The organism is Candidatus Moraniibacteriota bacterium, assembly GCA_016699385.1.
Lineage (GTDB): Bacteria > Patescibacteriota > Minisyncoccia > Moranbacterales > UBA1568.
In genome coordinates this window covers 519,044-576,714 of record CP064974.1, presented here as the reverse complement: position 1 = coordinate 576,714, position 57,671 = coordinate 519,044, and the positions used below count along the sequence as shown (strand labels likewise).

Below are 57,671 nucleotides of genomic sequence, written 5' to 3'. Positions count from 1 at the left end.
GGGGCGTTTTTTCTTTTCTTTTTGGCATGGTAGGATAGGGGCGAAGTTGACCATTACCTTTCATTTTTCACTTCTCACTTCAGAACATATGAAGCAAACTATCTCTCTTGTTTCATGGAATGTAAACGGGATTCGGGCGGCGGAACGGAAGGGATTTGTCGAATGGATAGAGAAGGGTGAATACGATATTGTCTTAGTGCAGGAGACGAAGGTTTCGCATCCGGATCAGTTGTCTGAGAAGCTTCGTACGCCACGTGGATACGAATCGTTTTGGCATGTGGCGTCTGAGAAGAAAGGTTATAGCGGTGTCGCGGTGTATTCGAAGGAGGCGCCTATTGAGGTGAAGACGGATTTTGGAAAGACGCTCCTTTCGAAGGAAGGTCGCATTATCGAAGTCGAGTATCCGTCCTTTACGCTTCTCAATATCTATTTCCCCAATGGCGGATCGGGCGAGGAGCGACTGCGATATAAGTTGGAATTTTATCGGGAATTTTTGCAGCATGTGCTTGAACTGCGTGACTTGGGGAAAAATGTTATTTTCTGTGGCGATGTGAATACGGCGCACACTGAATACGACCTCGCTCGTCCTAAGGAAAATGCTGGTGTATCTGGATTCTTGCCAGTTGAGCGCGAGTGGATTGATCAGCTTGTCGAACGTGGTTTCATTGATACATTTCGGATGTTTCATGAAGGGAATGGATACTATACGTGGTGGGATATGAAGACGCGTGCGCGCGATCGAAATGTCGGCTGGCGCTTGGATTATTTCTTTGTCGACGAGAAATTGCAGAAGCGAGTTGTGAATGCAAATATTCTCTCTGATGTCCTTGGGTCCGATCATTGTCCGGTGATGTTGGAACTTCGCGTATGATGAATGCTTCATTTTCGGAGGCTGCGCATTTGATTGCGCGTGGCGATATCGGTATTCTTCCGACTGATACGCTGTATGGATTTGTTGCATCAGCTCGATCTCCTCATGCTGTCGAGCGGCTTTATCGTGCGCGTGGACGAGATAAACGAAAACCTTGCATTGTTCTTATTGAGCAACTTGTTGATGTTGAGTACTTTGATGTTTCTTTTTCTCCTCAGGTTGAATTGATGCTGCAGAATTTCTGGCCGGGAGCAGTGAGTGTTATTTTTCCAGATATCTCTGAGCGATTCTCGTATCTTCACCGAGGAACAGAAACGCTTGCGTTTCGTGTTCCAGATTCCGTCGAGTTGCGGAATTTTCTTCGTGAGTCCGGACCGGTTGTCGCGCCGTCGGCAAATCCGGAGGGTTTGAAGCCGGCAAAAACAATTGATGAAGCGCGGCGGTATTTTGAAAGGTCGGCAGATTTTTTCGTTGATGGCGGGATACTCTCTGGAGAGCCTTCGACGCTTGTGCGGATTGAAGGCGAAAAATGCAGATTGCTTCGGCAGGGAGCGAGGAAAATTCCGTCATCAGTTGTGAGTTTGTAGGCATGAGGATATGGTTTCAAAAAACATGAGCGAGTCTCTGAAATCTCACGATACATCTATACCGCTCGCAGATCGGATGCGGCCGCGGGTGCTTGCGGATATTGTTGGGCAAGAGGCGGTGCTTGGCGAGGGGACATTGCTCCGCTCGGCAATCGGGCGACGAGCACTCCCTTCACTTATCTTGTGGGGTCCGCCCGGTTCAGGTAAGACGACGCTTGCTCTTCTCTTGGCGAGAGAATTTGATGCGGAGTTTGTGCAACTTTCTGCAGTGGGGAGTGGTGTCAAGGAATTGCGTGCGGTGTTCTTGTCTGCAGAGGAGCGAAAGCGTTCGGGAGGCAAAACGATTCTCTTTGTCGATGAAGTGCATCGATGGAACAAGAGTCAACAGGATGCGCTCTTGCCGCATGTGGAGCGCGGGACGATTACGCTCATTGGCGCGACGACGGAGAATCCGAGCTTCGAAGTGAATGCCGCACTTCTCTCGAGAGTGCAGGTGGTGGTGCTTGCGGCACTGGGTATGGAACACATCGTGGATGTTTTGCGTCGCGCGCTTGGCGATGTGGAATGTGGACTTGGCGCGCGCCAAGTAATGATTGGAGATGATGCTCTCCAGACGATTGCGAATGTTTCGGGTGGTGATGCGCGAGCGGCGCTCAATTTGTTGGAGGCTGCCGCATCATCGTCGGGAGCAGTTGATACAGCGCGGATTCGTGCGATTGCGAGTCGTCCGCACTTTGCCTATGACAAGGATGGCGAGGAGCACTATCATATCATTTCCGCACTGCACAAATCGATGCGTGGCAATGATGCGAATGCGAGTTTGTACTGGCTTGCGCGAATGCTCGAAGCGGGTGAGGATCCGCTCTATGTTGCTCGGCGACTCGTGCGCTTCGCGTCTGAAGACGTCGGTATCGCCAATTCTCAGGCGCTTCCGCAGGCGGTTGCGGCATTTGAAGCGTGTCGGATGATCGGTATGCCGGAGTGTGCCGTGAATCTCGCGCAAACAGTCGTCTATCTTGCGCTTTCCAAGAAAAGCAATGCACTCTATGTGGGATATGAGAAGGCGCGCGATGATGCACAGAATTTTCCTCGTGAGCCAGTGCCACTTCATTTGCGCAATGCGCCGACGAAACTCATGAAAGATTTGGCATATGGAAAGGATTACAAGTATACGCCTGACTTCAACACTCCCGAAGACGCCGAGCAGGAATATTTCCCAGAACGACTTCGTGGGAAGTGCTATATCCGCATCAATGGCAAAAAGTATTGACATTTTCCTCATTTTGAGGGAGAATTCATATTGAGGAGAATAGAAAGAAGGGAGTTCTTTACCACGTTTTTTTTAACCTTAATCCAATTAATGGGCGGAGGGACTCAAATGCAGCCGGTTGCTATAAGAATTAAAATTGACAAAGTAAATATTCTTTTGTCCTCAGTTCCAAAGAAAGATGGGCAGTTCCTTGTTGCCTATGAGCAGCACTCTACTGAGTATGATCGAGATGGAGTGAGTCGGTTTTTGGGCGGTATTGCTCGCCCATGTGTTTGGCTAAGGATGTTTCGTCGAGCTCTCGAAGAGAGTGGTTTACCAGAGTGGCAGAAGAACCTATTTCGAGAAATAATTGCCTCTGTTACATCTTCTCCGGCACCTCAGCCGAAAGAAATGAGAACAAGAAAATGACCTAAAAGGTCGCGAATGTAAAAAGCTCTGAGTAATCCTCGGGGCTTTTAAAATTGCTTTCTTTTTGGTACTGTGAATATTCACGGTTTTCTTTTTGGTACTAACGATATTTTTATGAAGTATTCATTTCCGAAACAGGAGAGTTTGGTGGATGGTGTCGTGCGCATCTGTGTGGTGTCTGCCAAAGAAGATGATGTGGTGCAGAGTGGAGAGGGGCGAGTGGATATTCTCCTGGGTGTCGCGGAGCCGGAAAAAATGACCCGGCGGAAGCTTGTGCTCTTGGTGCGGAAGGGAGTGATGCTTGCAAAGGCAAGGCATGCAAAGCGGGTTGTGTTTTCTGCAGCGGACTTTTACTTTCTTCACCTTGATATTTCCGACCGTGACTTGGGAGAGCTGATCGCGACGAATATGGAGATGGCGAATTTTCAGTTTACGGAATTTCTCACTGAGCCGGAAGAGGGCTTTGCATTTGTAGAGCAGGTGTCGATTGTCGGTGCGTCGAAATCATTTCAAGAGAGCATTGTTCGCGGCACAATAATTGGGGAAGAGGTGAATGCTTGCCGGCGACTTGCTAATCTCCCTGGTGGTGATGTGACTCCGCAGACGCTCGCTGATGAGGCGCGTCGTGTGGCAAAGGGAAAAGGCATTGTGGTAAAGATTTTGGAAGAGAAGGATATGGTGCGACTCAAAATGGGTGGTGTACTTGGCGTTGGGAAAGGATCGGATGTGCCGGCGAAGTTTATCATCATGGAGTATCGCGGTGGCAAAAAAACTGAAGCGCCTATAGTACTTGTCGGGAAGGGAGTCACATTTGATACGGGTGGTATCAATCTCAAGCCGTCGGAATCTATATTGGGGATGAATATGGATATGTCCGGTGGCGCGGCAGTTATCCACTCGCTGGCACTTGCGGCGCGTCTGGGTATTCGGAAGAACATCGTCGCATTGGTTCCGGCAGTTGAGAATATGCCGTCGGGATCGAGTTATCGACCGGGAGATATTCTTCGTTCGATGAGTGGCAAGACTATCGAAGTGTTGAATACCGATGCTGAGGGGCGCATTATTCTTGCTGATGCGCTTCATTATGCAAAGCGATATAAGCCATCCTTGGTTATCGATGTGGCAACATTGACTGGCGCGGCGCTTGTTGCCTTGGGTGAACGCGCATCGGCGGTTTTTACGCGCGATCAGGAGCTTGAAATGAAACTCCGGGAATTTGGCGAGACATCCGGAGACTATGTGTGGCCGATGCCTCTGTGGGAAGAATACGACGAGGAGATAAGGGGGACATTTGGTGACGTGGCGAATCTTGGGCGGACGAAGTGGGGTGGAGCGATTACGGCGGCAGCATTTCTTGCGCAGTTTGCGACCGGTTATCGCTGGGCGCATATCGACATGGCGCCTCGCATGACGGCAATTGAAGGAGAATTCCTTGCCAAAGGTGCGGCGGGCGCGCCTGTGCGACTTCTTCTTAAAATTGTGGAAGAGATGTGAGAATTTGTTGAGAAACACTGTTTTTCAGGAAAAACAGTGCGAGAAGCATATCTTTTCCTCTCCTTCTTTGGTGGGTTCTGAGGGGAAGAAAATGGAATTCAGAAGAAGACCCATTTTTATAAAAAGAGCGGGACGATGCGGAATCGTCTCGTTTTTTTATGGGTTTGGTTGAGTACTGACGAATTATTTTCTTGCCGTGGAGTGAAAAATGAGTGGAAGTGGCGGTTTTCTTCTGTGGGGAGCTTGACACTCTGGAGGTGAGTGGAATAGAATGAGGGCAAAGTGTAGTGAAGTGGGGAAGAGTGGGAAGTTTTGAAAAAACGAGCATGTTCATCGGCGAATATACCCACAGTATTGATGCGAAGAAACGACTCTCTCTTCCTTCGAAGGTGCGGAGCGAACTTGGGGGGCGGATTGTCGTGACGCGCGGACTTGATCAGTGTCTCTTTGTCTATCCGGTCAAAACGTGGGAAACGCTTGCTGAGAAGTTGGGTTCGATGCCAATTGGGGAAGCGGGGACGCGAAGCTTTGTGCGACTCATGCTCGCGGGAGCGGTCGATACGGAAGTGGATAGCCAGGGGCGCATACTGATACCAGACTATCTCAGGGAATATGCAGGACTCTCAAAAGACGTGATCGTCGCCGGACTCTGGAATCGACTCGAGGTATGGGATGAATCGAAATGGAAACACTACAAAACGGAGGCAGAAAGTAATTCGGAGCGTATCGCAGAAGAATTGGGGAAGATGGGAGCGTACTAGAGAATTTCAAAATATCATTTTCCGTTGAATCCCTGATTTCTGTTATGTCTGAAACGATTCATATTCCAGTGATGCCGAAGGAAGTGCTTGAGGGGTTGAAGGTGCATGAAGGAGATACGGTTGTGGACGCCACTCTGGGGGGAGGCGGGCACGCCCTCCTCGTTCTGGAGAAGATTCTTCCGAACGGCACGCTCTTTGCTTGTGATCAAGATGGAGAGGCAATTGAGCGATTTCGTTCTCGTCTTGATCGAGATGCGGAATATACCGATTTGATGCGAAATGGTCGGATCGAGTTCATTTATAGGAAGTTCTCGGATATCGGGGAGGCGCTCCGAGAGCGAGGTGTCTCTCAAGTATCGGCGGTGTTTGCCGATCTCGGGCTTTCATCGGATCAGCTAGAAGATGCTCAGCGCGGATTCTCCCTTCTTCGGGAAGGACCACTCGATATGCGATTTGATCGCGATGGTGGTGAGACGGCTGGCGATATCGTGAATAGCTGGGATGACCGGGAGTTGTCTCGAATATTTCGTGAATACGGCGATGTTCGGGATGCGGAGAGAGTAGTGCGCGCGATTGTTCGACGCCGTAGAGAGGGACGGTTTGAGACGACGATAGAGCTTGCGGAGTTTGTGAAAAATATTTCTCGGGATCGGCACGCGTCGATTCATCCGGCAACAAAAGTGTTTCAGGCACTTCGCATGGCAGTGAATCGAGAGCAAGAATCACTCGAAACGTTTCTGAAAGATGCTATTGGTCTTTTGAAAAAAGGTGGCAGGATAGCGGTGCTTTCGTTCCACTCCGGCGAGGAGCGGACGGTGAAGCGGATATTCGCGGAAGACGCCAGGGGATGTGTCTGTCCGAAGGAATTTCCGGTCTGCCGGTGCGGAAGGAAGGCGCGGCTTCGCCTTGTTACGAGGCGAGCGATTGTGCCTCATAACGAAGAATGTCTTCGGAATCCGCGCGCACGAAGTGCAAAATTGCGCGTTGCGGAAAGAATCTGACCGTATACGAAATGGTGGTGCGCGTTTAAAGTCCCGGCTTCTTTGAAGAATGTGGAATGACTCGGATTTCAGAATTTTCTCGGAGTTTTCTGAGGGAAGAATTGTCAAAAATACAAAAACAACAGAATCATGTCTCATCACTCTCAAATTCGTGTGTCGCGTAAGATAGCTATGGAGGAAAAATTTCCTCGAAAGCGTTTTCGTGTCCTTGGCATACTCTCGATGGTGAGTCTTTTCCTTACCATGGTAGGATACCTCTCTATGGTGAATCGAAATGCGGTGGCGGGTTATTCCATGCGAGTCGCTGAGAAGCGTATGGCAGAGCTCTCTACCGAAGCACAAAAGTTGCGTATTCGAGAGGCGGAACTTCGGTCACTCTACGGACTCGAGAATGCAAGTAGTCAACTTGGCATGCGTCCGATTGAAGACGCGGTGTCGCTCGATGTTCCTGGTCCGGTTGCGTATGGGAGATAGAAGCCAGCGTATTCTCCATGATTCTTTGAACGTGCGCACGTTTGTTTGAAATGCTGAATTTGGAAACTGTGTTTTCATGCCGAAATCTTCTCGAAAACGTCTATCGACAGCTCCCCCTCGGAAGCACTGGAGGATTTCCGCTCTTGTGCTTTTTGTTTTCGGGCTCTCTTTGGTGCTTGTGGCTCGACTGGCAACACTTCAGGTGATTCAGCATGATGCCTATGTTTCTCGTGCGGAAGCGCAGCAAAGTGTTTCTCGTGCGCTTCCGGCAGAGCGTGGAGAAATATTTTTGAGTGACCATGGTGAGCTGTATCCAATTGCGGTTAATCGGCAATACCTACTTGCCTATGTGGTTCCCGGGGAAGTGCAAGACGCTGCTCGGGCAGTGCGCGACCTTTCGGAAGCGCTGGATCTCGATACTTCAATGCTTGAAGAGAAACTTGCAAAGACACATGATCCTTTTGAGATACTTAAGCATCGACTTTCGGATGAGGAAGTGGATCGGGTACGAGCATTGCATATTGGAGGCGTCTTTCTTCTTCCGGAAATATTTCGGTACTATCCGGGGTTTGATCTCGCCTCGCAGACAGTGGGATTTGTTGGCATGCAAGGCGATCAATATGAGGGGCGATATGGGGTGGAAGCGTCATTCGAGGATGCTTTGAGGGGGGAAGCTGGCTTTGTGTCGAATAAACAAGATGCAAGTGGACGTTGGATTTCCCTAAGCGGGAAAGCGTTTTCGTCTCCCGAAAGTGGAGTGAGTCTTATTTTGACAATTGAACGCGTTGTCCAGTATGAGGTTGAAAAGATTCTCAAAGATGCTATTACAAACTTTCAAGCGGATAGCGGAACAATCGTCGTGATGGATCCGAAGACAGGGAGTATCTTGGGGCTTGCGTCATTTCCTGATTTCAATCCAAATGAATATGCAAAGACGGAGGATGCGGAGACATTTCTCAATCCGGCGGTGAGTCTCGCGTATGAGCCCGGGTCAGTTATGAAGCCAATCACAATGGCTATTGGTATCGAAGATGGGAAGGTGAATGCGCACACGGAATATGTCGATACGGGATTTGTAAAAGAGGGGGGATATGTGATAAAAAATGCGGAGAGCAAAGTATATGGTCGGTCTACCATGATGCAGGTGCTCGATGAGTCTATAAATACCGGCGTTATCTTTGTTGAGCGTCTGGTGGGAAATGAGCGTTTCCGTGAGTATTTCACGCGTTTTGGTTTTGGGGAAAAGACCGGTATCATGCTCCCTGCGGAAACAGCTGGCAATATTCGCAATCTGGAAAATGTGAATCGATCGACGGAATATTTCACTGCGTCGTTTGGTCAGGGTGTGACTGTGACACCGATGCAACTGACGAATGCCTATGCTGCGCTTGCCAATGGCGGTATTCTTATGAAGCCACGCATCATAGATCGTAAACTCTTTTCTGATGGTCGCGTAGAAGAGGTTCCTCCGGAGGAAATTCGGTCAGTGGTAAGTAAGGATACTGCTCGTGAGATAGGAATGATGCTTCGCGATGTGGTGGTGAATGGTCATGGGAAGCGCGCGGATGTTCCGGGCTATCTCGTCGTTGGGAAGACCGGAACGGCGCAGGTTGCGAAATCGGATGCCAAAGGATATGCAGACGGGATGAACATTGGATCTTTTGCGGGCTACGCTCCGCTCAATGATCCGAAGTTTGTCGTTTTGGTGAAGATTGATAATCCAAAAAATGTCGAGTGGGCGGAATCGAGTGCGGCACCGACATTTCAAAAGGTGATGAAGTTTCTCCTTGAATCTTCCAATATCGAGCCAACAGAATCTCTTGGGAAGTAACATATTTCTTATGAAATCATTTCTTCTTCGTTGTGTGGAATCAATGCTGCGTATCATGGCGATTGTCGTCTTGAAACGACATCGACCGATTGTTCTTGGCATTACTGGATCGGTTGGGAAGAGTTCGACAAAGGAAGCAATTGCGACGGTGCTCTCTGCGCGTTTTCGTGTGCGGCAGAGTCCGGGGAATTTCAACAATGAAATTGGTATTCCGCTTACTATTATCGGGTCTCTTGATACGAAACGGTCACGATTCCGTCTTGTTGTTGCGCCATTTCGATTTTTTTTGACACTCTGTCTTCCTCATAGTCGATATCCTGAGATATTGATTCTTGAGCTTGGCATTGATCGCATCGGAGATATGGAATATCTCTTGGAATTTCTGTCGCCTGTTGTCGGTGTACTCACAACTATTTCGACGAGTCATCTCGAATTTTTCAAATCGCTCTCAGTTGTATCTCGAGAAAAGGGGAAATTAATCCTCTCTCTTCCGAAGAATGGTCTCGCTGTTTTAAATGCTGATGAGCCATGCGTGATGAAATTTCGAGACAAGACAAAGGCGGCAGTACTCTCTTATGGATTTGACGAGGCAGCTGATGTTCGCGGAACGCACGTCGCGTTCTTTCGGGATACCGCAGCGCTTCCGATTGGGTCGAGTTTTAAGTTGGAATATGATGGGAAGAGTATACCGGTCCGTCTCCCGAACATTATTGCAGAGCATCATATTTCGGCAGCGCTTGCGGCAGCGGCAGTTGGGATATTTTTCAAGATGAATCCGCTTGAAGTGGCGGAAACGCTTCGGAAATTCCAGTCACTTCCGGGGAGGATGAGATTGTTTGAAGGTGTGCATCGCACACTGCTTATAGACGATACCTACAATTCGTCACCCAAGTCGCTCTTGGCAGCACTGAAAACGATTGAGACATTAGAATGTTCTCGGCGAGTTGTTGTGCTTGGCGATATGCTTGAACTTGGCGCCGATTCTGATCGAGCACATCGGGGTGTCGCAGAGTGGATTTGCAAACACGGTATTCACGAGGTATTTCTCCTTGGCACCGGTATGCTTCTTGCAAAGGAAGAGCTCGAGCGTATGGAGTTTCCTTCGAATCATCTCCATTGGTTTTCTGATCCTGAGTCACTTGGAGATCAACTCGTCGCATCTCTTCGAGAAGGAGATGTAGTGCTTCTCAAAGGCTCGCAAGGTATGCGGCTTGAGAAGACGGTTGAGATGGTATTGCTTGAACCTTCTTCTGCGCGTACGCTTTTGTGTCGTCAGTCAAATGAATGGAGAAATACACCTTTTCTTCCCCCATCATCATCTTTGCTTGCTTGACTTGGTTCTTGTTTGCTGATGCGGGGTGCGGTATAATGAGTGTGAAAGCGGGCATGTGGGTAAAAGCTCGCGCATAAGCCGTAATCCTTTATGAACGTGTATGACTGAGAATGCAAAAGATCGGGAGTTTGTTGAATATGTCGTAAAGATGTTGGTGGATCATCCGGATGATGTGAAAGTAGAGCGGAAGATTGATGAGATGGGCGTGCTCATTACGCTTGATGTGAATCCGGAAGATATGGGTATGGTTATCGGTCGGGAAGGTGTAACAGCGAAAGCCCTTCGAACGCTCCTGCGCGTTATCGGTGCGCGAAACAATGCTCGTGTGAATCTCAAAATTAATGAGCCGGTCGGTTCAACCCGTGGCAATCGCGAAAGTATACCCTCTTCTCGTAATTCCCACGAAGAACGGCATGAAGAAGTTGCTGAACAATCCGAGAAGCGGAGTCTCGATGACGTTATGAATGATATCCGGATATAGAGAGGGGAGAATTTTCTTACAGTAAAGCTGCTCTAAATTTTTTAGGGCAGTTTTTATTTACTCTGTATCGAAAATTTCCCCCACAAGAAGTTTCCATGCTATACTTCTCACAGTATCTTCTTTCATTTGTTTCCTTTCGAAACAAATGCATAATCAGTAAAACAAAAACGTCATGCCATTTCAGTCTTCCTCAGGATCAAACAAAGTTTTGTTTTGGTCTCTTGTTGCACTTGCTATCGCCATGATACTCGCGGTTGCTTTTGCTCTCCGCGGGTTTAATCGAGAAATGGATAAGGATAGTTCTCTTTCAAACTCTCCGAATATGTCCAAAGACGATGTGAAAGATGTTCCTCCCTCTGAAGTCATGACCGAAGAAGTCCTCATGGGATGGAAGCGAGATGAACAAAATCATATCTCTGTCACCGGAGAGGTACTAGGTGTTCGTGCTGTACCCGAGCAAAAAGATGTGAAAGGCATGGAGCTTGATCTCAAAGTGAGTCCAATCATTGATTCTCTGCTCTATCCGGCCCCCGACAAACTCTATCGCTTCTTTCTTTCCGAACGAGATACGAAAGAAGGATTCTCCGAATCCTTCAAAGTAGGGGATACCGTGACAGTGACGTCACAGGCGAACCCAACGGAAGACGCGTATGTTATTGGGGAGAAGGTGGGGAAAGAGCTGGGCGTGATGAGTGCAGAAAAGACTGGTGAGGGAATGATGAAATCGGGGCAGTAGGCAATTTCTTTATTTTCAAGAGAAAAACATATAAAAACTGAAATTATGAAGAGCGTTTTACTTACAATGAAAAAATTGCACATATCACGGAGTGTTTTCATGTTTCTTTTTCTTGCTGGTTCGTTTTTTCTTATCGGACAAAGGGCACATGCTGCTAGCACATGGGTTGTAAACAATTTACTGACTCAATCTTGTGGAGTTGAGAGTCCGTCAGGTTCTGGAAATTGGTCGCCAACAAGCAGTGTAAGTTGTCCGAGTGCCGGTTCGAGCTGTTCTACGGTTGGTGAGCAACGAGCTTGTGGGAGCTGTGATTGTGCCTATAGTATTCCGCGGTGCATGCTGAGTAAAACTGCGCAATGTGAAAATAGTGGCAGCAGTGGAGGTGGTTCCCTCTGTAGTTCAGCGGCAAAAAACTATGCGTATACAGATACAGCATATTCTCCCAGTAATCTTTGTGTATCAGGTTCATCTCCCACTGTAGGAAATGGAGCGGTTCCATTTCCTGCGCCAGGGAAGACAGTCACGTGGTCATGTTTCAATAGCTCATCTCCAACAGTGACATGCTCCGCAAGTCGAGATGCTGCCCCTGCTATCACCTGTGGCACGGCAAATGGGAAAACATATCCAACCTCAGGACCTCCTTCGGCTGACCGTTGTGTCAACACAACGCAGACGAATTTCGCCTTCCGTTACTCTGGTTCCTATTGGAATGGATGGACATGGAATTGTGGCACAGCTTCTTGCAGTGCGAATCTTTCCCCTGGTATTTGTGGAACTGCTAACGGAACAACACGCGCAACAGCTCCATCGACTGTAGCGGAACGCTGTAGTGCCGGTGTCTCGAGTGCTGTTTCCGGTTCGGGCCCCTGGAGCTGGAGTTGTACCGGAACAGCCTGCAGTGCAAGTAAGACAGTGTCATGTACGCCAAGTTGTTCTCTAAATCCGGCGTCATATTGCACGACGCATTACCTCGGCAGTGATGGATGTGGAGGTTCGTGTGGGTATGGGACGATGGTTTGTCCAACTCCTCGCCTCAAGGTTTGTCCTGCTGCGGTTACTCTGAATCCGACACAAACACAACAGCTCGAAGCGCGATACTGGGCAAATCTTGCGAGTATCCCATCGTGTTCGACAACAGGGTATTCAATGGTCACTCCGAGTGCAGCGTGGTCATCTTCAGTTCCGTCCGTTGCAACAGTAGGGAACATATCCGGAACGAAGGGTGTGGTGACGGCAGGAAGTCCTGCTTCGACATCACTGGCGAATATTCAAGCGTTGTACATCGGTTTGCCAAGTTTTAGCGCGGTGACGGTGAATGTGTCTGGAAGTCCTTCCCCAACGTTTTCTTGTCAATCAAATACTTCGATTACTCTGACAAATGCAGTATCATGCTCGGGAGATATGAGCGGTCTTACTTCTGATGTTCAAAATACTTTGGTAGACTCTTGTAGTTCACCACTTGGTTCTGAACCGAAATGCGAATATACGTGTAAGTCAGGATATACCCGAAGTGGTACAACATGTATTCCTATTGCTTCGTGCGTGTGCGATAGCGGAGAAAATTCGACACAGTGCAGGGGTACTTATAAGAATAGTTGTGGACGTTTGTGTGAGGGTTCAAAACAATGTGATGGACATTTTATCGAGGTGGCACCCTAGAAATCTGATTTTTCACCGAAAGGCTGATTTTTAATGCTATTCTGTATGACGAAAATTACTGATATTCATGGGCGAGAGATTCTGGATTCGCGAGGAAATCCGACGGTTGAGGTGAAAGTGACGCTTGAAAATGGTATGTCAGCAATTGCCGGTGTGCCGAGTGGAGCGTCGACTGGGTCACTCGAGGCGATTGAGTTGCGAGATAATGATGCCAAGCGCTATGGTGGGAAGGGTGTGCTCAATGCCGTTGCGAATGTAAATGGTGAACTTCGAGAGAAAGTGGTCGGTATGGATGTGCTTAATCAGACAGGTATCGACTCTGCGATATGTGCACTTGATGGAACGGAGAATAAAGCGCGGTTGGGTGCGAATGCTCTCCTCGGCATTTCGCTTGCAGTGGCGCGCGCGGCGTCGATGAGCGAGGGCGTTTCACTTCATCGGTATATTCGCACGCTTTTCGTGAAAGGTAGAGGTGATATATTGGTACCTGACGATGCTTTTCCTATTCCGATGTTCAATGTTTTGAATGGTGGGGATCATAGCGATTCTGGCTTGTCAGTGCAGGAGTTTAAACTTTTTCCAAAAGGAATCGAAGGCTATGCTGAGCGGCTTCGAGCGGGGAGTGAGATTTTTCACTCACTGAAGGGTATTCTTTCGAAGGCAGGATATTCGACAAGTGTCGGGGATGAAGGCGGATTTGCGCCGCGTCTCGAAAGTCATGCTCAGGCATTTGAGATGTTGATTCAGGCAATCGAAAAAGCGGGCTATACACCAGGGAAAGATGTTTTCTTTGGCATCGATGCGGCGGCGAATTCTTTTTATGTTCCATCGGAAAATGTGTATGCGCTCGAGCCCGAACATGCTCGCTTGACACGTGACCAATTGCTCAATGTCTATATGGAGTGGGTTGAGAAATACTTTCTTGTTTCAATTGAAGATGCACTTCATGAGGGAGATTGGGAGGGGTGGACAATTCATGAAGAACGATTTGGAAAAGGGAAGAGTATTATGACAATCGGCGATGATTTACTCGTGACCAATCCGAAGCGTGTCGAGATTGCTATCGAGAAGAAGGCGTGCAATGCCGTTCTCATTAAGCCGAACCAAATTGGCACGCTCTCGGAGACGCTCGATACGATGCATCTTGCCAAGAAAAACAACTTGAAGACGGTGGTATCGCACCGCTCTGGTGAAACAACAGACGACTTCATCGCCGACCTCGCAGTAGGCGCTGGCGCCGATTGTATCAAGACGGGGTCACTTTCCCGTGGCGAACGCTTGGTGAAATACAATCGTTTGCTCGCCATTGCGGAAGAATTAGGGAAATAAAAACTCGTCCTATTCCTTTTTTTGATTCGTTTCTGTCTCCATAGTTTATGCCTCATATTATCTGTGTTGGGTCGGTAGCAAAAGATATTTTTTTTCCGACGGAGGAAGGAATGTTTTTGGATACGCCGGAGGATCTTGCAGCGCAGAAGAAGGTGGCGTTTGAGGTAGGCGCGAAGTATCAGATTGAGGATCGATTTGAATCTCTCGGTGGCGTGGCGGCGAATACGTCGGTGGGACTTGCACGGCTCGGTCTTCCGGTGTCGTGCTACGGCGCTATGGGTGCCGATGATATCGGCGCCTGGATTCGGCGTGAGTTTGAACGAGAGGGTGTTGATGTGAATCTGCTTGAAGAATACGAGAAAGTGAAGAGTGATCTTTCGGCGATTCTTGTCTTTACCAAAGATGGCGAACGGACTATTTTTTATAATCGCGACTCTGCTGAGCGACTTCATGTTGATGTATCAAAATTTGAGGGCGCGTCGTGGGTGATGATGAGTGCCTTAAATGGCGCGTGGGAAGAGAATATGCGGCAGACGATAGCAGGTGCCAAGAATGTGGGCGCGAAGCTCGCCGTTAATCCCGGACAAAAGAACATGAAAGATAATCCTCTCGGTGTGCTTGAAGCTGTTGGACAAGCGGATATTCTTCTTTTGAACAAAGATGAGGCGATTGAACTGGTGTCGCATCTTCTACATGATGCCTCGCTTCTCAATAATGAGGACTTCCTTGTTCGTACGCTCTTCGCGCATGGCGCGAAAAAAATTGCGATGACGGATGGCGTGCGGGGCGCGTGGGGGTACGACGGGACGGAATTTTTTCGCGCGGTTTCGAAACAGACAGAACGAGGCATTGATACGACCGGTGCGGGCGATGCATTTGGAAGTGCTTTCTTAGCGGCGGAAATTTCTGGGAAATCTCTTGCGGAAGCACTACAGTGGGGTATGGTGAATGGTGCGCATGTTGTGCAACACTACGGTGCCATTGAAGGGTTGCTTCGACGAGAGGATATTGAAGAACGAATCTCTGATATTGCAGTGAGTCTTGTGAAGGAACCTGGCGCTCTTGTGGTATAATAAACGCATAGTGATTCTATAAAATACTAGAGTGTTTCGGTGGGTGTTTTGTGACATTCTCTTGCTGTTTCTTTCTATGGGTTTTTTCTCAAAAGTTTTGGGACAGGGGTCGGGCGAACATTTTCTTGCGCTCGATATTGGGACGGAAATCGTAAAAGCCTTAGTGTTTCGCATCGAGGGCGGTTTGGGTATTGTCAAGGGCGTTGGATGGGTTCGTCAGAAGTCGGGCAATATGCAAAGTGGCGCCGTTTCGGATATCGCGGGCGTCATTGATTCGTGTCGTGAATCAATACTCCTTGCAGAAGAACAAGCAAAGGCAAAAAATGTTCGGAAAAGTATCGTGGGAATTGCTGGGGAACTTGTAAAAGGGACAACAACGACGGTGCACTATGAACGAGTGAATCCGGAGGTAAAAATCGGCCTCTCAGAACTCCGTATGATTGTCGAGAAGGTTCAAGAGAAGGCCTATGAGCGTATTCATAAACAACTCGCGTGGGAAACAAATCAATCCGAAATTGATGTGAAACTGATTAATGCTGCCGTGGTGGATGTGCGGATCGATGGGTATCGCGTCACCAACCCGCTCAATTTTCAGGGGCGTGATGTTTCGATGAGTATCTTCAATGCGTATGCGCCGATGATTCACTTGGGCGCGATTGAGAGTATCGCGTCTGAGCTTCATCTCGACCTCATCAATATTGCTGCGGAGCCCTATGCTGTTGCTCGTTCGGTCGAAGTGGAAGATATGCTTGACTTCAGCGCTATCTTCATTGATATAGGTGGTGGAACGACGGATATCGCGGTTGTGCGAAATGGTGGACTCGAGGGAACGAAAATGTTTGCTTTGGGTGGACGCGCCTTTACAAAGCGCCTTGCACAGGAGTCGGGTATGAGCTTCGAAGAAGCAGAAAAACTCAAGATTAACTATTCTCTTGGCAAGCTCGACAAAGAGGCGACCGAGGCGCTTCATGAATTTTTTCACGAAGACTGTCGCGTGTGGCAGGGTGGTATCGAGCTTTCGCTTGCCGAGTTTTCCGATACTGATTTGCTTCCGACTAAGATATTCCTCTGTGGCGGTGGGTCTGGACTTCCGGGTATTCGGGAGGCACTTCTTTCGGAAGAATGGAGTGGTAATTTGCCGTTCTCGAAATCGCCCCAAGTGAGCTTTCTTCAGCCGCACGACATTGTTCGTATGAGCGATTCGACGGGAGTTCTTTCAAATCCTCAGGATATTACGCCGATGGGTCTTGCAAATCTTGCTTTGCACTTGGCTGATGAAGAGAAATCTCTTGCAGGAATGTTGCGTCGAGCGATGGATACGGTTCAGAAATAATCGCTTTCTTTGGTGATACGTCGGAAAGAGTCTGATGAAAGGTTCTCAAAAACAAAATTCTCACAATAATTTTATGTCACATCTCGCTTACATTGATCCGGATGAAGAGATTATCTCCGTGATTAGTCGGCTCCGGAAAGCCTCGGAAGCGGATGTGTTCTTTGTTGTGCCGAAGCGTGCTTTGTTTGTGCGAAGTCTCGTCAACCTTCGTCTTCTCGAGCGTGAAGCGAAGAAACTTGGAAAACGTCTCTGTCTTGTGACTCCAGATGAAGAGGGACGATCGCTTGCTCAGAAGGCTGGTATTGAATCAAGAGGTTCTCTTGAGGGAATTCCGGGTATTAATCAGTCGGCGAAACCATCGCTTCCAGCGCGACTTCCTCAATCTCAGTCGGGACAATTTCCGGCTTCTGAGCAGCTTGTATCTCCTCCGGGTGGATCGCGGCTCCATTCTGAATCTATCGGGTCATCGAGTTTTTTTGCTGTAAATGGACCGAGAGCTGATGTTGCTCCTCGTCCGGTCGATGAGAATCCCACGCCTCTTCCTCGGCCGGTTGTTCCCCTGCGTTTGCCGGATTCAAATACGATAGCTGCAACGCCGATACCTCGATCAGTTCCTGTTCGCGATCGGACTCCGAAGCGATTAACGGCGCTGAATTCTGTGTCGAGTGCTCCCCCTTCGCCCTCGCCGGAACTACCTCCTGTGGAACCTCCTTCTCGTTCCAATATTTCTCAGAAGCCGGGCGGAGTGAATCGGATGCCGGAAAGAACGCTTTCCTCAAAGCCAGCTTCGGATGCTGCCTCAAGAGTATCGTTTACTTTCCCAGCGCCGACCACGCCACTTTCGCCGTCGCCTTTGCAGTCTGTTCCACAGCCTTTGAATAATGAACAATTCTCGCCTTCTCCGGGTTCTGTTCTGCCTCAGCAGACATCATCTCCTGATCAGGGAGCGCTCTCGCGTTTCTATCGGAAGGATACGCCGACTCAGTCGGTAGGAGCGACTGAGTCTGCTGATGCTTCTTCCCAGAGACACTCTGACTCACATGCCTTTCGATGGATTTTACTTGGAGGAGGGGCGCTTTCTTTGTTGGCGGCACTTGGTGTGGCAATTGTTATTTTTGTTCCGCGTGCGGATGTGACCGTCATTGCGAAAGAGCTTTCCACTTCTCTTGATGTGGAAATATCAGCACGAGCGGATCAAGAAAGTGTTGACGTCTCAGGGAAATATATACCGCTTCGCGTTGTGGAAGCGGAGAAGGACATCGTTCAGTCGTTTCCAAGTACCGGACAGGCATCGGTGTCTGATAAGCGCGCTCGAGGTATGATTACCATTTCAAATACATTTGGAAGCAGTCCGCAATCTCTCGTGGCGACGACGCGATTTGAGTCTCCTGATGGGAAAATTTTCCGTCTTGCCAAGGGTGTGACTATTCCCGGTACGAAAGAAGTTGACGGGAAAATAATTCCCGGGACGATCGATGCGGAAGTAGTTGCTGATGCTTCGGGCAAGGAATACAATATTGATTCAACGACATTCACCATTCCTGGCTTAAAGGGGGGTCCAAAGTATGAGAAAATATCGGCATCGTCTGTGCATGCCTTTTCGGGTGGAGGCGAGGGTGAGGGGGCAGTTGCTTCTGTTTCAGCAGACGATGTCGCTCGTGCGAAGGATGCGGCACTCAAAGCGCTTCCAGAGTCGCTTCGCAATGAATTGGAAAAAGATCTTCAGCCAGGAGAAAAGCTTTTAGATGATGCGATACTTTCGGAAACGCTTTCTTCGGATGCCTTTCCGAGTGTGGGGGCAGTCGCGTCGAGTTTCGACTTTCGCATACATGTGTCTGCACGTGCTTTGGTTTTTTCGGAATCCGATGTCCGTACCGTTGCGGCAGCGCTCTTGGGTGAGGGGGCGAAGCCTGAGGACGTCCATGTGGAATATACAATCCCACATCCTGATTTCACTGCGAAGCTGCTTGGTATAAAAGCTCGGGTTTCATTTGAAAAAGGTCAGAAGATGGATATTGAACGTATTAAAGAAAATATTCTTGGTAAAAGCGTGGGTGATGTGCAGGCTGTTTTTGCTGACTATCCCAATATTCAGAAAATCGAAGTGGTTTTCTGGCCAAAGTTTATGACAAGTCGTATTCCGAGTCGTGCTTCGCAAGTATCGGTGCACGTGGAAACGGCGACGGGTGGGATGTGATGTTTGCTTGCATTTCATGGGAATTCCCGATATTCTATTGGGAAGTTGGGAAGTGTCGATTGGTCTCTTGTTTTCTCTTGATTTTCTGGGTATTATGTCGCTCTTTGGACCACGGATTACCGCTCGACCGGATATACATGGGAAGGCGCTTTCTCCCGATGAACGGAAGGCGGCTATTCGTCGTGTTGAGTCCGATTTGTCTCTTTTTTACAGTGACCGGCTCAAGCTCAATCGTCAGAAGACGGATCGAGATCTCGCTCTTCGCAAGCTTCGGACGGAACTTCGTCGTATCCAGGTAGAGATTGAGCGTGCTGAAATACAGGCGAAGAAGGATGAAGTGGAGCTTCGCACGCTGGAAGAAAATATCCGTCTCGCAAAGAAGCGATTGGTAGGTATCTGATGGAGAAACTGTCTGATTCCAAATCTTTCTCCCTTGGTAGCTCTCCAGTTTAGTTTGTATAGTTTGTAATAGTAACTCCTTGGATTGTTTTTATGGGCTATATCGATCGAAGAAAAATTCAAAGTATCACAGAGGAATTTCTTACGCCTGATCAGAGGAAAAATATCGAGGATGCTTGTAGTTTTTTTGATGGGAAAATGTTTACTCTCGGCTCTTCTTTTGAGAAAAAAGATATACAGCGGGAAAATTTAGGACAGAATATAGCAGATATTCTTAAGCAGTTCAAAATTTATTTGAGTCCTGCTGAGGTTAGAAATTTGCAGAAGAAAATTGATTATGCTTAACCCCTCTTACTTTCACCTTTCGTTTTTATGATGACTACGCAAGAAATACGTGAAAAGTATCTTCGGTTTTTTGAGAAGAGGGGGCACGCTATCGTGCCTTCTTCGTCGCTTGTCCCGGAAAACGATCCGACAACACTCTTTACAGGGAGCGGCATGCAACCTATGGTGCCATACCTTCTTGGAGAGCGGCATTCTTTGGGGGCACGACTTACTGATTCGCAGAAGTGTTTCCGGAGTCAAGATATCGAGGAAGTGGGCGATAATCGTCACACGACATTTTTTGAGATGCTCGGCAATTGGTCATTTGGTGACTATTTTAAGCGGGAACAAATTGCCTGGATGTGGGAATTTTTGACGGAAGAACTTGGGCTTGATCCGGCACGGCTCTCCTTTACGTGTCACGGTGGCAATGCGCAACTTGGTATTCCTCGGGATGAGGAAGCAGCATATATATGGAAAGAGTTGCTCGAACAGTCGGGTGTCTCGGTGAGTATTATTGACAATGCGGAGGAGCATGGTCTCCAGGAGGGGAGAATCTTCTACTATGGCGACAAAAAGAACTGGTGGTCACGTGTTGGTGCGCCGGAAAATATGCCTACGGGCGAGCCAGGCGGACCGGACACAGAAATGTTCTGGGATTTTGGTGAGCAACTTCATCTGCATGAAGCATCTTTGTGGAAAGATATGCCGTGCCATGTGAACTGTGACTGCGGACGATTTGTCGAGATTGGCAACAATGTCTTCATGGAATATGTGAAGACAGATAGCGGATTTCAGAAACTTCCTAAGCCCAATGTGGACTTCGGCGGCGGACTTGAGAGGATGGCAGCAGCGGTTAATGACAATCCGGACGTGTTTCTCATCGACATCTTTGATGGTGCGCGCAGTATTCTTGAAAAACTCTCTGGGAAGCGGTATGGAGAAGATGAAAAGGATACCTATGCGTTTCGTGTTATCCTTGATCATGTGCGAGCAGCAACGTTTCTCATTACCGATGGTGTCGTGCCGTCGAATAAGGATCAAGGATACTTTGTGCGACGATTGATTCGTCGCGCGGTGCGATTTGCAAAAAATATCGGCATTTGCGAGTCTTTTGTAAAAGATGTGGCAGCAGCATATGTCGAAACCTATGGAGAATCGTATGTCGCCTTGAAAGAGAAGCAGGAGATGATTTTGCGTGAATGTGAACAGGAGGAACAGAAGTTTCGGAGAACTTTGGAGCAGGGCATGAAGGAACTTGAGAAACGGTCTGCGGAAGGGAGTATTTCGGGGAAAGACGCCTTTGAGCTCTTCTCGACGTATGGATTTCCACTTGAGATGACGCAAGAGATGCTCGAGGAACGCGGATTGAAGGTTGATGAAGTGGAATTTCGCAAAGAATTCAAGCGGCATCAGGATTTGTCTCGAACGGCATCGGCAGGGAAATTCAAGGGCGGGCTTGCTGATACAAGCGAGAAGACGACGAAACTGCACACAGCGACGCACTTGATGCTTGCGGGACTGCGGAAATTCTTGGGAGACGGTGTACATCAGGCGGGATCGAATATTACCGAGGAGCGGGCGCGATTTGACTTTACCTATCCGGAGAAGGTTTCGCGCGAGGTGCTTGACCAGGTTGAAGTCTATGTGAACGAGGCGATACGGGCGAAATGTACCGTTGGAACAGATATCATGGATAAAGAGGCGGCACGCGCGGCGGGTGTTGAGGGAAGCTTCTGGGAGAAATATCCGGAAAGAGTGACGGTTTATCGCGTGAAAAGTGTGGGTGGCACGGTGTATTCTGCGGAGTTGTGTGGTGGCCCGCATGTTGGTAATACGAGTGATATGGGGCATTTCCGGATTATCAAGGAAGAAGCCTCTTCGGCGGGTGTTCGTCGAGTGAAAGCGATTTTGGAGGATGCCGTTTGACAAATTGCGCATTCTTGAGTAAAGTGAATCTTGCTTTGTCTTAGGAACATACTATGATTGCTATTATCAAAACGGGAGGGAAGCAGTATCGAGCGCTCGAAGGCGAAAAGCTTCGCGTGGAGAAGCTTGAGGGTAGTGCGGGCGATGTGATTACCTTTTCCGAGGTACTCTTGGTGGGGGATGAAGAATCGGTACAGGTGGGGACTCCTTTTGTCTCGAAAGCCTCTGTGTCTGCCAAAATTGCGGAGCAGGGACGTGCTGACAAAGTGTGGGGTATCAAACATAAGCCGAAGAAACGATACAAGATGAAGTTTGGTCATCGTCAGTCTTATACGGAAGTCGAAGTGACGAAGATTGCTACTTCATAACGTTTTTTATCTCGCCTGTCTTTCATAAAGCCGTCCAGACATACATTGGGCGGTTTTTTTGTTTTCTCTTAGTTTCTTTGAGGTACTGGATTTTTCGTTTATACTAGAGACGTATATTTCTTTTTTACATTTTCCTTATGCGCCTTTTTGCATTGTGGATTGTGAATGCTGTGTTGTTTTTGATGATTGCAAATATTGTGCCGGGTATCGGGGTTCGCGATTTTGGGACAGCATTGTGGTTGGCGCTTTTGTGGGGGTGTATCGGTATTACGATTCGACCGATTCTCCTTCTCCTTACGCTTCCAGTGACGATTCTTACTTTGGGACTCTTTACATTTGTTGTGAACGGTTTTCTCTTCTGGCTGCTTTCTCAAATGGTGTCGGGATTTCAGGTGACATCGTTTGGTGCCGCGCTTTTAGGAGCATTTCTTTTTTCTCTTCTTGGATGGGTGTTTGGTCGAGCATTTCGGAGACAGGATGAATTGTGATGGATGCGTGAGAATATTTGCTGTATGAAAGTGGCGTTGGTGCATGATTATTTGGTTCAGCATGGAGGAGCTGAGCGAGTGCTCGAGGTGTTTGCGGATATGTTTCCGGAGGCACCGATTTTTACGCTCATTCATGATAGGGAGGCGATGCACGGTGCCTTTGAAGATCACGATATCCAAACATCATTTCTTCAGAGAGTTCCTTGGGCAAAGCGGAATCATCGGCTTTTCCCTATGCTTATGCCACTTGCCATTGAGCAGTTCGATTTTCGGGATTTTGATTTGGTCATTTCTGATTCATCGAGCTATGCCAAGGGTATTATTACGGGTCCCAATACGCTGCATGTGTGCTATATGCATACACCAATGCGCTATGCGTGGGATGACTGCCATAAGTATGTCGAAGACTTCGGTTTCCCTCGTATTGTGAAGCGGACGGTGCCGTTTTTTATGAGTCCTGTCCGTTTGTGGGATCAGGTGAGTGCGAGTAGACCGGATCACATCATTGCGAATTCTCGCTTTGTCGCTACCCGGATAGCGAAGTACTATCGCCGTTCGGCAGAAGTTATTCATCCACCAGTTGATGTACATGCATTTGGTCTACTGCCTCTATCTGAGCGATCAGACTATTTCCTCATGGTAGGGAGACTCATTGCTTATAAGCGGCACGACATTGCTATTCGGGCGTTCAATGAGCTTCGTCTTCCACTGAAGATTATTGGGCGCGGTCCGGAGTATAATCGGTTGAGGAAGCTTTCCGGACCGACAATTGAGTTTTTGGGACGTGTGTCGGATGCCGATTTGCCCCGCTATTATAGTGCGTGTCGGGCATTCATTTTCCCTCAGGAAGAAGATTTTGGTATCGTCGCATTTGAGGCGTTTGCTTCTGGGAGACCTCTTATTGCTTTTCGCGGCGGGGATATCCCAGAGCATCTCGAGGAAGGGAAAATGGGTATGTTCTTTAATCAACAAACGGTTGGCGACGTTGTATCAGCGGTTCGAAAATTCCGTGACGCCGATTATGATGCCAATGTCATTCGTCAGAAGGCACTTGCCTTTGACCGTTCATTATTTCGGGAAAAGATTCGTTTGTATCTTGACCGTGTTTGTGCTGGACGCAAGATTTAATTCCAGTTCTTCCTGCATATACGCACAATAACAACACCGTGTTTTCGAGAGAGGATACAATTGTTGCGGTTTTTTTGATGGTCTTTACTGTGCCATCTCCATGTCGACCATGATGATAGAATTCCCGACTGATACAAATGCAGTTTGTGTTGTTGGATTGATAGTGAAATGAGTCGCTCCTTTAAGAGAGTCACTTGCATATTGCACTCCAATTGAGCCAGTAGAAGCATCGTAGCGGACAATGCGTCCTGCAGCGCCATCGAGTATGAATATCTGAGAGGAACCTTCTTTGGAAGAGATGATAAGTATATCTGTCGGGAGTATTGGTGTTGTTGAAGACTCAAAGTTTTCGGTTTTTTCGGTACCTTGGAAATACGTGTGGATTCCCAATCTATCAGCAATGAATACGGAATCGCTGACAGCGAGTGTTGCTTCGGGTTGTATTGAAATGGGTTCCCGGAACCACTCTGTCGCCACGCCAAATCCTCCCTCGGTCCGTGGATATCGCAAGAGCATATTCTGCGTTTGGTTTAAGGCGTAGAGATAGGTGGATGAGGCAGCAATGCTGATAATATTGGCAGCGTCTGGGAGAGTGAAGTGTTCATCGGCAAACGTGTTTGTTGACGGTGTGAAAAAGAGTATGTTTCCGCTTTCAGTAAGGATGAGGATTGCATTGAGGGCTGGCATTACCGTTCCCATTCTCGCGGTTTCTCCCTGAGGATAGGCGACTTGTATGGCATTTCCTCCGTCTGATCCGGTGCTATAGAGTGCGTCTCTCGTTATGAAGAATATGGTTTCCTGAAGGTGTGTGATGCTGACAATATCAGAGAATGTGGCAATGACTGGTGTATTTTCTATGAAGTGTATGTGGACATCATCAGAAAGCGCTCGTGGTGTTTCAGGTGTTGCGTTTACAGCGTTGGCGGATTCTTCGGCAGTTGTTTTCGTCAAATCGTCTTTGGCGAAGAATGTCCAAAAGAGCAAGAATGTGACAATGCAGAGAAGTGTGAGTGCTGTTATTTTTGCAATCTTTTGTTTTTGAAGAGGGAGGTTGTTAAAAAAAGTTCTGGGGAAGAAGAAGGCTCTTGCGCTCCTTGAGAATATTACTGTCCCTGTTTGAAGGAATGCTTTGAAGAATAGGGCTATTTTTGATTCGCCCTGCACGGGGATACGAACGGTATTTCGTTTCAAAAGTGAAAGGCGAGGGAATTTTTGGAGGGCTTGTCGGGTTTTTATTGAAATAGAGGAAGATAACACTGTCCATCGCCCCAATTCTTTGGTAAAAGTAATGTTTGTCTCGGCAAGGGGGATATTCTTCGACAGGCGTTCTTCTGGAGTCGTTTGCTCGGTTTCTGTTTGAGGGAGTTTTGATAAGTGTCTTTTTTCGTTCCAGGAACGAAGTGCATCGAGTGCGTTCGAAGCAATCTTTACAGAAAAAATCCAAAGATTGTGGGATCCGGAAATGAGAATGAAGAGGAATCTTTTTCCAAGGTGCGCTCCGGTGTGTTGGAGGGATGCGCGAGCATCTCCAAAAAATATTCGGGCGCGTTCCCATGTTTCATTCGTCTCTTCGCCCGGAGTCTCACCGGTTACATAAATATGCCCGGTTTTGTTGTCTATGCGATCTTGTTCATGCCTTTCTTTTTCTCTGAGACCGTCTTCGACACTGTTTCCTTGTTGTTTCGAAGATTCGAAAATGGCATGACTCCAGGCGTTTGGTACGGAGTCAATTGTGGCGAGCGTGCGTTTTGGTGCTGGTTTTCGCTCATATTCCGCTACTGTCCCAATGGTGATGAGTATGCTTGCGGAGAGGTCAAGTTGATTGATAGTCGCTGTCTGGAGAAGTTGCTCAAATTGGTCACTGGGGAGTCTATTTGCTGATCGCTCGAGCTCGGCTTCTGAGAGTATAGAAAAAATCTCCGGTGTAGTAATCAGTATGCGGTCACTGGGCGAAATCTTCCCACTTGCCACGTCAGTGAAAGTTTTCATTGGGTGATCGTTGTCGGAATCGGCGAGTCCCTCACTGATGTCGGAAAGATGGTGATCGCGAAAGAGAAGAACTTTTGCGTTCCCAGCGACCGAGAAGTGAAGATTGTTTCGTTCGATGATGCAGATTGCCGCGTCAAGTGTTCCAATCCATTCGGTATTCCCTTCTTTGGCAAGCTCAGCAAGTCCGATATTTACCTTGTGGAGCGCTGCTTCGAAACTTTCGATGGCACCTCGTCTGGGATTTCCGTAATATTCTTTCTTTGCGAGTGAAGAAAGGAAATTGACAATATATGCGGAATGCTCACTTCGATCATTGATTGTCATGACACCAGCGAGCATTCCTAATGGTTCGCGGGCAATGTTATCCGGAAGGTGCTGAAAACACACCGCATACGGCTTCAAGAGACCGTTTCGGGCAACGGATATTTCAGTGGCCGTCGGCGCGATTTTTTCTGGCGCTTTTGGCGAAGCAATCTTTCTTACCATAGATGAAATCTATTATATCACAGAATGGAGGTATTTCGCTTCAATACCACGAGCATCTTCAGAAGGTTTTTGTGGGGACTTTGACTTTCCTCGGAGCGATTCGTATAATCAAGGGAAGGTGGCGTAGGTTCTCTTTACTTTACCGATATGTCCGACATGTTTGAAACGCTGTTTGGTTCCAAGACGCGAGCGCGGCTCTTGCGGCTTTTTATTTTAAATCCCGAGAAAGCCTACACTACTGAAGAACTTGCTGAAAAAGCGATTCTTCTGCGAAGCCCCCTGCTCCGAGAAGCGCGCCAGCTGGCAAAAATAAAGTTTGTCATTGAGCGGACAAAAGCCGGAAAACCGATCTTTTCAGTAAATCCAAACTTCCCGTTTTTTAATGAGTTGCAGCTTCTCTTTGTTCGTCCTGACTCGAGCGTATATGACAGTATGTTTAAGAAGTTGCAGGCAGTTGGTGATGTGCGATTGCTTCTCGTATCGGGTATTTTCCTGAATTATCAAAAGAGTAAGGCGGATATGATTCTCGTTGTCAACAATCCAAGTCGTGCGAAATTGAAGAGTGCTATGGGATATATTGAAGCGGAGATTGGGCGTGAAATTCGTTTTGTCCTTATGAATGGTGAAGAATTGCAGTATCGTCTCAATATGATGGATAGATTTTTGATGGAGTTTCTCGAAAATCCGATGCGTGAAATAGTGAATAAGGTTCCTGAGCTGAGGCGTTTTGTTGCTGGACTTCGTCGATAATATTGCTTGTATGGAGGGTCTCTTTTTCTCAATTTCATTTCTTCTTGCGGGGGCGGTTGTGTTTTTGGTATATGATAAGGTCCGCAATGTAAAACGAGTTGAGATGACGGAGGCAGATGCTTTGCGTGAAGATATGGCGCAGCGAATGGAAGAGATGCATCGGAATGTGGTAGAGGATATGCATCGATTTTCGTCATCGTTTTTGCAACAGATGGGAAACTTCCAGGCGAATGTGAGTCACCGTCTCGAAGACAATACGACACGGCTTGACAGTCGACTCGATGGTGCAGCGCGATCGTTTACTGAGGTTCGAACGGAAATGGGTCGAGTGCGGACCGAAGTTGGAGTTGCACTCGAAGAAGTGAAGCATTCGAGCAATCGTATTCTCGAGGTAGGGAAGGATGTCCGGTCACTCCAGGATATCTTGCGATCCCCCAAGCTTCGTGGCGGATTCGGAGAGCTCTTGCTCGAAGATATGCTCTCTCAAATGTTGCCGCGCGAATACTACTCGATTCAGTATGCTTTTAAGAGTGGAGATGTTGTTGATGCGGCAATACACTTGAAAGGAGGTATTATTAGTGTGGACTCGAAATTCCCGCTCGAAAATTTTCGCAAACTTGTTGAAGCAAATTCAGACGAAGACCGAAAACAATATCGGAAACTCTTCTCATCCGATGTTCGGAAGCATGTCGATGCCATTGCGCGAAAGTATATTGTTCCTGAAGAGGGGACGCTTGATTTTGCACTCATGTATATTCCGGCAGAAAATGTTTACTATGAGATTGTTGTGAAAGACAATGAGGGGGATGGTTTGGCGGAGTACCTCTTTTCGAAGAAGATTGTTCCGGTTTCGCCCAATTCGTTCTATGCGTATATGCGGACACTTCTTTTGGGGCTTCAGGGCATGCAGATTGAGAAGCGCGCAAAGGAAATCATGGGGAATCTGAATCGACTTGGCAGGGAATATGATCGTTTCTCCAAGGAATTCGAGACGCTTGGTGGACATATCACCAATGCGGCGAAGAAATATGAGGAAGCGGATAAGCGTCTCGGAAAAGTAGAAGATCAGATTGCAAGGACTCGGATTGAAGATGATGCAGACTCGATTGAGTCACTAGCCATTCCTCCCGAGTCGAATTCATGAGGGATGTATTTCTCTGTGCGGGAATGAGTTCGGAGTTTGTGAAAATATCCTGAGGACATTCCTCCGTGGGAGTTGTGCGAGAGGCGAGCAAGAACACTATGATATCTGATACTTCGAAAGCCTCGTCTGTTTTTCAGACACCCTCTCTTTTTCGGCGCGGCGCAGCAGCAGCGTTCTTCTATGTATCGCTCGTGCTGACGGTTATACTCTGGGGATTGCCAATATTTTTCATTGGTATAGGGAATGGCACGGCGGTGCTTCGATACAATTCGTACTTTGGTGTTGATCTGACCGGTGCTTTGTGGCAGACGCTCCTTGTTCCATTGGTAACAACTTTCTTTTTCTTGGTAAATACGAGTCTTGCTTTCGTATTTATTCGGAATCGAATATTTGCTCCTGGGACAATTCTCATGGTTGCCTCTTTTTTCCTTCATGTGGCGGCGATTGTTGTTGTAAGTGCGCTTATTCTCGTGAATTAATCATGGATGTATCACTCTATTTTCAACCGTTTCTCGTGAGCTTCTCTGTAGTAGTTGTTCTTCTCCTCCTGCTTCGGGAGATGCTGACATATGCAACGCGCTCCGCGCTGTGTAGAACTCTTCCTGTTCGACGATTTGGCGGCGGAGCAGTTATCATCGCTTTTCTCTTTGCAATTTTTTTGAACCCGCAATTGATTGTGACGCCAGTAATCGCTGGTATGATTGTGGGATCTGGAGCGATTCTTCTCTTTGGGATATGGGATGATGTGGTAACGTTTGGCTGGAAAGCGCAGTTGATGTTTCAGCTTTTCCTTGGAGTTTTGCTTTTTGTCTCTGGTATGCGGATTTTTTCCTTACCAATGCCCTTCGTTGGACAAGTATTTGTGAATACGTTGCCAGGTGGAGTAATGATTGGTTGCATAGTTCTCATTCTTTGGATTGTTTTTGTGATGAATGTGCTTAATTGGGTTGATGGTATTGACGGACTTCTTCCAAGTATTGCCACGCTGGCATTTCTTGCTTTGCTTTTTCTCTCGATTTCTCCCCAGGTGAATCAGCCACCGCTCGGTATTCTTTCGGTGGCGCTTGCTGGCGCCGTATTGGGACTCCTCCTCTTTAATATGCCACCGTCACGTTTCTTTGCCGGGACGAGTGGATCGTTTTTCATCGGTTTTTCATTGGCGTCACTTTCGGTATTGTCGGGCGCCAAGATAGCAACGGCTATTCTTGTGCTCTCTCTGCCTATACTTGACGCACTGTGGGTATTTACCGAGCGTCTCCAATTAGGACTCTCTCCTTTCCATGGTGGTGATTCCCGCCATCTGCACTATCGCCTTCGTGAGATTGGCTGGTCGGATCGACACATTGTTGCGGGGTATACGATATATACGGGTATTGTTGGTGTGATTGCTCTTTCAACGGGCTCTCTCGGAAAAACAGTAGTGCTTCTTTTCCTCGGCATCATTATTACGATGTTTCTTTTCTGGGTTCGAAAGAGGGCGTTGTCTATGTGTCACGTGTAATTTCAAAAAGTATGAAAAAATACGTTTTCTTTCTTGTATTATTCTTTCTGTTGATTGCTTTTTTCGTTTTTAAATTTTTCTACAATGCGCCTGATCTAGGTGGTCCGCATGTACGTATTGGCAGTGCTTTGTTTTCGGTTGAAATGGCTGATACGGAGCAGCAACGGGAACGTGGTCTTGGAAATAGAGATGCGTTGTGCGATACATGTGGTATGTTGTTTCTTTTTGATTCTTCTGGTAAATATGCTTTTTGGATGAAAGATATGCGATTTCCACTCGACATACTCTGGATTCGTGATGGAAAAATCGTACATATTGAACGAAATGTTGACTTTCGTAATCAGTACAAAGTGTATCACTCCGAACAGCCCGCTGACCGTGTCCTTGAGGTAAATGCCGGCATTTGTACACAGTGGGGCATACAAGAAGGGGACATGGTGGCGTTTGAGCAATAGGCAATTTCTCGCGTTGCGAGAAAAAACACAAAACCCCGCGTTGCGGGGCTTTGGAATGCAAATAAAGAACGAAAAGTCGAAAATGGAGAAAATGAAATTCAAAATGTCATTCCATTCTTTTCTATCTATCGATCAATCCTGCCTATCAATGTCAATCGGATTCTTACGCGAGAGTTCTCCGAAAACTTGTTTCCAAAGGAGACGAAGCTTGTCGAGAATGTCTAGCGAAGAGAGGGGGCTCGGCTAGAATATTTCTTGAGATTCGTGAGCTGTCGATCGTTCAACTGCTTCGACTTCCCGATAGCCTCTTGTATGAGACTCTTGGAAAATTCTATGCTGGTGCCGACATGGATAGGCCCAGAGACAGTGTGTTTTCTGAGGTAATCTTCGATGTACACTTTGTGCTCTCTGGAAATTGCCGAGTCGGGATTTTTCTCGAGGAAGTTAGCAACTGCTTGTCGCGCGAGGAGCGTGGCGCTGTCGCCGCGGGCTGCCGTTTCGACGAAAGTGGTTTCTGTTTCTTTGCTTTCCGTCATGGTTGGCTCTGGCGTCGTTTCAGTGGGCTTAACCTCTGCCACCTTCGTTGTATCTGGTTTCGTTGTACTGTCATCTTTCTTGACTTCCGGTGCCGCTTTGGTTTCACCCTCAGCGATTTGGTCATCTGGCTTGGTTGCCTGATCAGCTTCGTCGCTTGTCGTGGTGGTCTCTTCGGTCAATGCAGGAGTCTGAGAACGTTGGGAATACGAATAGATACCGCCAGCTATTGCAAACACAACGAGTATGCTCAGGATAATGCGGAGGTTGTCTTCGAGCCATACTTTGAATCCACCCTCTTCTTCCTGGTAGTCTTCTTCTTGGTGTTCGTCTTGCATATGTGTGTCACCTGCCTTTCTAGTATTCAATCATTAACAGCAATCACTGAACATGCCGCTTGCGTTGAAGTCGGATCGACCGTCTTTTTTATTGTACGGTGCGCTATTTTTGGCGTCAACTAGACAATATGTTGGCTTTATAGTTTAATATCTCGTAGGGCAGGTATGCACTGTATCCTTGGTACAGAAGGAATTTTTGCTTCGTATTTTTCTTGTTTTTCGATGTATCCGATGCTACAATCGCTCTGTATTTCGATTTTTTGTAGTGACTCTGGGAGTCTGTCCAAAAACTCCATAGTCTGCTGTGATTTTGGTTCGCCTGGATTCTTTGTAGCCTTGGTATTTGATGGTATTGCTTCACTATGGATGTACATGCAGAACTCGCCGATTTCAAGGTTCGAGTCGATCAGGAAATCGCTCGCTATCTCGATCGAACCATCAAGGAAACGGAAAAATATGATCCATTCATGGCCGAGTCGCTTCGATATGTGAAGACGCTAGTTTTGTCTGGGGGAAAACGATTGCGGGCGGCGTTTATGTACTATGGATATATTGCCGCTGGTGGGACTGATCGGGAACGAATGCTTCGCGCAGCTGTTTCAATAGAATTGGTACATATCTTCCTTCTCATTCACGATGATATTATCGATCGCGACGAGAAGAGGCATGGTGTGGTGACGGCGCATGAGCATTTCCGATCAATTGCTGACATGATGTTTCCTCATGCTAATTCGGCACATTTCGGCAATTCGATGGCGATTATTGTGGGTGATATGGTTGGAGCTCTCGGAAACCAGATTATTTTTGAGTCCGGATTTCCTCCTGAGCGTATTCTTCGGGCGCTTTCGAAGTTGCAGGATATTATCTCGTTTACCGTTGTGGGTCAAGCAAAAGATATTTTGATAGAATATGCTGGAAAGGCAACGGAAAAGGAAATCCTCTCTATGTATGAGCATAAGACGGCGCGCTATACCATCGATGGTCCGCTTCAGCTTGGGGTGATATTGGCAGGGGGTTCCGAGGAACTTGCAACTGCCTTTGGAGGATACGCCGTTCCTCTTGGAATTGCCTTTCAGATTCAAGACGATATTCTTGGTGTGTTTGGATCGGAGGAAAAAGTAGGGAAGCCAATCGGTTCTGATATCGAAGAAGGAAAAATATCGATATTGGTTTCGCGAGCACTTATGCTTGCTTCAAAAGATTCACGAAGTGAACTTTCCGTGATATTGCGAAAAGGCAAGGCGCTTTCGAGAATTGATATCGATCGGTTTCGCGAGATTCTCACGGAGTCCGGTGCACTTTCTTCTTCACAGGAAACGGCTCGAGCTTGTATCGAATCTGGAAAACAAGAGATTCTTCCGATTGAATTTCCCAGAGAGGCAAAGAACTTCCTCGTTGGTATCGCGGACTATATGATGAATCGGGAATATTAATCTACTCTTCTTTTGTGCGTATGTCTCGACCGATTTCTTCTGTTCCTGCTCATGTAGCGCTTATCCCAGATGGCAATCGCCGATGGGCAAAGGCGCGTGGACTTGACCCCTGGGACGGGCATGAAGCGGGTGCCAAAAATACAGAGAAAATTATCGAGAAAGCTCGCGAGCTTGGTATTCGTTCGTTTTCGTTTTGGGGTTCGTCTATGGAGAATCTCACGAAGCGTCCTTTTGAGGAGAAGCGCGAGCTTCTTCGTTTGTACGAAGAGTACTTTACGAGAATGATTGAGAATGAGGCGGTGCATCGGGATCGAGCAAGGATTCGCATGATTGGTCATTGGCGTGAGCAATTTCCCGAAGGTCTCAAGAAGATATTGCTTCGATGTGAAGAGGAAACGAAAAACTATGATGACTACTCGCTCAATTTTTTCCTTGCCTACAGTGGGAATGACGAAATGCTTGAGGCTGTCCGATCATTACTTGCGTCAGGTGTTGAGGCGCGGGCGGTTTCGTCGGAGCGTTTGAAAAGCGCGTTGATGACGCGGGATTTACCGCCGGTCGACTACCTTATTCGTACCGGTGGGGAGCCACATCTTTCTGCTGGATTTATGATGTGGGATATCGCTGATGCTCAACTCTACTTTTCCGAAAAACTCTATCCTGATTTTGATGAGCAGGCATTTGCTGAGTCGATTGAAGAATACGCGCGGCGATCGCGGCGGTTTGGGAAATAGGTGATGAGTGAAAAATGCAGGCTAAGTTGTTTTCTCGGCGACCCTTCTCGGGGCGTCTTTTTTTTGCACATTTCAATGTAAGGTAAACTTGACATTGGAATATGTTGATTTATACTGGAGACACTGAAGAGTGGAGAAAAGCTTTTGTCATGTGGTGAGCATTCTTCTGTGTGAGAAACGTATGGGCGATATACTGGAAAATAGCTTGGAGTGTGTTCGGAAACAGCGTGGCATAACGCAGGAACAGCTGGCGAAGCATGTTGGTGTAACACGACAGACGATTATTGCTCTTGAAAAAGGACACTATGGACCATCGCTTGTGCTCGCTTTGAAAATCGCTCGGTTTTTCGATGAATCCATTGAAACACTTTTTTTGCTGAGATAATTTTAAGTTTCTCTTGTATGCAGTTTCTTACACGTTTGTTCTCTGAAAAGGTTGTCGTTGGTATTTTGGTATTTCTCTTGATTTGTTTCGTGAATCCATTTGATTTCTGGATGACGGACGCGGTTCACATGACGATTCTCGGAGGCATTGTCGCAGTATTTGCTGCGTTTGCGGTGCTTCTCTGGAAAGAACGCGCGATAGATGAACGGGAACAACTTCATCGGTTTATTGCTGCTCGATTTGCCTATATTGCCGGCGCGACACTCCTCCTCCTTGGAACGGTTGTTCAGGCGTTCTCTCACAAGATTGATCCATGGATTCCTTCCATATTGGCGGGCATGGTATTTGCAAAAATTGCTGGGCGATTCTTTGCGAGACGGCAGTGCTAGTATTTTTGATGATACTCCACTTGAGTAATCGTAGCTCACCTTACCCAGAATAGTGAAAATGCTGTATCTGGAACACAGAACAAAATTCAGCCCTGTCAATCCGAGTGAAGTCGAGGAATCTCAACTTTTCGGAAGCGATGACAAAAAATGTTTCATTTTGTGTGCTGTGAAATCACGATGGAATCAAATTTTTTAGAAGATATATTTTCAAAAATAATTTGTAATATACAAGGATATGAAGAGTCAAAGAGTATTGTTTATTGGTGGAGTGATTGTTGCCTTGGGAATCGGGGCGTGGGCACTCCTGCAAAAGAGCGGTGATGACCAGTCAATGATGTCGTCGATAACAGATCAGTTACAAGAAGAAGGCGCTATGGCAGAAGATGGTGAAATGATGGAAGGCGACAATGCGAAGTCAGATGATACTATGATGAATGAGGATGCTTCATCTGGAGATGATGCTCTGATGCCAGAGAAAGAGGATGCGATGATGCCTGATGCGGAAAACGCTGGGCAGTATGAAGACTATACCAAAAGCGCATTTGATCAGGCAGTGGGGAAGCGACGTGTTCTTTTCTTCTATGCGAATTGGTGTCCGATATGTCGCCCTGCGGATAGCGATATTCGAGCGAATGTCGCAAAGTTGCCGGCGGATGTCGCGGTTCTTCGTGTAAACTACAATGATACTGATACCGATAGCGATGAGAAAGCACTTGCCAAAGAATACGGCGTTACATACCAACATACATTTGTCCAGATTGATAGTGATGGCAATGTTGTCACCAAATGGAATGGTGGAAAGATGGCGGAATTGCTCAATAACATAAAATAGCTCCTATGATATTGCTCGTTCTTTTTGCTTTTGCGGCAGGCGTTGTGACGGTACTTTCGCCGTGTATTCTTCCTGTTTTGCCAATTATTTTGTCGTCCGGTATCGGCGGTGTGTCGGTGGGGAAATCGCGACCAATCGGCGTTGTCGTTGGATTTGTTTCGAGTTTCACGCTCTTTACGTTGTTTCTCTCGGCGATTGTGAATGCACTTGGAGTGTCCGCTGATACGCTGCGGCTTCTCTCGGTGATTGTGATTGCCGGGTTTGGATTTTCGCTCTTGGTGCCGCGCGTGCAACTCTTCCTGGAGGGACTTACTTCCAAGTTTACTCGATTCGTTCCGACCGCTTCTTCCGAAAGTGGATTTCTGTCTGGTTTGTTGATTGGCTTTTCACTCGGACTTCTCTGGACGCCCTGTGTCGGACCAATCCTTGCATCGGTGATCACGCTTGCAGTGACTGGAGCAGTGTCGTTTTCCGCTTTTATTCTCACCCTCGCATATTCGGCAGGGGCGGCGCTTCCGATGTTTCTTGTAATGTGGGGCGGTCGAGCACTTCTTCAACGTGTGCCATGGCTCTTGTCTCATGGCGCGACCATTCAGCGAGCATTTGGCGTTATTATGGTGCTTACAGCCTTTGCGATATTGGTGAATGCGGATCGGAAATTTCAGACATTTATCCTGACCGTTTTTCCCAATTACGGTTCTGGTTTGACGTCGTTTGAGGACAAAGGATTCATTCAAAGTGAATTGGGAAAACTTCGCGGTGACCAATCAACGGAAGAAAATTCGAGTACAAATATGACAGGGAAACCACTCTTTGATTTGCAGCCAAAGGGTGTCCCGGCGCCGGAGATTATCCCTGGAGGCGTCTGGATAAATAGTAAGCCGCTCTCACTCAAAGAGCTTCGCGGTAAGGTCGTGCTTGTCGATTTCTGGACCTATTCGTGTATCAATTGTCAGCGGACGCTTCCGTATCTGCGCGCCTGGAATGAGAAGTATGCCGACAAGGGACTTGTGATTATCGGTGTGCACGCGCCAGAATTTGAATTTGAGAAAAATGCTGACAATGTTCGCAAAGCGGTTGCCGATTTTGGTCTCACCTATCCAGTCGTGCAGGACAATGACTTTGCAACGTGGCAAGCGTATGGCAATCACTATTGGCCGGCGAAGTACTTCATTGATGCGGGAGGCAATATCCGCTATCACCATTTCGGCGAGGGTGGTTATGACGAAAGCGAGCATGTTATCCAAGAACTGCTGCGGGAAGCGGGGGAGCAAAATGTGCCGGAGTCGACGGATAATCCTTCCTATACCGTTTCAGCAAAAACACCGGAGAGTTATGTGGGCTATGCGCGACTCGATCGTTTCATCTCTCCCGAGCCTGTTCGCCACGATGCGGCATCTACCTATACGGCACCAGCAAAAATTCCTTCCGACAAACTTGCTTTCTCCGGGGAGTGGAATGTGTCGGGAGAATACGCGACACCGTCGGCGGGTTCGGCACTTCTCTTCAGCGTGGACGCTCAAGATGTTTTCTTGGTGATGCGACCGAAGACTGCAGGGAGTCCGGCGCGTGTTCGCGTGTTGCTTGACGGTATGGCACAAGACTTTGGAGCGGACAATCAAGATGGAATTATAACGGTCAATGCCGATCGGTTGTACCATTTGATCCATCTTTCCATTCCGGGTCGGCATCTTCTTCGGCTTGAATTTGAGGATGGCAATGCCGATGTGTACGCCTTTACGTTTGGATAAATGAGAAGTGCTATACTGGGAGCATGTTTCGGAGAATATTCCAATCTATTCGTGTTGCTGTGCGGAATCTTTCTGCGGCGAAGGGGCGCACATTTCTCACCGTGCTTGGCATGGTAATCGGCATCGCCGCGGTGTTTCTCGTCATGTCTATCGGTGCGTCGGCGCAAGATTTCATCTTGGGACAGATTCGTAGTGTCGGGTCAAACCTCATTGCCGTTTTGCCGGGTGCGTCCGATCCAAAGGGGCCGCCCGCGAGTGTTTTCGGCGTTGTTACGACGACATTTACCAACAAAGATCTCGATGCGATTTTGCAGAAAAGTCGCGTGCCGCACATAGTTGCCGGATCGGGGTATGTGACGGGATCGGCCATAGCGACTTTTCAGGGGGAGTCGATGTCCGTGTCGTATCAGGGGGCATCCGCAGCGCTTCCTCAGGTAGAAAACCTGCCGGTTTCAAAGGGGCGTTTCTTTTCCGTTGAAGAAGCGTCCGGACTTGGTCGCGTCGCGGTTTTGGGATCGACCCGTGCGACGGATTTATTTTCAACCGAAGACCCGATTGGAAAACGATTTTCTTTGGGTGATGTGAGTTTCACTGTGGTCGGTGTTTTGGAATCGAAAGGAAGCTCAAGTTTTTCGAATACGGACACGACTATATATATCCCACTCGAAACGGCGCAGAAAATTTTGCTCGGCATCGACTATCTGAACTTCGCGCGACTCAAGGTGGATGAAGAGAAAAACATTCCGTATACAGTTGCTACGATACGTACACTCCTTCGCGATCGACACAGTATCAAATCTACATCGCCGGATGATTTTTCGATTCGCAATACGGCAGATGCTATCTCGATACTGGGATCGATTACCGATGTGCTCAAATACTTCCTCTCTTTCGTTGCCGGTATCTCACTTTTTGTTGGCGGTATTGGCATTATGAATATCATGCTCATCGCTCTCAAGCAACGTATCCGTGAGGTGGGGTTGCGCAAGGCAGTTGGAGCGCGCGATGCGGATATCCTTGTGCAATTTCTCACCGAGGCAGTGTTTCTCTCTCTCCTTGGCGGATTCTTTGGCTTCGTCCTCGGTGTGGTGCTTACCTATCTCTCGGCGGTCGGTATTCGTGCGGCAGGCTATGAATGGACATTTCTTCTTACTTTCCAAGCTGCGGGCATTGCTTTCATTGTCTCACTTCTCATTGGCATCATCTTCGGACTCTACCCCGCTCGCCGCGCCGCCAAAGTATCCCCCATGGAAGCACTTCGGTATGAATAGTGACGTCAAGAATGTAGAACCTCTTTTCTAGTACCCTAGAAAAACTTCGTAGTGAAATGTTCGGAGGGAGCACTTCTTCGTCTGGTATAATACGAGTGTTAGCGTGCTTTTTACTGGTTCTGATTACATATGCATGAGCTTCTTCTTTCGCTTTCTTTTGCGGTCAAGAGTCTTACGGCGAATGCCGGAAGGACGCTTCTCACACTCTCTGGTGTTATTATCGGTACTATCGCCATCATGACGGTGGCGTCGGCGGGGGATGCAGTTGAAGGATTTGTCCTTGATCAGGTGAAAAGCTTTGGGGACAATAGTATTCAGGTTGAGGTAAAAGTTCCCTCGGCGGGGCGAAATTCATCGGGGAATGCGGCGGGTATTGCACAGGGTATACAAGTGACGACACTTACGCTCGATGATGCGGATGCCATTGCTCGTTTGCCGAATGTGTTGGGGTACTATGCAGGCATTATTGGACAGGCGCTCGCGAGTCGACAGGAAACAAATAAGCAAGTTTTTCTCCTTGGGGCGACGGCAGGTGCACCACAGATAGACAAAAACATCGTATTGACTGAAGGAAGTTTCTATTCAACAGCCGATGATCGGGGTATTGCGCAGACAGTTGTACTTGGTGCGGGAGTGAAGAAAACTTTTTTCGGAGAGAGTTCGGCGGTGGGGCAGTCGATTACAATTAAGGGTCAGCGATACCGCGTTGCAGGAGTGATCAAGGAGCGGGGTTCGACGGGGTTTGTCAATTTCGACGATTTCGCGTATATTCCGATTCGTACCATGCAGAAGAAAATTCTCGGCGTTGACTACGTGAGCTTCATTACGGTGGCGACGCAGGATGGGTCGCGTGTCGATGAGACGGCTCGAGAAATAAATGATCTCTTGCGGGATCGGCACGATATTCGGAAGGCAGGGCAAGAAGACTATGCAGTGACGACGATCAAGGAAGCACAGACACTTGTGCAGTCGGTGTTTGGAGCGGTACGGATTCTCTTGGTGGCACTTGCTTCGATATCGCTCGTCGTTGGCGGGGTGGGTATTATGAATGTGATGTTTGTTTCGGTTGCGGAGCGGACGCCGGAGATTGGATTGCGCAAGGCGGTTGGGGCACGACCGCGGGATATTTTGCGGCAGTTTTTGGTCGAGGCAGTCTTGGTAGCGATTGCGGGTGGTGTGATTGGCATCGTGCTGTCGTTTGTGATTATCTTCTTTGCTTTCTCAGCAATTGCGGCACTTGGCTTTCCGCTTGCATTCGTATTCTCGCTTCGGAATCTCCTTTTTGCCATTGCGTTTGCCTTTCTTTCGGGTATTGTCTTTGGAACCTATCCGGCATGGAAGGCGTCGAAGATAGATCCGATACGAGCGATACGCGGGGAATAGCAGGTGTGTGCTTTTCGAGAATTTCATTTTATTTGTGTAGAGCGTGTGTTTGAACGAACCAAAGATCTTCGACTTTCGGTGATCAAGCAAATGGAACTTCGGGCGTCGAAATTTCCGGATGCGATTTCGCTTGCGCAGGGAGTGCCGAGTTTTGACACGCCTTCGTGTATCAAGCGGCGAGTGGAGCGAGCGCTTCGTGATGGCGTGGTCGCGCGCTATTCGCTCTCGCCAGGATTACCGGAGCTTCGTGAGCTTATCGAGGTGTGTCTGGCGCGCGAGAATATGTTCTATGATTGGCAGAAAGAAATCGTCGTGACAGCCGGGTCTATTGAGGGTATTACGGCGACGATTCTTGCCATCACAAATCCGGGAGACGAAGTGATTATTCCTGAACCGACCTATACTTCGTATCGCGAAGTCATCGTACTTGCTGGATGCGTCCCGGTATTTGTTCCGCTTCATGAGGAGAATGGTTGGGCGTTTGAATTGGAGAAATATGAGCAGGCGATTACGCCAAAGACCAAAGCAATTTTCTATTGTAATCCCAATAATCCGACGGGTACGACCTATACCAAAGAGCAGCTTTTGGGATTGGCACGTCTCGCCGAAAAGCACAATCTCTTTCTCATTTCCGACGAAGTGTACAAAGATTTGGTTTTTGATGAGGCTGAAAAGTTGTTTAGTCTTGCCGAGATTCCCGCGCTTCGCAAGCGAGTGATTCGATTGTTTAGCTTTTCCAAGACCTATGCCATGACGGGGTGGCGGGTTGGTTATTTGCATAGCGACCAATCAATCGTTGCGGAAATTCTCAAAGTGCATGACTCGCTCGTCACGTGCGCACCGGTTGTGTCACAATATGCAGCAATGGGTGCACTTGAGACAGCAGAGGATGACGTGGCTCGGTTCAATGAATGCTATCGGTCACGACGAGATCTTCTCTGTTCTCGATTGGATGCGCTCTCGGAATTCTTCCAGTACCAAAAGCCAACGAGCGCCTACTACGTGTTCCCAAAAGTATTGCGTGCAGATCTTTTTGAAGAGAGTGGTGAATTCCCAGAGAGTCTCTCGTGGCGCACGGCGCTTGGACTTCTTGCGTCGGTGCAGGTCGTCACAGTGCCAGGTGTTGCCTTTGGTCGCAATGGCGAAGGGCATATCCGGTTAAGTTTTGGTAAGACAGAAGAAGAAATCAATCGTGCTTTCGATCGCATCGAGACCATATGTCGACCGCGCTCTTTTTAGAGTCTGTTGGCAAGGATTGTTTTTCAGGAAGAATTATTTTTTGTGGCTTTTGGAACAGGTGGAGACAAGTAAAAAATGATTTTTTCTGAAAGACAATGAGAGTGGTGTATCTTTTTGATATTTTTTCAATCGAGTCATTTCTTCCGTTGAAGCATTTTTTCTATGCGTTCTCTTCTGAAATTTTTCTTGCGGTCTTTTCTCAAATGTGCAGCAAAACTCACGCTCTTTCTTCATCGTCCTCGAGTGATTGCTCTTGCGGGTTCGACGAATAAATCTTTTGTAAAAGACGAGGTGCAGGCAGTATTGAGAAATGCGCCGTTTTCGGTGCGTGTGACACCGAGAAACTTCAATACAGATGTCGGACTCCCTCTCTCGATACTCGGACTTCCGAGTGGGTATGGCGACTATCGTGCCTGGCTCCCCATCCTCTCTCAATCGATTCGTAGCGTGTTCCACTGGCCATTCCCCGAGGTGCTTGTTCTTGAATTTGGTATGTCGAATCGGGGTGATATGCGGTATCTTCTCTCCATCGTTCATCCAGATATCGTCGTGTTGACAGGGGTGACACAGCGATACGCGGAGCATTTTTCTGACATCAATGCTATGATGAAAGAATATGGACTTTTGGTGCGAAGCATGAAGCGGGATGGTCTTCTCGTGTTTAACGGTGATTCAATGCGGCTTCGAAAGATTGCCGAGTCGTTTCCGGGGAAGCGTGTATCTTTTGGACTTTCGCTCGCGTGTGATTGGCAAGCCCGAGATGTGAAACGAGTGGCGACTGGCGAATCTTTTTGCGTGTGGCATAGTGGCAAGCTTGTGGAAGAATCGCGCATTGATCGCTTTGGCGAACACCATGTTTTTGCGAGGCTCGCCAGTATGGCTGTTCGTGAGCATCTGAGTTTCCTTCATCGAGAGCCTGTTCTAATAGACAAGGTGGCGAAGAAGCCCGTTCTTTTTTGAAATGTACTTGAGTGGTATGAAATTATTCAACAATAAACCGGGGATAGATCATGTACTTGGCCTCCCGATTGCCTATGAGGTGTCGGCGGGAGCAGTAGTGTTTCGGCGCGAGTCGGACAGCACACGGCGTTTTCTTCTTTTGCAATATCGTCATCGGCACTGGGACTTTGCCAAGGGACATGTGGAGTTGGGCGAAACATTGGAAGAAGCGGCGCGTCGGGAAACCGAAGAGGAAACTGGTCTGACGCGCTTGCGCTTGGTCGCGCCCTTTCACCGGAGAGTGCATTTCTTCTACACCGCGAAGGGGAGTGAACGCAAACGCCGTCTTCAGGAGGGTCGCGCACTGTGGATATTCAAAACCGTACATTTTTTCTTGGCGGAGAGTATGGACTCGACATCGGTCCGACTGTCCGATGAGCATCTTGATTTTGCATGGCTTCCTTTTGAAACAGCAGTTGAACGTGCAACATTCGAAAATGCCAAAGAGCTCCTCCGTCTGGCACAACGTATTCTGTCAAGATAGCTTGACTTTATAAGTGAATTGTGCTAAAAAAGAGAGGACCAATTTCGGTCAAAAAGGAGTAATTTAAAAATGAGTCTTTTCCGGTCCCTCGTGGTGTTCTTCTTTGCTGTGGTAGTTTCGGGCTGTGGAACGCTCAATGGATTGAAACAAGATATTCAGGGGGCAATTTCCCCTTATCAAGCTCATGGAATGCCTAAGGAAGTATGTGAACGGTTCTATGCGCCAGATGACAATTCACTGCTCGTGTATAGGAAGTGCCTTGGTGATGAGATGAGGAAAAATCTATCTCATCGGGAGCGTGATGCGCTTTATTTTGGAAAAACTTTTCCAAAATGCCGCGCTGTATACCGAAGGAGAACAGCGAAATTTCTTGAATATCGCGCTTGTCAAGAGGCTGAAGCGCTTCGTCCCGAAGTGAATCACGCTGTATCGTTACGTCACGATCGCGATAATCGGGAAAATCGCGTTGCGAGTCAGCGGTATCGGACAAATACGGCAAAGGCAAGAAAGGCGCCGAGGTGATGCGATCTCGATCGGAGGACAAGTTTCTTTGGTGGCTCGCTCTGGTGGTTTTGCTCATCATTTTTGGATGGCATCTTTTTTCAAGAATGATTATGCCCATGAGCGGCGAGTCTCTCGTTGATACGCGTTTGACCAACTTGCACTGTTGGAAATGGTCCATGCAGTATCCACTGAGTGCCTACATCGATTGCCAGCAGCGATTTCGTATCGTTCCTAATTGGAGGGTAAGATGAAAATCTTTGAAAAGTTTATTAGACGTTTCACGGAAGAGCAGCTGATAGCGACTCTCCTTGTAGTCGCGTTCGTTTCTCTCCTTCTCGACATAGTGCTTCGTCTCTACAGTTAGGAGATGGACTAGGATAGGAGGAGAGTTTAACAGTGAGGCGGGTTGTAGCAATACACCCGCCTTTTCATATACTTGGAAAAACGTCAAGGGTTGCAGGGAGTCGAGGAACTTCGTATACTGGGCGTATTATGAATAGACGACGTTCACTTCGACTCCGGTTGTTCGGAGTTATTCTTCTGACGGTTTTTGCGGGAGTCATTGCCTATCCGCGTGCTGTGTCGCGCGTGCCGTGGCTTGGGTCGGCAGTCTCGGGATTGCGTATCAATCTCGGGCTTGATTTGCAGGGTGGTATTCACCTCGAATACGCAGTAGACACTTCGCAGATTCCCGAAGAGAAGCGCGCCGATGCGCTTCAGGCGGCGCTCGCCGTGATAGAGCGACGAGTGAATGCTTTTGGTGTAGGGGAGCCTTTGGTACAACTTTCGCGTGCGGGGAGCGAAGACCGTATTATCGTGGAGTTGCCGGGCGTCAAGGATGTGGACGAGGCAAAGAAAATGCTCAAAGAAACGCCGTATCTCGAATTCCAAGAGGACAACACCGAGGAAGTTCAGAAACAGCTTGATGTTTTGAACGATGCTTCGAAGAAGCAGGCGGACGTGGTGCTTGAGCGCGTCAAGAAAGGGGAGGATTTTGCGGAATTGGCAAAGACAGAGAGTAAAGATCCTGGTTCTGCTGACAAGGGCGGAGATTTGGACTTTGTGGCGAAGGGGCAATTTGTGAAGGAATTCGATGATGTACTCTTCAACCCTGATTTCAAAGTTGGCACCGTATGGCCGGATTTGGTAGAGTCGCCTTTTGGCTGGCACATTATCAAGAAGACCGATGAAAAAGGCGAGGGTGATGACTATAGAGTTCGCGCTTCGCATATTCTCTTCCCAAAACAAACTCTTGAGAGACTTCCTGAGACGGCGAGATTCAAATCAACGGGGCTTTCTGGGAAAAATCTCAAGAACGCATTTGTGGACTATGGTGGGGGGCAGGGGCTCGGTCTTCCTCAGGTCTCGCTTCAGTTTGATGCCGAGGGAGCAAAGCTCTTTGCTGAGCTGACAAAACGCGATATTGGCAAGCAAATCGCGATTCTCTTGGACGGGCAGATTATCAGTGCACCGACAGTGCAGGCGGAGATTCCGAATGGACAGGCGGTTATCACTGGAAACTACACGCTTGCGGAAGCAAAGGCACTTGTCTCGCGACTCAATGAGGGGGCGCTTCCGGCACCGATTACGCTCATCGGACAGCAAACCGTGTCGGCATCTTTGGGTGAACTTTCACTTCGACAGAGTCTTTTTGCCGGCATGATTGGCATTGGCGCTGTGATGTTGTTTGTCATTCTCTATTACCGATTCTTCGGCTTGGTTGCTGCGTTTACGCTTTCGCTCTATGCAGGACTTCTCTTTGCGGTATTCAAACTCTCGAGTCTCACGCCATTTCCTATCACACTTTCGCTTGCGGGTATCGCCGGTTTTGTATTGTCAATCGGTATGGCGGTCGATGCGAATATCCTCATCTTTGAACGGACATGGGAAGAAATGAAGCAGGGCAAACATCTCTCAAAAGCGATTGAGGAGGGATTTCGACGAGCATGGCCATCGATACGTGATGGTAATTATTCGACATTGCTGACGTGTCTTATCCTTATATGGCTTGGGACGGGTTTTGTGAAGGGATTTGCTCTTATTCTTTTGCTTGGCGTTTTGTTTTCGATGTTTACGGCAATTGTGCTTACACGGACACTGCTTGATGTCTTGGTTGGCTCGTGGGCAGAGAAATACCCCTTCCTCATTGCGCCAAAGCGAAAGCGCCCCGATATTTCCTCACCCTCTTTATGAAGCGACTCATCCAACAACGAAAATATTTCTACGCCTTTTCAATGGCGCTCATGATTGCGAGCATTGCCATGCTTTCTGTCTGGGGACTCAAGCTCGGTATTGATTTCCGAGGAGGGACACTGCTCGAGGTCTCGTGGAGTGAAGGGAAAGTCCCAGATCGCGGTGTTATCGAAACGCACTTGAAAGAAGTTCCTCGTGTTGAGAGTTTGGTTGTCCAGCCGTCTGGGGATCGCACGATGTTTATCCGCTATGCTTCGTCGGACGAGACGGTAAATGAAGCCGTTCTTGCTGAGTTGAAGAAAACCGATGAATCGGTCGAGCTTGTTCGCTCCGAATTCATTGGCGCATCGGTTTCGGAGAGTATCAAAAAGAACGCCATAACAGCACTCTTCTTGGCGGTGATTGGCATTATTCTCTATATCGCATGGGCGTTTCGCGGTGTGTCGCGCCCGGTGTCATCATGGCACTATGGCTTTCAGGCGACCGTAGCACTTGCTCATGACATTATCATTACTCTCGGAGCATTTTCTTTGTTCGGTCATTTTTATGGAATGGAAGTGGGTGCGCCGTTTATCGCGGCACTCCTCACTATTCTTGGATATTCGGTTAATGATACTATCGTCGTGTATGATCGTATCCGAGAAAATCTCATCCGCTCCGGCGGTACAGAAGATTTTGAAGAGGTGGTGAATCATTCACTTAATCAAACTATTGCACGATCTTTCAATACATCATTTACGGTTATTATTGTACTCATTGCTATTAGTGTTCTTGGGGGCGAATCTATCCGGTCATTTTCACTGGCACTCCTTGTCGGTGTGACAGCAGGAACATATTCTTCTATTTATATTGCAACAGCACTTCTCGTATCAGGGAATATCTTTCGAAAAAATCGCCTTCTTCGAAAAGCAGAAACCTCTTTGACAAATAGCGGAAAGAAGAAAGAAAAAAAGGAAAAGCATGAAGGAAAGAAAGAGTCGCGTCATGCCGCGTCGCAAGCGATTTCTCTGGGCAATGAAGCTGAAAGTGGTGCTCTGGGATCAGCTCCAGTTGCTCTCAATACAGTTCCTGCTCAAATAGCTTCTGTTCCGAAGCGCCATCAGAAAAAGAGAAAGAAGGGTATGAAGAGAAAATAGTCCTGCGTCATTCCGAGCGAAGTCGAGAAATCTCAATCTTTCCGGAAACATTCTCTACCTATTGCACAAAGATTCCTTCTCGCGGGTAGAAATCTTTCCGTAGCATTCCCTCGTTACTTTGGTTGGGATGACAAAAAAGAGAATTTCTCAATAGGTAATAACACACGTATTTTCTATGCTTATGTGGAATCCATTTTCAAAGAAGTCAAAAGATGATAAAGAAAAGAAGCCAACTGTTGTCGAGAAGAAAGACGAACGGAGCTTTGAGGAACAACTTGCTTCTATGCCGGGTGCGCCGGATCCGAAAGACATGGGCATGTTCCAGAAATTCGCCATGAAACAGCTCATGAAGATGTCGCCCGCAGAGCGTGAAAAAGTGCTCAAGAAAGCGATGACGCCGAAGAATATCATGAAGCACAAAGATGAAATTTTGGCGCAACTCGAACATGCGCGGAAAAGCGGTCAAATGTCCGATGACCAGTATCGTTTGGCAAGACGGAAAATGGGGATATAAAAGTAGGTTTACTTCCTCTCTTATGGACAAAGAAAAACAAATAGATAATCTTCTCACACGTGGGGTTTCGGAGGTGATTGATCGGGAACATTTACGACTACGACTTCTTTCGGGAGAGAATCTTCGTGTGAAATTTGGTATTGACCCGACGAGTCAGAATATTCATCTCGGACGATCCGTGCCGCTTCTCAAACTTCGTGATTTTCAGGATCTCGGGCACACAATCGTTTTTATCGTGGGTGATTTTACGGGGCAAATTGGTGATACGAGTGATAAGGAATCCGAGCGCCCAATGCTTTCTGAATCGGATGTGCATGCCAACATGGCGACCTATGCGGAGCAGGCGGGGAAAATCCTTGACATGACTCACGTAGAGATTCATGCCAATTCTACCTGGCTTTCACATTTGGGATTTGGTGAGATTGGGAAAGAAGCAGATGTCTTCTCGGTAGCGGAATTCATCGCTCGTGAAAATATCCGGAAGCGTCTTGATACTGGCAAGCGCGTGTCGCTTCGGGAAATGCTCTATCCTTTGATGCAGGGACATGATAGTCTCGCTGTTTCCGCGGATGTAGAAATTGGCGGGACGGATCAGCGGTTTAATTTGCTTGCCGGACGGCGCCTCCAAGAGCGGGCAGGGAAGTCTCCACAGGATATACTCACAACCAATCTTATTCTCGGTATCGATGGGCGCAAGATGAGCTCGAGTTGGGGGAATACAATCAATCTTACGGATGCGCCGAATGATATGTTTGGAAAGGTTATGAGCGTGCCTGATGAATTGATTGAAAGCTATTTTGTTCATTGTACGCGCATGCCGATGGAAGAAGTTGGAAATATCATGGAGGTAGGGAATCCTCGCGATGCGAAAATCCGGCTTGGCTTTGAAATTGTGAAAATATATCACGGTGAAGAAGCGGCGCGCGAGGCACAGGAGTATTTTGTCTCGACATTTTCGCGGCGTGAGGTTCCGAGTGATATTCGAGAGGTGACGCTTTCTCAGGAGATGAGTTTGCTCGATTTTCTTGCGCAGGAAGGATTTGCTACGAGTCGGGGTGATGCGCGGCGGAAGATTGAGCAGGGTGGTGTCGAGGTAGATGGCACCAAGGTGCTCGATAGAGACTTCGTATTGACAAATAACGGAAAATCATCGATAGTGAAGTGTGGCAAAAAAGATTTTGCCCGGGTAGTGTTTTGAGCGGAGGTGCCAGTTTCTTAACAACCAGATTTTCTACGACCTACGAGAGGTACCGATATGGTGGAACGTTCAAGTTTGAACTGGCTCTTCGGTTGCTCTGATAGAGATGACGAAGAGGGGGATGATTCTCACTTTTATGAGTTCTTGCGAAAGGTTGGGAATGCATTTCTCTATCATGAATTACCTTCGCATGTTCCTATCTCATGGGAGATGAAAGAAACATTGCGAACGTTTGGCATTCAGTGTGGAGTCCCTGCATTTCTCCGTCTTTTTTTGGGAGCGGTTCGCAAGTATGAGGAGGATCATGGATTTCGTCAGCCAAAGTTGCCGCCGAGAGAGCTTCTCGCTCCTTTTGGAATAAGTGACGACATGGTCGTTCAGTATGTGGGTCTTTCTGGCGTGGTTCTTGTCATTGCTAAGACAGGTCCGCATAGCTCTATCGATAGTGTTGTTGATGTGCAGAGGATTCGTACGACACGATGTCGGGGGGTAGTTACCTTTCGCAGAAAGGATCCTGACCAAAGTTCGGTTGTTTCATCGGCGCGATTATCATTTGGTCTGAGTACTCATATTGCAGGATGTAATCTGTCGACACTTCCCAAACGAGTGACGTATCGTCAGGATAATGCGCTCCAGATGTTCTCCAGAGGTTTTTCTCCTGTTGAGTTGGGTGTATTCTTTCGGGTGCTTCTCTGTGTTGCAGCACAATTGCTTTATTGCGATGAAAGTGATATTTGTGGAGCGGATATCCTCAAGAGATTTCCAATGTCTCCCGATATTGCCAGCTTGTTACATAGGGCATCGGGTTGTATATTTTCTATAAACCCGATAGCGGGAGTTGTTCTCCTAGATGATTCAGGGAGAGGCGAAGACTTTATTCTCCTTGTTGACTTATTCTCATGACCCAACCGCCTGGAAATTCCAAGGCGGTTTTCTTTCGCCTTTTTTTGACAGCGGGGGGGCAGGGAGATAACCCGGAGATTTGACGGATGTGTCGCCTTCCGATAGGCTTCATCGATATGAAGTTGAAACGAAACTCGGTCATTATCGTTGTCTGCCTTGCACTTCTTCTTGCTGTAATTGCAAGTGGAGTGGTTTGGTATGGAAAAAAAGAGAAGACGCAAGCACTACCGAAACAGCAAGAGATTCCTGTTGTTGAGCAGGAACAAGTGTGGTATCCGATTCCTGAATTGGGAATAGAGATTCAGCTTCCCAAGGATATTGCAGATGATTTGGTGTATAAATACAAGGAGAGTCCTGTGACAGAGCTTGTCGATGGGAAGGAAGTGCCTATAAAGGGCGCTATCAGAAAGTCAACTTTATTTTCAACAAAGACATTGATAGGACTTGATAAAGAGAATTGTTCTCAAGAAGAATTTCCAGGGGGTATTGTAACTCGGATGGAGGGGAAGCAATCTGATTTAGAATACAAAGATTCTTACGCGAACGAAACAGTTGCAGTTATAAGATTTGATTCATTCTTTGTATATTATGAAAGTTCTCAATCTCCCTGCGCCTTTGATCAAAGAGTTTATGACGCCACTTACGGGGTTGCTCAGGTGTTTGGTTCTATTTTTAACCCAGCGGGGCTTGGTCTTAACGTTGAAGAATGGCATAGCAAAGTCCGTGAATTGAAAAAATGAGAATTTTTCTGGAAGGTATTCTCAAAGAAGTTTCCGAAACAGTTAGGGGCTTCAAGAGAATATCTTGTTCAATGAAACAGAAGGAGATTTATCGTGAAAGGTTCGTTAACATTGAAACAATCGGCCATCTCGGCTGTTTGTTTGGCCGTGATTTCGTGGAATGTGTCTGCCGAATTAGATTCGGGATATGAACAGGCAAAGAAGGTGAGTGGGTTGTGCCCGAGTAATCATGATCAGCCCGATGCATGGAACTTCGCTGTTTGCAACTGTACCTCGTATGTCGCCTATCGCCTCAACCTTAGTGGTGTGCAATTCACTAATCAGTATGGCGGGGTTGCTAAGTGGGGCAATGCTAATCTCTGGGATGATTCGGACCGAGCTGGCATGGTAGGCATTCGTATCGATCAGTATCCGGCAGTGGGTAGTGTGGCGCAATGGAATTCGTACGAGCCTGGAGCTGGTAGCGTTGGTCACGTGGCATTTGTCTACAAAATCAATGTTCATAGTGACGGGTCTTTGGCTTCGGTTGAAATTGCCGAGTATAACGGTAAAGGAGATTGGTTGTATCAAACGCGCACTCTTATTCCTGGAGAGAATAAGTACCCCGGTCGTTTTCTGCATTTCGAAGATAAGGTTGGAGGAGATATTTCGAGGGCTACCTGCATTACCAAGGACGCAAGGGCTCTTCCAGGCGATGGTTACTGTCCATTTTGCTGGGTTCACGGACAGTACAGTGCGCTTTGCGAACACGCAACCAACTGGTACTACTTTGACCAGAAGAATGGAAAATTCTACACTCTCTCTTCATCTTCGTGTCCGACGTCGCCAATAGGCAGTCTAGGCAGTCAGGGCGGTGGTTACGGGACAATCCTGGACGAAAATGCTCTCCAGTCGGGCAGTGGCGGAGTTGAAGTCTTCAATCCCCCTCCCATCACCGGAGGCAAACACCCGGGCGACCTCCCCAATCTCATCGTTCACGAACTGTATCTGGTGAAAGAAGCCGATAGGGACAGCCCGCATCTTTCCCAAATCCATATCGGAGAACGAAGCTACTGCAACATCCAGGTCAAGAATACCGGAGAAGCCGGAGCTTGGGGCACCTGGGCGAATCGCTGCTACTTGTCCAAAGGAAACTATCGTGATCACGATCCCGACAACCTGGGACACGAGAGCATGACTGATTTGTCGGCGGGACAATCCCGTCGAGTCTATCAAATCATTCCCGCTTTCGAATATCCGGGAAAGTTCAATATCACTGCCTGTGCAGATACGGATGGCAATGACGGCGACAAAAAGATTGCGGAATCTGATGAAGGAGACAACTGCCATGACGAATATCGTTTTGACGTGGTAAGTGATCCCGATGTTGCTGTGACGAATCTGAATTTGGGCGAAGCGATTTTCGATCCGAACGAAGCATTTACCTTCGAGGTGACCGTTGCCAATCTCGGAGAAAATTTTGGTCCAGATGTAGTCCGCATATCCTATGCCATCGACGGCGTCTTTGTTGGGTTTGATCAAGTGAGGCGGGAAAACCTCAAAGGAGGTATGACTAAAGTGGAAAGTGTCGATATATCCCAGGGTGTTGCCGAAATCGGCGTGCATGCCGCTCGGGCATGTATCGACTACGACAGCCAGATTTCGGAGACGAATGAGACAAATGACTGCAGGGAATCAACCTTTCTTGTTCGAGACATGTCGTCCTCGCCCGTCACCGGTCCGGATCCGAATGTAGCGCCATTGCGGACGCCATCTACCAAGAAGGCGAGTCCTGCGGCATTGCAATTGCTGTTCAACTGAAAGAGCGGAGTGAAAAGAGATGAAGAAATACCATGTTATCATTCTGTTGGCTTTCACTATGATTGCCAACGCAGCTCAGTCGGCTGAAGCCATGTTCAATCCGAGCGTGCTTTGGTACGACGTGACGAGTGAAGGTGTCTTGGAACTCTGGGGCGTGCCAGAAGCGAATGGGCAGGCTTTGCAGGCGAATCCAGACTACGATTGGCCGTCGGTCAATACGGTAACACTATGGACAGGCATTATCATGAAGGCTCAGGAAATGGGATTGAGTGTGCCTGTCGGGTATGATTCGAGTACGCTGGAGATTTTGGTATATCGGAAGACCGCGGTAAATCACCTTGACTTAAGGAAGAAACGAAAGAATCGAATGTATTTGGTTGACCTTTGACCTTGCCGGTGTGGCGAGGTCTTTTTTTGACAGCGGGGGAGGGTGTGGCTACAATGAGGGGTATGAATATGGATACTTTGGATGAGCTGAAGCGGTCGGCACTCCTTGCATTTGAGGGGGTGGGGAATTTGGATGCGTTTCGCGAGAAACAAGTAGAATTCTTGGGGCGCAAGAGTGCACTCACACAATTTTTGAAAAGTCTTGCAACGCTCTCGCCTGATGAACGGCGCGAGCTGGGGAGTCGTGCCAATATGGCAAAGCAAGAGATTGCCGAAGCAAGCGAGATGGCGAGGGTTCGACTGGAGGCGGCGAGTTTTGATGCGGAGAAAGAATGGATCGATGTGACGGATTCGGGGGAAGTGCTTCCGATTGGACACATCCATATTTTGACGCAGGTCGAGCAGGAGATTTGCGATATTTTCCGTTCGCTTGGTTTCGACATCGCTGATGGTCCTGAGGTGGAGACGGAGTTTTATAATTTCGATGCGCTCAATGTGCCTGCGGATCATCCGGCGCGGGACATGCAAGACACCTTCTGGCTCCGCCAAGAGGCTACCAACAACACACAACCAACAACCAACAACAAAAGCGGCCGTCTCTTGTTGCGGACGCACACGTCGCCGGTTCAGGTGCGGTATATGGAAACGCATACGCCGCCTTTTCGCATTATTGTGCCGGGGCGGATTTTTCGTTCGGAGGCGACCGATGCGTCGCATGAGCACACGTTCTATCAGTTCGAATCGCTTTTTGTCGATGCTGACGTGTCTGTCGGAAATTTTAAGTATATTGCGGAGCTCTTCTTCAGCCGCTTCTTTGGGAAGCATATCGATGTCCGGCTTCGTCCGAGCTATTTTCCTTTTGTCGAGCCAGGTTTCGAATTTGATATTGCCTGTACCGTTTGCGATGGCAAGGGATGCTCGTCGTGTCATGGGACAGGTTGGCTTGAGGTAGGTGGCGCGGGAATGGTGCATCAAAATGTTTTTGAGGCGGCTGGGTACGAGCGTGATCGATGGAAGGGATTTGCTTGGGGGTTTGGAACGAATCGCCTCGCTATGATGAAATACAAAATTCCCGACATCCGTCTTTTTCAGAGTGGCGACTTGCGATTTCTTACTCAGTTTTAGAGAGTGCTTATAGAAAGGTTCGTTACGATATTTTTTCAACAGGTTCTTGATTTATGAAATTTAGCTATCGTTGGCTCAAGGAACTTTCTGGTACGGAGAAAACTCCCGAGGAACTCGCGGCATTTTTGACGATGCGGGCGTTTGAGGTGGAAGAGGTGATTCCTGTCGGATTTGCGGTTCCGGAAGTGTTTGTTGGGCAGGTTCTTTCGGTTGAGGGACATCCAAATGCTGATCGTTTGCGTGTTGCCCGTGTCGATATCGGCGGGATGGGCGAGAAGACTATTGTCTGCGGTGCGCCAAATCTCGAGTTGGGTCAGAAGGTAGCTGTGGCACTTCCTGGTGCGATTCTTCCTGGAGATGTCGCTATCAAGAAAACGGAAATTCGAGGAGCTTCTTCAGATGGCATGATTTGTTCTGAGAAAGAACTTGAGCTTGGAGAGAATCATGATGGCATTCTTGTATTGCCAGAAGGGGCTGAAGTGGGCATTTCTCTTACGGACTTTCTTTCCTCGGCTGACTCGGTTCTTGATGTAAAGATCTTGCCGGATCGGGGGCATGATTGTTTGTCGCATGTGGGGCTTGCGCGTGAGATTGCGGCACTTGAAGGACGTGTCTTCGACTATGATTATGACGGGCTCATCCTGCCGAAATCAAACGACAAACATTCCTTTACCATTTCGCTTGATGCTGGAGAGAAGAGTCTTCGGTACATTGGGGCGCTTGTTCGAGATGTCACTGTCGGTACCTCGCCGAAGTGGCTCGTTGATCGCTTGAGTGTTTTCGGAATGCGCTCCATCAACAACATTGTCGATGCGACCAATCTTATCATGCTTGAGTTGGGACAACCGCTCCATGCATTTGATTGGGACATAATTGCCGGCTCGGAACAGAAAGTAATAGGTCCACGTTTTGCGAAGTTTGGAGAAACACTGACGCTTCTGGATGGGAAGTCGTATGTGCTTGGCGCGGAAGATATTGTAATTGCAGATGAGGATCGAGCGCTTGCTCTTGGCGGTATTATGGGTGGGGCGGATTCGGGTGTGACAGTGGAGACAAAAAATGTCTTTTTTGAAGCGGCGCATTTTGACCCCGTTTCTATCCGGCGAACACGGACGCAACTTGGTATCGAGAGTGATGCGTCAGCTCGATTTGAGAAGGGACTTTCGTCTGATTTGACTGAACGCGCTCTAGTGCGACTCTTGGAGGTAGTGGCGCATATTGCTGGAAGTGAAGAGACTTCTATTGTCGATGAACATAAAATCCTTGCAGTATTGAAATCAATCGAGTTTTCTCCGCACGAAGTGACGACACTTCTTGGCGCAGATATTTCAACAAAAGAGATGATGACACTGCTCAAGCTTCGCGGTTTTGGGGTGTCTCTTGCGGGGAAAAATATATCCGTCACCCCGCCTTTGTATCGGATTGACGTCGAATCAGTTGCGGATATCGCAGAAGAGATTGGAAAAGGCATCGGCTATGACCGCATAGAGAGTGGGGCTCCAAACTTTCTGTTCGCATCTACTCTCGAAGACCCTATTCGTTCTCACGAAGCATCTGTGCGAGCGCATCTCTCGGCAAATGGATTTACGGAAACTCTCAACTATTCTTTCTATAGCGAATCGGATGCGAAGCAATTGCATCTCAATCGCGACGAACATCTCTCTCTGGAAAATCCAATGAATCCTGATCAGGCACTTGTTCGGCAGAGTCTTCTTCCGGGGCTTCTCAAGAATATTCAATTTAATGGGCGACGCTTTCAGAACATCAGAATGTTTGAGCTGGGGAAAGCGTATAAGCTCTCCGAAGGAGTTGTTTTGGAAACCCGATTCGTGTCCGGGGCGGTCCGGATTTCATCGAAGCATGATGAGGCTGTTTCTTTTTCGACATTGACTTCGGATGTGGCGCGTCTCTTGGGCGCCTTACGCGTGTCGTATTCGATTCGTCCACACCAGGGTACTGAGTTGTCCTTGTGGCATCCTGCGCGCACGGCGGATATTGTCACTTTTCATAATGAGTGTATTGGCATGGTAGGAGAAGCACATCCCTTACTCGTGAAAGCGATGGGAATATCGGGACGCGTCGCTCTTTTCGAATGTGACACTCGGAAATTGCTTTCTGCAATTTCGACAGATACAATCTTTACGCCAATTCGGAAATACCCCGAGACGTTGCGTGATCTTTCCTGTTTCGTTCCTCCGCGTACAACTGTTTCTGAGGTGAAAGATTGCATGATTTCTTCGGGGCAGGGTCTTGTGCTGGGTGTTGAAGTCTTTGATCGATATGTGAGTCCTGATGAGGGACGGAGTCTCGCCTTTCATATACGCCTCGGACGTGAAGATCGAGCACTTACCGGAGAAGAAGCTGATGCTGTTTTCTTAGAAATCACCCGAGGCATTGAATCTCGTCTTGGAGGGACAATCCGTCTTTCATGAGCGTTCTTGTGATTCAAAAAATGCCTGAAATGAGCTGTTTCGCCTCTATTTTTCTGTGAGGATGCGTTGACATTTCTCTTGTTTTGTAGTAGTATTTCGTAGCAGGAATCGATCTTTGACAACAAGGAAATATATCAAGGCGGGCAGGCAATCGCCCGACCCCGCACCTTTTTAAGGAAACCCGAAACAGTTACGAGTACAAAGGCGAAGCTGATTCGTTTGCGTGCTTGCTGATTCATAAATCTTTCCTGAAAGAGGCGCGGGGAGGGAGGAAAGTCCGGACACGCTTTCTTTCGAGAGCGTATGCTTTTGAAAGAAAAAGATGGTAGCGGGTAATACCCGTCGCCTGTGTTTCGATGCAGGAGAGGTGCGAACAGAGACGCTCAATGGGGAAACCAATTGAGGCATTTCGAGTAGTAATATTCGAAGTGGAGTCCTGCCCCTATTTTTGGAAAGATTGGTGTTGTTGATAGCAATAAAGGTGAAATCAATTCACTTTTTGTTTGCGCTCTCTGCAAATCGTTCTTGAAATGGGGGTGGGAGTGAAACGGCTAAATCCTTACCGGTGTGCAAGGCCGTACCCTGTCTCGCTTCGGTGAGAGAGGGTGTGCCGCAAATGATTGTTGTGGCAACACAACAGCAAGAGAAATGGTTGCACCTTGTTTTCTTTCGAGGAAATGAGGAACAGAATCCGGCTTATCGCCCGTCTTGATATATCTCTTTCCGAAAACCTTTAGGCAAGATCAAGATTTAGAAGTATCTTCTATGAAACGATCGGAACTTTTTTTCAGCGCTATTCGCGTGCCGATGGACTACTGCATGATAGTCGGTGCGGCGCTTGCGGCGTTTATGATTCGCGATCTCCCGGAGACGCGTATGTTTTTTGAACTGGGGCGCATTGGCGGAGTATTTTCCTTCAATGAATATTTTACGATTACGCTTTTCGTTGCACCGTTTTTCTTGCTTCTCTATGCGTTTGAAGGGCTCTATGATATTCGCACAACACGGAAGTTTTGGCAGGAAGCTTACAAGGTTTTCTCTGCGACATCGCTTGCGCTTGTAGTATTGATTATTGCGGTCTTCTTGAAGCGCGAATGGTTCTCTTCTCGGTTTATTATCTTACTTGCGTGGACACTCTCGGTTGTCTTCGTTGTTATTGGTCGATTCTTGATTCATTCGGCGCAACAGTGGCTCCTGATACATCGAGGTATTGGGGTGCATCGTATTTTGCTTGTAGGACGAAATGGCGTCCTTGCTCGTCTCTCAAAAATATTCAGAGAGAAGCCCTGGCTCGGGTATCGGCTTTCTGCGACGATTGGCTCGGCAAGTATTCGCGAAATTAAAGAGATTCGGAAAACACGAGGTGTCGATGAAATTATTGTTTGCGATCCGTCTGTTCCTGATGAGGAGCAGACGAAGCTTCTTGATTATTGCCAGGTGAATAATATTGTTTACAAATATCTTCCGACGACACTTCAAACATCGCGATTTTCTATACGCATGTTTGAAGGAGAGCCATTTATTGAGGCGGAGCATACGCCACTTGACGGGTGGGGTAAGATTTTGAAGCGCGCGTTTGATATTATTGCTTCGGCGATACTTATTGTGGTGTTCTCGCCACTTATGCTTGTAGTTGCTTTGCTCATCAAGCTTGAGGATTCAGCTGGTCCGGTTATTTATAAAAACAAACGAATCGGTGAAGATGGAAAGGAGTTTTTTGTGTACAAGTTTCGCTATATACGATGGAAGTATTGCATTACGAAAGAGAATCCCAATTTTGAACAGGCGCTTGCCTATGAACAGCAACTTATTGCCGAGCGAAATGTGCGTGATGAGGTGCTCTATAAGATTAAAGACGATCCTCGGAAAACGAATGTTGGCGCGTTTATCGAGCGATTTTCAATCGATGAATTGCCGCAGTTTTTCAATGCCTTCCTGGGCTCTATGAGTTTGGTTGGGCCTCGACCGCATCAGGCAAGAGAGGTGGAAAAATACAAGGAGTACCATCGACGTCTGCTTACGATTAAGCCGGGCATTACTGGTATGGCTCAGGTTTCGGGTCGTTCGGATCTTTCATTTGAAGGGGAGTATAAGCTTGATATTTTCTATATCGAGAATTGGTCATTGTGGCTTGATATTTCCATTTGTCTCAAGACACTCCGCGTGCTCTTGCGACGACGGAGGAATGTCTAGACTCATGTTTTTGTAGATGAACGACGATATATATTTCTGATTGACCTTATGCGAATCGCTACTGATTGGACGGACTACGAATTGATTGATGCTGGCGTGGTATCTGTCGATCGAGGCACTGCTCCACATGTTGTGGGCGGACATGCTCGCAATACTCCGCGTGGTGATGCAAGTGGAGGAGAGAAGTTGGAACGTTGGGGGGAGTTTGTCTTGCGACGTCCGGATCCGCAGGCGATATGGCCGCAGGGGGAGGATAAACGGTGGAATGTGCCCGATGCACAGTATCGCCGAAGCAGTGATGGAGGTGGCGCTTGGGAATCTGCAGAGACTTTGCCAAAGATGTGGACTATTTCATACAAAGCGTTACGTTTTCGTATCGAACTCATGGGGTTCAAGCACACAGGTCTTTTTCCTGAGCAGGCAGTGAATTGGGATTGGATGATTGAGAAAATTCAATCGGCGTCGAAGCCAGTTCGTGTTCTAAATCTCTTCGCCTATACTGGCGGCGCGACGGTTGCGGCGGCATATGCCGGCGCGGAAGTTTGTCACGTGGATGCCTCGAAGGGTATGACGACGCGCGCGAAAGAAAACCTTGAATTGAGCGGACTTGCTCATGCGTCCGTTCGTCTCATTCCCGATGATGCGCTCAAGTTTGTCGAGCGAGAGGCTCGTCGCGGGAATAAGTATGACGCTATTATTATGGATCCACCTTCATTTGGCCGTGGGCCCAAAGGGGAAATATGGAAGGTAGAGGAACAACTTTTTTCGTTGCTTGATCGTTCGACAGACATCCTCTCTGATCAGCCACTCTTTGTTTTGGTCAACTCCTATACAACCGGACTTTCTCCGCAGGTGATACACAATATGTTGGCGCTCACAGTGGGGAAGAAGTATGGTGGTAACTGTTCTTCATTTGAGCTTGGACTTGCGACACAGAGAGAAAATATTATCCTGCCATGCGGCTCTTCTGCCCGA

54 protein-coding genes (1 of these 54 cut by a window edge) are annotated in these 57,671 nt (G+C 47.9%); 51 read left to right on the top strand and 3 right to left on the bottom strand.

From position 1 onward, the window contains the following. Positions 1 to 88 precede the first annotated feature (88 nt). From xth to IPJ67_02605, 23 genes are all read left to right on the top strand, one after another. Positions 89 to 871 (top strand): exodeoxyribonuclease III, encoded by a 783-nt coding sequence (gene xth / locus IPJ67_02715; GenBank protein QQR77045.1) that lies wholly within the window; start codon positions 89 to 91, stop codon positions 869 to 871. After that, entirely contained in the window at positions 868 to 1,458 is a 591-nt protein-coding gene (locus tag IPJ67_02710; GenBank protein ID QQR77044.1) for a threonylcarbamoyl-AMP synthase, read from the top strand. Before xth ends, IPJ67_02710 begins: the two co-directional genes overlap by 4 nt. 10 nt (positions 1,459 to 1,468) lie before the next feature. Beyond that, positions 1,469 to 2,728 (top strand): replication-associated recombination protein A, encoded by a 1,260-nt coding sequence (locus tag IPJ67_02705; GenBank protein ID QQR77043.1) that lies wholly within the window; start codon positions 1,469 to 1,471, stop codon positions 2,726 to 2,728. 108 nt (positions 2,729 to 2,836) lie between these two features. Continuing rightward, on the top strand, positions 2,837 to 3,136 hold the full coding sequence (locus tag IPJ67_02700; GenBank protein QQR77042.1) for a hypothetical protein: 300 nt from the start codon (positions 2,837 to 2,839) through the stop codon (positions 3,134 to 3,136). Positions 3,137 to 3,250: 114 nt separating this feature from the next. Beyond that, entirely contained in the window at positions 3,251 to 4,630 is a 1,380-nt protein-coding gene (locus IPJ67_02695) for a leucyl aminopeptidase (protein ID QQR77041.1), read from the top strand. Between the two features lie 326 nt (positions 4,631 to 4,956). Continuing rightward, entirely contained in the window at positions 4,957 to 5,391 is a 435-nt protein-coding gene (mraZ, locus tag IPJ67_02690) for a division/cell wall cluster transcriptional repressor MraZ (protein QQR77040.1), read from the top strand. Between the two features lie 44 nt (positions 5,392 to 5,435). Beyond that, positions 5,436 to 6,392 carry a 16S rRNA (cytosine(1402)-N(4))-methyltransferase RsmH gene (gene rsmH / locus IPJ67_02685; GenBank protein ID QQR77039.1) on the top strand — a complete coding sequence of 319 codons (957 nt, stop codon included), beginning with the start codon at positions 5,436 to 5,438 and terminating at the stop codon, positions 6,390 to 6,392. A gap of 129 nt (positions 6,393 to 6,521) precedes the next feature. Next, complete coding sequence (locus tag IPJ67_02680) at positions 6,522 to 6,866, top strand: hypothetical protein (protein ID QQR77038.1); 345 nt, start codon at positions 6,522 to 6,524, stop codon at positions 6,864 to 6,866. 76 nt (positions 6,867 to 6,942) lie between these two features. Next, a complete protein-coding gene (locus tag IPJ67_02675; protein QQR77037.1) occupies positions 6,943 to 8,697 on the top strand; it encodes a penicillin-binding protein 2 in 1,755 nt (584 codons plus the stop codon). Positions 8,698 to 8,707: 10 nt separating this feature from the next. Then, positions 8,708 to 10,030 (top strand): UDP-N-acetylmuramoyl-tripeptide--D-alanyl-D-alanine ligase, encoded by a 1,323-nt coding sequence (locus IPJ67_02670; GenBank protein ID QQR77036.1) that lies wholly within the window; start codon positions 8,708 to 8,710, stop codon positions 10,028 to 10,030. Positions 10,031 to 10,130: 100 nt separating this feature from the next. Next, positions 10,131 to 10,511, top strand: coding sequence for a KH domain-containing protein (locus IPJ67_02665; protein ID QQR77035.1), 381 nt, complete (start codon positions 10,131 to 10,133; stop codon positions 10,509 to 10,511). A gap of 172 nt (positions 10,512 to 10,683) precedes the next feature. Beyond that, positions 10,684 to 11,247: a hypothetical protein gene (locus tag IPJ67_02660; protein QQR77034.1), complete on the top strand. Its 564-nt coding sequence runs from the start codon at positions 10,684 to 10,686 to the stop codon at positions 11,245 to 11,247. 336 nt (positions 11,248 to 11,583) lie between these two features. Then, positions 11,584 to 12,906, top strand: coding sequence for a hypothetical protein (locus IPJ67_02655; GenBank protein ID QQR77033.1), 1,323 nt, complete (start codon positions 11,584 to 11,586; stop codon positions 12,904 to 12,906). Positions 12,907 to 12,951: 45 nt separating this feature from the next. Beyond that, positions 12,952 to 14,235, top strand: coding sequence for a phosphopyruvate hydratase (gene eno / locus IPJ67_02650; protein QQR77032.1), 1,284 nt, complete (start codon positions 12,952 to 12,954; stop codon positions 14,233 to 14,235). Between the two features lie 47 nt (positions 14,236 to 14,282). Then, positions 14,283 to 15,308 (top strand): carbohydrate kinase family protein, encoded by a 1,026-nt coding sequence (locus tag IPJ67_02645; protein ID QQR77031.1) that lies wholly within the window; start codon positions 14,283 to 14,285, stop codon positions 15,306 to 15,308. A gap of 76 nt (positions 15,309 to 15,384) precedes the next feature. Continuing rightward, a complete protein-coding gene (gene pilM, locus IPJ67_02640; GenBank protein ID QQR77030.1) occupies positions 15,385 to 16,641 on the top strand; it encodes a pilus assembly protein PilM in 1,257 nt (418 codons plus the stop codon). Positions 16,642 to 16,714: 73 nt separating this feature from the next. Beyond that, a complete protein-coding gene (locus IPJ67_02635) occupies positions 16,715 to 18,838 on the top strand; it encodes a hypothetical protein (protein QQR77029.1) in 2,124 nt (707 codons plus the stop codon). Positions 18,839 to 18,854: 16 nt separating this feature from the next. Continuing rightward, the gene (locus tag IPJ67_02630; protein ID QQR77028.1) at positions 18,855 to 19,238 is read left to right on the top strand and encodes a hypothetical protein; all 384 of its coding nucleotides are present in this window, start codon (positions 18,855 to 18,857) and stop codon (positions 19,236 to 19,238) included. Positions 19,239 to 19,330: 92 nt separating this feature from the next. After that, positions 19,331 to 19,582 carry a hypothetical protein gene (locus IPJ67_02625; GenBank protein QQR77027.1) on the top strand — a complete coding sequence of 84 codons (252 nt, stop codon included), beginning with the start codon at positions 19,331 to 19,333 and terminating at the stop codon, positions 19,580 to 19,582. A gap of 30 nt (positions 19,583 to 19,612) precedes the next feature. Continuing rightward, the gene (locus IPJ67_02620) at positions 19,613 to 21,490 is read left to right on the top strand and encodes an alanine--tRNA ligase (GenBank protein QQR78033.1); all 1,878 of its coding nucleotides are present in this window, start codon (positions 19,613 to 19,615) and stop codon (positions 21,488 to 21,490) included. A gap of 53 nt (positions 21,491 to 21,543) precedes the next feature. Further along, on the top strand, positions 21,544 to 21,858 hold the full coding sequence (gene rplU, locus IPJ67_02615) for a 50S ribosomal protein L21 (protein QQR78014.1): 315 nt from the start codon (positions 21,544 to 21,546) through the stop codon (positions 21,856 to 21,858). A gap of 137 nt (positions 21,859 to 21,995) precedes the next feature. Then, the gene (locus tag IPJ67_02610; GenBank protein ID QQR78013.1) at positions 21,996 to 22,346 is read left to right on the top strand and encodes a phage holin family protein; all 351 of its coding nucleotides are present in this window, start codon (positions 21,996 to 21,998) and stop codon (positions 22,344 to 22,346) included. A 24-nt stretch (positions 22,347 to 22,370) separates the two neighbouring features. Then, positions 22,371 to 23,474: a glycosyltransferase gene (locus IPJ67_02605; GenBank protein ID QQR78012.1), complete on the top strand. Its 1,104-nt coding sequence runs from the start codon at positions 22,371 to 22,373 to the stop codon at positions 23,472 to 23,474. A gap of 84 nt (positions 23,475 to 23,558) precedes the next feature. Here the strand turns inward: IPJ67_02605 and IPJ67_02600 are convergent, their stop codons facing one another. Beyond that, positions 23,559 to 25,949: a hypothetical protein gene (locus IPJ67_02600; GenBank protein ID QQR78011.1), complete on the bottom strand. Its 2,391-nt coding sequence runs from the start codon at positions 25,947 to 25,949 to the stop codon at positions 23,559 to 23,561. Between the two features lie 156 nt (positions 25,950 to 26,105). Between IPJ67_02600 and IPJ67_02595 the strand changes: the two genes are divergently transcribed. The 5 genes from IPJ67_02595 to IPJ67_02575 all read left to right on the top strand — a co-directional run bounded on the left by IPJ67_02595 (position 26,106) and on the right by IPJ67_02575 (position 29,799). Continuing rightward, positions 26,106 to 26,699, top strand: coding sequence for a hypothetical protein (locus IPJ67_02595; protein ID QQR78010.1), 594 nt, complete (start codon positions 26,106 to 26,108; stop codon positions 26,697 to 26,699). A gap of 10 nt (positions 26,700 to 26,709) precedes the next feature. Continuing rightward, the gene (locus tag IPJ67_02590; protein ID QQR78009.1) at positions 26,710 to 27,843 is read left to right on the top strand and encodes a DNA recombination protein RmuC; all 1,134 of its coding nucleotides are present in this window, start codon (positions 26,710 to 26,712) and stop codon (positions 27,841 to 27,843) included. 98 nt (positions 27,844 to 27,941) lie between these two features. Then, positions 27,942 to 28,322, top strand: coding sequence for a hypothetical protein (locus IPJ67_02585; GenBank protein QQR78008.1), 381 nt, complete (start codon positions 27,942 to 27,944; stop codon positions 28,320 to 28,322). A 2-nt stretch (positions 28,323 to 28,324) separates the two neighbouring features. Further along, on the top strand, positions 28,325 to 29,344 hold the full coding sequence (locus IPJ67_02580) for an undecaprenyl/decaprenyl-phosphate alpha-N-acetylglucosaminyl 1-phosphate transferase (protein ID QQR78007.1): 1,020 nt from the start codon (positions 28,325 to 28,327) through the stop codon (positions 29,342 to 29,344). An 11-nt stretch (positions 29,345 to 29,355) separates the two neighbouring features. After that, a complete protein-coding gene (locus tag IPJ67_02575) occupies positions 29,356 to 29,799 on the top strand; it encodes a DUF192 domain-containing protein (protein QQR78006.1) in 444 nt (147 codons plus the stop codon). A gap of 221 nt (positions 29,800 to 30,020) precedes the next feature. Here IPJ67_02575 and IPJ67_02570 read toward each other — a convergent pair whose 3' ends face one another. Beyond that, positions 30,021 to 30,671 carry a hypothetical protein gene (locus IPJ67_02570; protein QQR78005.1) on the bottom strand — a complete coding sequence of 217 codons (651 nt, stop codon included), beginning with the start codon at positions 30,669 to 30,671 and terminating at the stop codon, positions 30,021 to 30,023. A 362-nt stretch (positions 30,672 to 31,033) separates the two neighbouring features. On the opposite strand from IPJ67_02570, the gene IPJ67_02565 reads away from it, so the two are divergent. The 11 genes from IPJ67_02565 (at position 31,034) to IPJ67_02515 (ending at position 41,571) form a co-directional block, all read left to right on the top strand. Continuing rightward, positions 31,034 to 32,104, top strand: a complete 1,071-nt coding sequence (locus IPJ67_02565; protein QQR78004.1) for a polyprenyl synthetase family protein — start codon at positions 31,034 to 31,036, stop codon at positions 32,102 to 32,104. 20 nt (positions 32,105 to 32,124) lie between these two features. Further along, on the top strand, positions 32,125 to 32,838 hold the full coding sequence (gene uppS, locus IPJ67_02560; GenBank protein QQR78003.1) for a di-trans,poly-cis-decaprenylcistransferase: 714 nt from the start codon (positions 32,125 to 32,127) through the stop codon (positions 32,836 to 32,838). Between the two features lie 193 nt (positions 32,839 to 33,031). Continuing rightward, positions 33,032 to 33,223 (top strand): helix-turn-helix transcriptional regulator, encoded by a 192-nt coding sequence (locus IPJ67_02555; protein QQR78032.1) that lies wholly within the window; start codon positions 33,032 to 33,034, stop codon positions 33,221 to 33,223. A gap of 17 nt (positions 33,224 to 33,240) precedes the next feature. Beyond that, positions 33,241 to 33,612 carry a hypothetical protein gene (locus tag IPJ67_02550; GenBank protein ID QQR78002.1) on the top strand — a complete coding sequence of 124 codons (372 nt, stop codon included), beginning with the start codon at positions 33,241 to 33,243 and terminating at the stop codon, positions 33,610 to 33,612. A gap of 235 nt (positions 33,613 to 33,847) precedes the next feature. After that, positions 33,848 to 34,444, top strand: coding sequence for a redoxin domain-containing protein (locus IPJ67_02545; GenBank protein QQR78001.1), 597 nt, complete (start codon positions 33,848 to 33,850; stop codon positions 34,442 to 34,444). 5 nt (positions 34,445 to 34,449) lie between these two features. After that, positions 34,450 to 36,195: a cytochrome c biogenesis protein DipZ gene (locus IPJ67_02540; protein ID QQR78000.1), complete on the top strand. Its 1,746-nt coding sequence runs from the start codon at positions 34,450 to 34,452 to the stop codon at positions 36,193 to 36,195. 23 nt (positions 36,196 to 36,218) lie between these two features. Continuing rightward, on the top strand, positions 36,219 to 37,466 hold the full coding sequence (locus IPJ67_02535; protein ID QQR77999.1) for an ABC transporter permease: 1,248 nt from the start codon (positions 36,219 to 36,221) through the stop codon (positions 37,464 to 37,466). A gap of 129 nt (positions 37,467 to 37,595) precedes the next feature. Next, complete coding sequence (locus tag IPJ67_02530; GenBank protein ID QQR77998.1) at positions 37,596 to 38,849, top strand: ABC transporter permease; 1,254 nt, start codon at positions 37,596 to 37,598, stop codon at positions 38,847 to 38,849. A 45-nt stretch (positions 38,850 to 38,894) separates the two neighbouring features. Next, positions 38,895 to 40,088, top strand: a complete 1,194-nt coding sequence (locus IPJ67_02525; GenBank protein ID QQR77997.1) for a pyridoxal phosphate-dependent aminotransferase — start codon at positions 38,895 to 38,897, stop codon at positions 40,086 to 40,088. Positions 40,089 to 40,250: 162 nt separating this feature from the next. Further along, positions 40,251 to 41,048 carry a hypothetical protein gene (locus IPJ67_02520; protein QQR77996.1) on the top strand — a complete coding sequence of 266 codons (798 nt, stop codon included), beginning with the start codon at positions 40,251 to 40,253 and terminating at the stop codon, positions 41,046 to 41,048. Between the two features lie 16 nt (positions 41,049 to 41,064). After that, positions 41,065 to 41,571, top strand: a complete 507-nt coding sequence (locus tag IPJ67_02515; protein ID QQR77995.1) for an NUDIX domain-containing protein — start codon at positions 41,065 to 41,067, stop codon at positions 41,569 to 41,571. A 193-nt stretch (positions 41,572 to 41,764) separates the two neighbouring features. On the opposite strand, the gene IPJ67_02510 is transcribed toward IPJ67_02515, so the two are convergent. Beyond that, positions 41,765 to 42,154: a hypothetical protein gene (locus IPJ67_02510; protein ID QQR77994.1), complete on the bottom strand. Its 390-nt coding sequence runs from the start codon at positions 42,152 to 42,154 to the stop codon at positions 41,765 to 41,767. 413 nt (positions 42,155 to 42,567) lie between these two features. Between IPJ67_02510 and secD the strand changes: the two genes are divergently transcribed. The 12 genes from secD to IPJ67_02450 form a co-directional block, all read left to right on the top strand. Further along, a complete protein-coding gene (gene secD / locus IPJ67_02505) occupies positions 42,568 to 44,268 on the top strand; it encodes a protein translocase subunit SecD (GenBank protein ID QQR77993.1) in 1,701 nt (566 codons plus the stop codon). Continuing rightward, positions 44,265 to 45,404, top strand: coding sequence for a protein translocase subunit SecF (gene secF / locus IPJ67_02500; protein QQR77992.1), 1,140 nt, complete (start codon positions 44,265 to 44,267; stop codon positions 45,402 to 45,404). The genes secD and secF overlap by 4 nt, the downstream gene beginning before the upstream one ends. A 175-nt stretch (positions 45,405 to 45,579) precedes the next feature. Next, on the top strand, positions 45,580 to 45,918 hold the full coding sequence (locus IPJ67_02495) for a hypothetical protein (GenBank protein QQR77991.1): 339 nt from the start codon (positions 45,580 to 45,582) through the stop codon (positions 45,916 to 45,918). Positions 45,919 to 45,940: 22 nt separating this feature from the next. Further along, positions 45,941 to 47,116, top strand: coding sequence for a tyrosine--tRNA ligase (locus tag IPJ67_02490; GenBank protein ID QQR77990.1), 1,176 nt, complete (start codon positions 45,941 to 45,943; stop codon positions 47,114 to 47,116). Positions 47,117 to 47,173: 57 nt separating this feature from the next. Continuing rightward, on the top strand, positions 47,174 to 48,019 hold the full coding sequence (locus IPJ67_02485) for a hypothetical protein (GenBank protein QQR77989.1): 846 nt from the start codon (positions 47,174 to 47,176) through the stop codon (positions 48,017 to 48,019). 116 nt (positions 48,020 to 48,135) lie between these two features. Next, the gene (locus IPJ67_02480; GenBank protein ID QQR77988.1) at positions 48,136 to 48,759 is read left to right on the top strand and encodes a hypothetical protein; all 624 of its coding nucleotides are present in this window, start codon (positions 48,136 to 48,138) and stop codon (positions 48,757 to 48,759) included. Between the two features lie 147 nt (positions 48,760 to 48,906). Beyond that, the gene (locus IPJ67_02475; GenBank protein QQR77987.1) at positions 48,907 to 50,559 is read left to right on the top strand and encodes a CHAP domain-containing protein; all 1,653 of its coding nucleotides are present in this window, start codon (positions 48,907 to 48,909) and stop codon (positions 50,557 to 50,559) included. A gap of 19 nt (positions 50,560 to 50,578) precedes the next feature. Then, a complete protein-coding gene (locus IPJ67_02470) occupies positions 50,579 to 50,947 on the top strand; it encodes a hypothetical protein (GenBank protein ID QQR77986.1) in 369 nt (122 codons plus the stop codon). A gap of 68 nt (positions 50,948 to 51,015) precedes the next feature. Next, positions 51,016 to 52,071: a phenylalanine--tRNA ligase subunit alpha gene (gene pheS, locus IPJ67_02465; protein ID QQR77985.1), complete on the top strand. Its 1,056-nt coding sequence runs from the start codon at positions 51,016 to 51,018 to the stop codon at positions 52,069 to 52,071. 53 nt (positions 52,072 to 52,124) lie between these two features. Continuing rightward, positions 52,125 to 54,503 (top strand): phenylalanine--tRNA ligase subunit beta, encoded by a 2,379-nt coding sequence (locus tag IPJ67_02460; protein ID QQR77984.1) that lies wholly within the window; start codon positions 52,125 to 52,127, stop codon positions 54,501 to 54,503. A 765-nt stretch (positions 54,504 to 55,268) separates the two neighbouring features. Then, a complete protein-coding gene (locus IPJ67_02455) occupies positions 55,269 to 56,696 on the top strand; it encodes a sugar transferase (protein QQR77983.1) in 1,428 nt (475 codons plus the stop codon). Between the two features lie 48 nt (positions 56,697 to 56,744). Further along, positions 56,745 to 57,671, top strand: the 5' portion of a protein-coding gene (locus tag IPJ67_02450; protein QQR77982.1) for a class I SAM-dependent methyltransferase. Its footprint extends 12 nt past the window's final position; 927 of the gene's 939 nt are visible here — the first part of the coding sequence; the start codon lies at positions 56,745 to 56,747; its stop codon lies beyond the right edge, outside the window.

Excerpts from the sequence above, each read along its gene's own strand:
- xth (QQR77045.1), top strand. The coding sequence starts at position 89 with ATGAAGCAAACTATCTCTCTTGTTTCATGGAATGTAAACGGGATTCGG.
- IPJ67_02710 (QQR77044.1), top strand. The coding sequence starts at position 868 with ATGATGAATGCTTCATTTTCGGAGGCTGCGCATTTGATTGCGCGTGGC.
- IPJ67_02705 (QQR77043.1), top strand. The coding sequence starts at position 1,469 with ATGGTTTCAAAAAACATGAGCGAGTCTCTGAAATCTCACGATACATCT.
- IPJ67_02700 (QQR77042.1), top strand. The coding sequence starts at position 2,837 with ATGCAGCCGGTTGCTATAAGAATTAAAATTGACAAAGTAAATATTCTT.
- IPJ67_02695 (QQR77041.1), top strand. The coding sequence starts at position 3,251 with ATGAAGTATTCATTTCCGAAACAGGAGAGTTTGGTGGATGGTGTCGTG.
- mraZ (QQR77040.1), top strand. The coding sequence starts at position 4,957 with ATGTTCATCGGCGAATATACCCACAGTATTGATGCGAAGAAACGACTC.
- rsmH (QQR77039.1), top strand. The coding sequence starts at position 5,436 with ATGTCTGAAACGATTCATATTCCAGTGATGCCGAAGGAAGTGCTTGAG.
- IPJ67_02680 (QQR77038.1), top strand. The coding sequence starts at position 6,522 with ATGTCTCATCACTCTCAAATTCGTGTGTCGCGTAAGATAGCTATGGAG.
- IPJ67_02675 (QQR77037.1), top strand. The coding sequence starts at position 6,943 with ATGCCGAAATCTTCTCGAAAACGTCTATCGACAGCTCCCCCTCGGAAG.
- IPJ67_02670 (QQR77036.1), top strand. The coding sequence starts at position 8,708 with ATGAAATCATTTCTTCTTCGTTGTGTGGAATCAATGCTGCGTATCATG.
- IPJ67_02665 (QQR77035.1), top strand. The coding sequence starts at position 10,131 with ATGACTGAGAATGCAAAAGATCGGGAGTTTGTTGAATATGTCGTAAAG.
- IPJ67_02660 (QQR77034.1), top strand. The coding sequence starts at position 10,684 with ATGCCATTTCAGTCTTCCTCAGGATCAAACAAAGTTTTGTTTTGGTCT.
- IPJ67_02655 (QQR77033.1), top strand. The coding sequence starts at position 11,584 with ATGCTGAGTAAAACTGCGCAATGTGAAAATAGTGGCAGCAGTGGAGGT.
- eno (QQR77032.1), top strand. The coding sequence starts at position 12,952 with ATGACGAAAATTACTGATATTCATGGGCGAGAGATTCTGGATTCGCGA.
- IPJ67_02645 (QQR77031.1), top strand. The coding sequence starts at position 14,283 with ATGCCTCATATTATCTGTGTTGGGTCGGTAGCAAAAGATATTTTTTTT.
- pilM (QQR77030.1), top strand. The coding sequence starts at position 15,385 with ATGGGTTTTTTCTCAAAAGTTTTGGGACAGGGGTCGGGCGAACATTTT.
- IPJ67_02635 (QQR77029.1), top strand. The coding sequence starts at position 16,715 with ATGTCACATCTCGCTTACATTGATCCGGATGAAGAGATTATCTCCGTG.
- IPJ67_02630 (QQR77028.1), top strand. The coding sequence starts at position 18,855 with ATGGGAATTCCCGATATTCTATTGGGAAGTTGGGAAGTGTCGATTGGT.
- IPJ67_02625 (QQR77027.1), top strand. The coding sequence starts at position 19,331 with ATGGGCTATATCGATCGAAGAAAAATTCAAAGTATCACAGAGGAATTT.
- IPJ67_02620 (QQR78033.1), top strand. The coding sequence starts at position 19,613 with ATGACTACGCAAGAAATACGTGAAAAGTATCTTCGGTTTTTTGAGAAG.
- rplU (QQR78014.1), top strand. The coding sequence starts at position 21,544 with ATGATTGCTATTATCAAAACGGGAGGGAAGCAGTATCGAGCGCTCGAA.
- IPJ67_02610 (QQR78013.1), top strand. The coding sequence starts at position 21,996 with ATGCGCCTTTTTGCATTGTGGATTGTGAATGCTGTGTTGTTTTTGATG.
- IPJ67_02605 (QQR78012.1), top strand. The coding sequence starts at position 22,371 with ATGAAAGTGGCGTTGGTGCATGATTATTTGGTTCAGCATGGAGGAGCT.
- IPJ67_02600 (QQR78011.1), bottom strand. The coding sequence starts at position 25,949 with ATGGTAAGAAAGATTGCTTCGCCAAAAGCGCCAGAAAAAATCGCGCCG.
- IPJ67_02595 (QQR78010.1), top strand. The coding sequence starts at position 26,106 with ATGTTTGAAACGCTGTTTGGTTCCAAGACGCGAGCGCGGCTCTTGCGG.
- IPJ67_02590 (QQR78009.1), top strand. The coding sequence starts at position 26,710 with ATGGAGGGTCTCTTTTTCTCAATTTCATTTCTTCTTGCGGGGGCGGTT.
- IPJ67_02585 (QQR78008.1), top strand. The coding sequence starts at position 27,942 with ATGATATCTGATACTTCGAAAGCCTCGTCTGTTTTTCAGACACCCTCT.
- IPJ67_02580 (QQR78007.1), top strand. The coding sequence starts at position 28,325 with ATGGATGTATCACTCTATTTTCAACCGTTTCTCGTGAGCTTCTCTGTA.
- IPJ67_02575 (QQR78006.1), top strand. The coding sequence starts at position 29,356 with ATGAAAAAATACGTTTTCTTTCTTGTATTATTCTTTCTGTTGATTGCT.
- IPJ67_02570 (QQR78005.1), bottom strand. The coding sequence starts at position 30,671 with ATGCAAGACGAACACCAAGAAGAAGACTACCAGGAAGAAGAGGGTGGA.
- IPJ67_02565 (QQR78004.1), top strand. The coding sequence starts at position 31,034 with ATGGATGTACATGCAGAACTCGCCGATTTCAAGGTTCGAGTCGATCAG.
- uppS (QQR78003.1), top strand. The coding sequence starts at position 32,125 with ATGTCTCGACCGATTTCTTCTGTTCCTGCTCATGTAGCGCTTATCCCA.
- IPJ67_02550 (QQR78002.1), top strand. The coding sequence starts at position 33,241 with ATGCAGTTTCTTACACGTTTGTTCTCTGAAAAGGTTGTCGTTGGTATT.
- IPJ67_02545 (QQR78001.1), top strand. The coding sequence starts at position 33,848 with ATGAAGAGTCAAAGAGTATTGTTTATTGGTGGAGTGATTGTTGCCTTG.
- IPJ67_02540 (QQR78000.1), top strand. The coding sequence starts at position 34,450 with ATGATATTGCTCGTTCTTTTTGCTTTTGCGGCAGGCGTTGTGACGGTA.
- IPJ67_02535 (QQR77999.1), top strand. The coding sequence starts at position 36,219 with ATGTTTCGGAGAATATTCCAATCTATTCGTGTTGCTGTGCGGAATCTT.
- IPJ67_02530 (QQR77998.1), top strand. The coding sequence starts at position 37,596 with ATGCATGAGCTTCTTCTTTCGCTTTCTTTTGCGGTCAAGAGTCTTACG.
- IPJ67_02520 (QQR77996.1), top strand. The coding sequence starts at position 40,251 with ATGCGTTCTCTTCTGAAATTTTTCTTGCGGTCTTTTCTCAAATGTGCA.
- IPJ67_02515 (QQR77995.1), top strand. The coding sequence starts at position 41,065 with ATGAAATTATTCAACAATAAACCGGGGATAGATCATGTACTTGGCCTC.
- IPJ67_02510 (QQR77994.1), bottom strand. The coding sequence starts at position 42,154 with ATGATGAGCAAAACCACCAGAGCGAGCCACCAAAGAAACTTGTCCTCC.
- secD (QQR77993.1), top strand. The coding sequence starts at position 42,568 with ATGAATAGACGACGTTCACTTCGACTCCGGTTGTTCGGAGTTATTCTT.
- secF (QQR77992.1), top strand. The coding sequence starts at position 44,265 with ATGAAGCGACTCATCCAACAACGAAAATATTTCTACGCCTTTTCAATG.
- IPJ67_02495 (QQR77991.1), top strand. The coding sequence starts at position 45,580 with ATGCTTATGTGGAATCCATTTTCAAAGAAGTCAAAAGATGATAAAGAA.
- IPJ67_02490 (QQR77990.1), top strand. The coding sequence starts at position 45,941 with ATGGACAAAGAAAAACAAATAGATAATCTTCTCACACGTGGGGTTTCG.
- IPJ67_02485 (QQR77989.1), top strand. The coding sequence starts at position 47,174 with ATGGTGGAACGTTCAAGTTTGAACTGGCTCTTCGGTTGCTCTGATAGA.
- IPJ67_02480 (QQR77988.1), top strand. The coding sequence starts at position 48,136 with ATGAAGTTGAAACGAAACTCGGTCATTATCGTTGTCTGCCTTGCACTT.
- IPJ67_02470 (QQR77986.1), top strand. The coding sequence starts at position 50,579 with ATGAAGAAATACCATGTTATCATTCTGTTGGCTTTCACTATGATTGCC.
- pheS (QQR77985.1), top strand. The coding sequence starts at position 51,016 with ATGGATACTTTGGATGAGCTGAAGCGGTCGGCACTCCTTGCATTTGAG.
- IPJ67_02460 (QQR77984.1), top strand. The coding sequence starts at position 52,125 with ATGAAATTTAGCTATCGTTGGCTCAAGGAACTTTCTGGTACGGAGAAA.
- IPJ67_02455 (QQR77983.1), top strand. The coding sequence starts at position 55,269 with ATGAAACGATCGGAACTTTTTTTCAGCGCTATTCGCGTGCCGATGGAC.